The organism is Psychrobacter sp. M4 (assembly GCF_055699795.1).
The window spans coordinates 3,344,948-3,402,618 of the sequence record NZ_CM146740.1 but is presented as its reverse complement, the minus strand read 5'-3'; the positions used below and the strand labels follow the sequence as shown (position 1 = coordinate 3,402,618).

Here is a 57,671-nt window from a genome sequence, read left to right as displayed (position 1 = left end):
CGCCTTGAGGATTGATCTTATAGCACTCTGATGTGCTGCCCTCAGCTGCGTTAGCGAGCAATAGATTTTTTGAGGTGTTTATACATAGCCATGCTGTATTATTGCTATCTTGCGTCAAAGACCAGTCTTGCTGATAAGTGCCTACCTTGTTACGCATGCTGCGGTCACTATAGACGTTTTCAGTGATTAGGGGACTAGAGTCACCAACGCTAGCTCTCTTAGGAATAGTAGTCGTTTGGTTCGATAGCGAGTATTTACCTGAGCTGTCAGTAAAGCCGTAGAATACTAATGGATTGAGCGTAAAGTAGTTGATAGCGGCTGATTGATTAGCAATTTGATTGTTGATCTTATTGGTGGTTTTTATCTCGCTGCCTTGTACTTGTTTATTATCGAACACCATATTGCCTTTGGGTGTCACTTGAATTTGCGCTGATGCGGTTTGATTGTTTACTACGGCCTCCAGTGTCTGGCTGCGCTCTTTGGTATAGATATTAAGAAACGCGGTCTCAATAGGGTATTGAGTGACCATCTGGTTTGGGCTATTGGGATTTACGCTGCCATTGTTCATACTAGCGCAAGCACTTAAACTTAGCGCTACGGCTATACCTAGTCCTAATTTTTTCATGATTAAACTCCTTAACTGATTTAAAAGACTATTATAAATGTCTACTATAATCGAATTTTGAATCAATAACATCTGCCATTCATTCTACAGCCTGCTATTATTAGCTAAAATAACTGACCATAAAAACTATTCAACAGTACATAGCCGTTTAAGGAAATGCCAGTAATGCCTGATAAACAAACCAGCCCAATCAATCAAGACGATATCAATAAAGCCGTCTGGAACGCCTGTGATACCTTTCGCGGCGTCATCAGCGCCGATACTTATAAAGACTTTATCTTAACCATGCTGTTCCTCAAGTACCTGTCTGACGTCTATAAAGATGAATACATCAAGCTAGTCGAGCAGTATGGCGGCTCTGGTAACGAGAATCCCGAGCTGATCCACGCCATGATGTCCAAGCAGCGTTTTGTATTACCTGAGGGCGCCAGCTTTTGGGATTTATACGAGCAGCGTCACCAGCCGGGCAACGGTCAACGTATCGATGAGGCGCTACATGCGATTGAGGAAGCTAACGGTACCAAGCTTAAAAACGTCTTCCAAGATATTAGCTTCAATACTGATAAATTGGGCCAAGAAAAGCAAAAGAATGAGCTACTACGCCACCTACTAGAAGACTTTTGCAAAGACATTCTTAATCTCAGCGCTGAGCGTGTCGGTAGTTTGGACGTGATTGGTAATGCTTACGAGTACTTAATCAAGCACTTTGCCGCCAGTAGTGGGGCGACGGCTGGTGAGTTCTATACGCCGCCAGAAGTGTCTAACTTGCTAGCGACTATCCTTGAGCCTGCCGAAGGTGACGAAATCTGTGATCCAGCCTGTGGTTCAGGGTCGCTGCTCATCAAATGCGGGGCGATGGTACGCAAAAACTCAAACTCCAAGAAGTATGCGCTATACGGTCAAGAAGCCATTGGCTCGACATGGGCACTGGCCAAGATGAATATGTTTTTGCACGGTGAGGACAATCACCGTATCGAGTGGGGCGATACCATCCGTAATCCGCTGCTATTGGGTAGTGACGGCAAGCACTTATTACAGTTCGATGTGGTGACGGCCAACCCACCGTTTTCACTGGATAAATGGGGTCATGGTGATGCCAGCAGCGATCCCTATGGTCGCTTCCATCGCGGTGTCCCGCCCAAGACCAAGGGCGATTATGCCTTTATCAGTCATATGATTGAAACGCTGAAACCAAACACTGGCAGAATGGGCGTGGTCGTACCGCATGGCGTACTGTTCCGTGCCTCAAGTGAAGGCAAAATCCGTCAGCAACTGATCGAAGAGAACTTACTCGATACGGTAATTGGTTTACCAGCCAACTTGTTTTTTGGAACTGGTATTCCGTCCGCTATTCTTATATTTAAAAAGAATAAAACCGATCCTGTCAGCGGTAAAGTTGATGACTCCGTACTGTTTATCGATGCCAGCAATGAGTTTAAATCGGGTAAGAATCAAAATCAGCTCACTCCTGAAAATATTAATAGAATCATTGAAACCTATAAGGCGCGGGAAAGCGTGGATAAATATGCTTATCTAGCGAGCTTTGATGAGATAGCAGAAAACGACTTTAACCTAAACATTCCGCGCTATGTTGATACCTTTGAGGAAGAGGAAGAGATTGATCTGGATGCGGTGCGTACTGAGCGTCTTGAATTAAAAGCTGAATTGGATAGTTTAGAGACTGAGATGGCAGGATTTTTAAAGGAGTTGGGTTATGGTGCATAGTGAAATTTCTAAACTTGAGCTTATACAAGCTAGAATCAGCTTTATTCCTAAAGGATGGCAACTCGATAAAGTTGGTGAAGCTTTAAATATAAAGAACAATTTCCGTAAGCCTATAAGCCAAGAAGTGCGCTCACTTATTCCTGGTCCTTATCCATACTACGGACCGACTAAAATTCAAGATCATATTGCTGATTATGAACAAGATGGTACATATGCGTTGATTGGTGAGGATGGAGATCACTTCCTTAAATATGAATCAATGCGTCAAACACAGTTTATTAGCGGGAAATGTACAGTTAATAACCATGCACATATTATTGAAAGTTCAAATACGTGCGATTCCGAATGGTTCTATTTATATTTTCAACACCGTAACATTACTAACTTTCTGTCAAGACAAGGCGCAGGACGCTTTAAATTAAATAAAGCTACTTTAGAAAAGTTACCTTTGTTGGTTCCACCTCTCCTAGAACAACAAAAAATTGTCAAAATCCTATCCACTTGGGATAAAGCGATTAGCACCACTGAGCGTTTGATTGACAATAGTACCCAGCAGAAAAAAGCTTTGATGCAGCAATTGCTGACGGGTAAAAAGCGTTTGCTTGATGAGTCGGGGAAAAGGTTTGAGAGTGAGTGGGAAGAGGTTAGCGTTGGTAGTTTAGGCAAAATATATTCAGGCGGTACGCCTAGTACATCCAATACTGAATATTGGGATGGCGATATAAACTGGATTACACCCACTGATATTACCAAGCAAGATAGTCGTTATATAAACTCTAGTCTAAGAAAAATAACGCTAGAAGGGCTAGAAAATAGCTCAGCTAAGCTAGTGCCAGCAGGATCATTGCTTATTTGTACCCGTGCAACGATTGGTGCAATGGCAATCACTTCTCATGAAATGTGTACGAATCAAGGCTTCAAAAATATCGTTCCTAATAGCAAAACCAATATTGAGTTTGTTTACTATCTTCTAACATATAACAAGCACAGAATGATAAACAAAGCGAGCGGCTCGACCTTCTTAGAGCTTTCAAAAACTTCATTTGAAAGTATGAAATTTAAAGTACCAACTCTCCCAGAACAACAAAAAATCGCCACCGTATTAACCAATGCCGATAAAGAGATTGAGTTGCTTGAGCAGCAGTTGGCTGATTTACAGCAAGAGAAAAAGGCGCTGATGCAGGTGTTGTTGACGGGTAAGAAGCGGGTGGTGGTTGATGGGGAAAGCTTATGATGATTCGTACTTTCCATCCTGTTGGGCAAGGAGCTTTTTATTCCGAAGAACATAGTGACGGCATTAATATTATTTATGATTGTGGAACTAATGCCCCTACTAGATCTCGTTCAGTTGTAGATTCTTCTTTCAAAGGAAAAGATATATATATTCTCTTCATATCCCATTTTGACACTGATCATATTTCTACAATACCCATTTTACTCAAATCAGTAAAATCTATTAAATTTGTTGTGATTCCTTTAATGGATAATGAGCAAATAAACTTACTAATTAATACATATTATTATTTACCAGATGATTTAAAAGAAATTATAAGCAATCCTGAAGAGTTTTTTGGCTCAAATACAAAAGTTATAAGAATTAAACCTGCAAGGTCTAATACAGAAAGCTTTGAAGATCCTATTATTATAGAGAATATACCAGAAATATTTTCAAGTGAAACAGGATATATTGAAATAGATAGTGGGGTGCCTCTAACTATAAGAAAACTAAACAAAAAACAGTCGAAATGGGCTTTTATCCCTTACAACTACGAGAGTGAAAAAAGGAAAGACGAATTAGCTGAGTTATTAGTTAATAATGGGTTTGATATAAACAGAATGAAGAGTGATCCAACCTATGTTTTAACTGATGTAGTTATTAAAAATAAAGGTAGCAAAGTACGTGATATTTATAGAAAGTTATCGGGTAATATAAATCAGAATTCATTATTAGTATATTCTGGTCCTTTAAAGCTTAGAGAGGAAGATAAGTGTATTTGTAATATTCTTAGGTGGCTTAGTTCTTGCGATCATTTAGCTGTTTACACCTGCCGCTTAAAATCGGGTTGTATTTATACAGGGGATAGCGACTTCAATCAAATAGTGTTAAAAGATGTTTATTCAGAATATGTTAAGTATGTTGGGATAGTGCAGATACCTCATCATGGCGCTAGTAGTAACTTTAATATAAAGTCACTTGAAGGTTTCGAAAATGCTATATGTCCAATTTCACATGGGTTTCATAGAAGATATAAGCACCCCCATGATAGCGTCATTAAGGAATTAGTTATAAATAGGTTCAAACCAGTTTCAGTAAATAGTGATTCAAAATCTAAATTCGAGCAAACAATATCTTACTAAATATTTTCTATTGAAAGATGGTCATTTTTCAAGGTTCAACTAAAAAAGGATAAGAAAGTGCCTCAAACAAAATTTATGATGGTAAGAAGCCCAAAGCTAATAAAAAACAATCAAATTGGATATGGCTGGGGCAATGTAGATTTCTCTAAATTCGATAATTCCACTGATTTAATGAAGCAAGGCTTTAAAGACGTCGATGTAGGTCGACAGACTAATCAAATAAAACGTTACTTTAATCTCAAAGAGGGCGACTATGTGATCGTTCCTTTTTCTGGAACGATTGCTATCGCAGAAGTAATTGGTGAGAGAAGCCATTATCCCATTACCAAAGGTATTCAATATGGCGAGAATAGAATATCTGTTAGATACCTAAAGCATAACGATGGTTATTTTATCCCCAGAATTAATTTATCAACGGCTCTACAGAATAGACTTAAAATTCGGATGACTGTCTGTGATTTGAGTGAGTTTTCTGATGAATTATATAAGCATATAGAGTCGATTAAGAATGACAAGCTATATACATGGAATACAGAGCAAGAGCTTAAACTACAGCAAAATACTGAGAAATTTAAAGCTGATTTGCTTTCAAGACTGCGCAGTAATAAAGACATTAACCTTCAATCTGGTGGCATAGGTCTTGAACACCTTATTAAGGAAATTTTAGAAGCAAAAGGTTATAAAGCACATATACCTGCAAAGAACGAGAAGTCTGGAATACAAGATGTTGATGTGGTTGCTACACGTTTTACAGAGTTCTCAGGAAAGAAAGAAGGTATTTTTATTCAAGTCAAGCATCATGATGGTACAACAGATAATCATGGTATAAAACAAGTGGCAGAGTATGAGGTCAATGAAGAAGACTACTCTCAAATTGATAAAGTTCTAATTACAACTGGGGATTTTAAAGACAATAATTTTGCAGATTTGCGCAATGTTACTGTATTAGCAGGAGCTGATTTTGTAAACTGGATATTTGATAATCTTGAGTATTTATCAAAAGAAAGCCTTTTGTCACTTGGAATATCAAGTTTGCCTACATTGTTGTAGTAGAAATATGATTGAAGTCACCCAAGCCGTAAAGCTTGCTCGCCAATTTTTCAATGAGATATATCAAGACGAAGATATCCAAAATCTAATGCTCGAAGAAGTTGTCATTGATCAAGATAGTAACGAGTGGCGCATCACTTTAGGTTATGACTCTCATATTATTAAAGAAGCCAATCATGTTTTCTCTAAAAAAATTATAGATAAAATGCCAAGAGTGTATAAAAGAATACATATAGATGCTGACGAGGGTGATTTTAAAGGTATGTTTATTCGTGAAGTGGGATAGATGCGTAGGCTGTGGCTTTAGCCCAGCATAATAATTTTGTAAAGTCTTGAGCTGGGCTAAAGCCACAGCCTACAGGTCGCGCTCTATTTAAGAAATAACTTGTATTTCGCTAATTCTTCATATTATTAAACATTGACACTAAAACAATTACCAACTAATCTATACCCAACATAACCGTCACGCTTAGTGCCCTCTGGGTAACGCGCAACCTTGGCGGTTTTTTTGCCTTTTATAAAAGTAGAACTTATCAAGAAACCACATTATATCTAAACAGTGAAATCACGACGGTAGAACCAATTAATAAACTAAGAAAGATATAGAACAAAATATTATCATTAGCCAGTTTTTTTTCAACGTCAGAATATCCTAGACTATCAAAGGTAATATAGTCTTTATCTAGAGTAGAGTAATCAATTGTTTTTACAGATTCGATGAAATGCTCAACGAACCAAGAAGGCCAATGCTGTGGTTTGAAGGGTGAGATATCACTTAGCTGAGTATGATTAGAGAATTTTTCCCAGTTACCATCATTTAGGTTCAGACTGTGCATACGCCAATCTGTAAAGCTATAGTCGCTTACCTTTTTAACAAACACCACATCCACATCTTTGTGATTCATATCTTTAAAGATTCTTTGCATAAGCGCAGAGATGACGTCCTTTGTGCCTTCTAGACATTGCAAAAAATTCTTGCTGTTATTGCACAAAAAACCCGCGATATTATTATCTTTGTTAAAAGATTCTGAGTGATGCTGTATATGCTTAAATACAGAGCTATCAGTGGTATTTACGCCACTAATATATATTAATCTTATAAGAGCGTTTGCAGGCGTCTCTTGCATAGATCTTTGTAGCATGTCGTAGCTGGCTATATTCATGTTTATAGCTATATTCCTAATATTATTTTTATGGGTTTGGCACTTGTTATTTTATAATTTTTTTGGATATTCGTTCAGTGTTATTATATGAAAAATATGTTTTGACGTCCATATTGATGCCTATTTTATTAAAATCAGCTAGATGATTTTTTTAACCAGTTAATACATGAGCGCCAATAGGTTAATATCATAAAACGCTACGCTTTTTATGACGTTATGACTACAATAAACAAAACCAAACAAACGCTATGTCTAAAGTGGGCAGCTATGACCAAACCAAGCTCTAACATTAGCTCCAGTGCAAGCATTAACTTTGCAGAAGAATTCAGCTCAAAAATCCCTGCTTTAACCTTGCTCACCACGCTGGGCTATCGGTTTATTCCACCCAGCCAATGCAATGCCATGCGCTCAAAAGCAGCGTCAAACAAAGCCACTAATCAAGTGGTGTTACTGCCCATCATGCGTGCGTTTTTAGCCGAGCAAACCTTTACGTTCGAAGGCACAGCGCATCATTTATCAGACAGCGCCATTGATAAAATCATGCACGAGCTCAATCCTGCTATGAATTTAGGCTTGCAGCTCGCTAATGAAACCCTCTATAACGCTATGCTTTATGGCGTGACCGTGACAGAGTTTATCGATGGTAAAAAGACCTCGCAAACCATCGCTCTCATAGATTGGGAGCATATCGACAACAACAGCTTTCACTTTACTGAAGAGTTTGTCGTACAAAATGCCGAGGGTACAGGCAACGTCATTCCTGATATCGTCTGCTTTGTGAATGGTCTACCGCTGGCAGTGATCGAAGCCAAACGTCCTGATTCCAGTAGAGAGTGGCAATCGACCAACGCGCAAGCCGTCTCTCAGCACATCCGTAACCAAGGTCATAAACAAATCCCGCATCTATTTGCTTATAGCCAGTTATTGCTAGCGGTCAATGGTCATGATGGTTTGTATGCTACCTGCGGTACACCTGAAAAGTTTTGGGCAAAATGGATCGAGGAAGAAATCCTTGAGCCTGAGTTTGCCCGTCTAAAAAACCAAAAGCTTAATAATGAGCAGATTGAGAGTTTGTTTAGCCATCGTCCTGCCTCTGTTAAAAATGAATATCGGTCATTAATTAATAACGGTGATCTAGTCGTTACTGATCAAGACCGCCTTATCATTAGCTTATTACAGCCTGAGCGTTTGCTGGAGATGATGCGCCTATTTACTTTGTTTGATAAAAAGGCTGGCAAAATTGTTGCCCGTTATCAGCAAGTCTTTGGTATCAAAGCATTGATTGAACGTATCAGTACTTTTGACAGCTCTGATGGTAAGTTGGGCAGTCGGCAAGGTGGTGTGATTTGGCATACCACAGGTAGTGGTAAATCTTTTACGATGGTGTTTTTCTCTAAAGCGCTTATTTGGTTAGAGCAGCTCGCGAAGTGTCGAATTATTGTCGTCACGGATCGTGTCGATTTGGAAACCCAGCTAAGCAATACCTTTAAATCAGGTGGCGTAATAACCAGCAAACGCGATAGTCGTGACGCCATGGCAACCTCTGGTCGCCGTCTCGCGCAGCAAATCGGTCACGGTAATGAGCGCGTTATTTTCTCCATTATTAATAAGTTTGGCTCAGCCGTTAAGTATGATGAATGCTATAACGACAGCCCAAACATCATCGTCATGGTCGATGAAGGTCACCGTAGCCAAAACGGTGAGAACAATATCCGTATGGCGCAAGCCCTGCCAAACGCTGCCTTTATTGCCTTTACCGGTACGCCATTGCTAAAAGATGATAAGACCGAGAACAAATTCGGCAGCATTATTCACTCCTATACCATGCAACAAGCGGTCAAAGACAAAACCGTTACGCCACTGTTATATGAAGAGCGCGTTCCTGAGCTCAATACCAATGACGCCGCTATCGATGCTTGGTTTGACCGTATCACCCAAAAGCTTAGCGAGGATCAAAAGAATGATCTCAAGCGTAAGTTCTCCCAAAAAGGTCAAATCTATCAGGTTGAAGGTCGCATTGAGCTCATCGCTCATGACATCTCTGATCACTTTCAAAACTTTAAACAGCAGCATCTAAAAGGACAACTGGCTTGTGATTCTAAAGCCTCAGCTATCCGCTATAAAATGGCATTGGACAAGATTGGCAAAGTGACTTCCGTGGTTGCCATGTCACCACCTGATACCCGTGAAGGTCACGATACCGTTGATGGAGAATCAAAAGACATCGTACAAAACTGGTGGCAAGATAATGTCGCCAATAACTATGGCGGTGATGAAAAGGTCTATACCAAAGCCATTATCGAAGCTTTTAGCACCGATGCTGGCCCTGACATTATGATCGTCGTCGATAAGCTATTGACGGGATTTGATGAGCCAAAAAACACGGTACTGTATATCGATAAACCCTTAAAGCAGCATAACCTGATTCAGGCGATTGCACGGGTGAACCGCTTACACGCGCAAAAACGCTTTGGTTATTTGATTGATTACCGCGGTATCCTAAAAGAGCTGGATATCACCATTGAGAAATACCAAGACTTAGCGGAACGTACGCAAGGTGGCTTTGATATCGAAGACCTCAAAGGTCTATATAACGCGATGGATACTGAGTACAAGCAGTTACCAAGATTACATAGTGAGCTGTGGGCTATATTTTCATCGGTGAAAAACAAACAGGACGGGCAAGCGCTAAGACAAGTGCTTGCGCCAAAGATGCAGGAAATCGATGGCAGAGTAGTCGATACCAAGCTTAAAGCGCGTGACGACTTTTATGCTGCCTTGACCGCATTTTCTAACGCCATGAAAATTGCGCTGCAATCAGCGTCTTTCTTTGAAGACAAATCATTCGATAACAAGCGTGATCGCTACAAAGCCGATCTCAAAGCCTTTATTAATCTACGTAAGCAAGTGCGCGAAGACGCTGATGAGACCATCGATTATGATGAGTATGAAGCGAATATTCGCAGCTTACTCGATAAGCATATCGCAGGTTTGGAAGTTCGTGAGGCAAAAGGCGTTTATTTGGTCGATAACTTAGGTAAGTTGGGCAAAGATTTCAAGCCTGAAAATCTAAGCGATGATGAAGCACGTAACCAGACTGATAAAATTACGGGTCGTGTGACCAAGATGATTGAGCAGGATTTAGCTGATGATCCGTATGCGCAAGAGTATTTTTCTAAATTACTGAAGCAGGCGATTGCTGATGCCAAAGCAATGTTTGATGCACCCGTGAAGCAGTACATGATGTTTGCTGACTTTGAGCAAGCCGTCAAAGACCGTGATGTCGCTGATGTGCCGAATGCGTTTATCGATGATAAGGGTAAATTAAACAAACATGCTCAGGCTTATTTTGGTTTGTTTAAGCTTTTATTTGACGCTGGTGGTGATAATGATAGCTTAGCGGATAAGGAGCTAGATAATGACAAGTTGGTCGCTTACGCCTTTGAGATTGATGAAGTGGTTAAAACCAATGTGGCGGAATATTCCATCAATGCCAGCGAAATTGAAAATGCGATTAATAGAAGCTTATTGCCAATGTTGTTTGCTGACTTGGGTATTGATAAAGCGCAACAGCTGATTGAAGAGGTATTAAAAATTACTCGGCTTGGGCTGTCGAGAGAAGCAAAAAGCACGAAAGAGACAAGTAGCCCAAGAGCAGCAAGAGGGTAGTAAGTAATGACTGAGAATGGCGATTTTTATTATGGTGAAGATAGAATCCATTATGAAGTAGTGCGTAAAGAAGTAACTTATAAAGAAAAGACAGGCAAGTCTAAAAGCGACACGCTTATTAGCGATGAGACCAAACCAAGCAAACTAATTAAACCAAGCAGACCTCGAAAAGTAGTCATCAAGGTACATCCAGATCTGCGTGTGGTCGCCACCGCGCCTATCGATGCCAGTGATGAGATGATACATGACGCTGTGATGAAACGTGCGCGCTGGATATGGCAAAGTCTACAGGATTTTGCCAAGCAAAAAGATCATGTATTGCCCAAGCGTTATGTCAGCGGTGAGACCCAGTTTTATCTGGGTCGTCGTTATGTGTTAAAAGTGCTGACTGATTCAGAAACTAACGATGGGGTAAGCAGCAGCGTGAAGCTTAGTCGCGGTAAGTTAAACGTTACCGTTAATCAAGCAAGCAATAATCAGGAAAGCGGCAATCAAGAAAATCAGTTTGCTAATGAGCGTTCAGTTAAAGTAAAAGCGCTATTAGATAAATGGTATCAAGATAGAGCCGAAATTATTTTTGCTGAGCGTTTACACGCAGTACTGTCCAAAGCTTCATGGGTCACAAGCATGCCGTCATTTAGACTCATGGCAATGAAAAAACAATGGGGCAGTTGCTCTACTAAAGGCAATTTAATACTCAATCCGCATTTAGTAAAAGCACCAAAAGAATGCATTGATTATGTGATATTGCATGAGCTGTGTCATATAGCTGAGCACAATCATAGCGAACGCTTTTGGCGACTACTCACTCAAGTGATGCCCAATTGGAGAGCGGTAAAAGCAGAGCTGGATGAACGGGCAGAGCTTTATTTAAATCAGTAAGATTTAATCTTAAGTTTCAAATAGATTAATAGCTTTAGTATAATCCGATGGCACAAACTTGATAGTCACCACCATCACAGCTATCAAGGTAAACACAGCCTCCAGTATTTAGCAAACACTCTGAAAGTTGCCACGCCACTCGCGCAGAATCGCAGCGATATAATGCAATGACCAGTAGCAGCCAAAAGGGAGTCAGCGCAGGCATCTTAACAGAAGAAGAGGATTAATTTTTATTGAAACTGGTGTATTTTAAAACCATTTAACGCACCAAAATAACTGGAGAGAGAGTACTGGCAATAATCTCAGTGGTCGTACTACCTAAAAATAGCTGTCGCCATTTAGAGCGTCCATAAGCGCCTACCACCATGATATCGACATCGTTGTCTATTTGAAAGCTGAGCAAGCCATCAACAGCATCCGCTTCAGGCAGATGATGAGCCTCTACCGCAAAGCCTACTGATTTTAGCTGTGTTACAGCCGAGGTTAGGCTTTGTTTAGAAGACTCATCAGAATATCCTATCATCACAATATAACCTTGCATGCCTCTGAGCAGTGGACTCTCAGCCGTCATTTGGATCGCTTTAATAGCTGTTTTGCTCCCATCAAAAGCGACCATGTATGAGCTGGGAGTAACAAAGGTCTCTGAACAAATAAGTACGGGTATGCTCGATGCACGGGCGACAGTTTCGATTTGACTACCAATATTAAGACGACTATTTTTATGATCCTGACCGCGCCGTCCCATAATAATAGCGCGGTTTTTTGATTTAAAATGCTCAATAGCAGGTAGCAGTTTACCGCGGCGCTGATAAGTGTTTACTGCTACCGCAAAGTTATCATCGATGTAGCTTTTAGCATCTTGAATCAAGGCGTTGCTGTAACTTTTAGCGATCTTAGCTCTATGCTCATCAAGCTGGCTTAGCTCTCCTAAGAGGTTTTGGCGGCTATCCATACCTATCGTCCCTGATAGATCGCGCCGCGTTGAGGCTGGCGCATCGATAACATTTAGTAGGGCGACAGGCAAGTTTAAACGGCTGCCATACCATGCAGCATAACTACAAACAGATTGGGTCACGGCTGAGCCGTCGATACAAGCTAAAATGTGCTGTTCTGTGATCATAGTCTGTCCTTAAAGACGCTTCTTTAACTCTATCATGCCTGTTTATCCATAGTTGTCAATTTTCATTTTGCATACTTTATATGTTTTGAATACACCACGAAGCAAAAGCTAACAAGGTCAAATAAAATAAAAAATGACCCATAGTCAGGTTATACTTTTCGTATAAAAGCTAATAGACAGCATTTGCTGGTTTTGTTATCTCGCAGAAGGCCAATAATAGTATGGCGCAGTTGTATTTAAATGAGTGATAATATAAAAAATTGAGAAATTAATAAATCTCAAGTAAGTAGAAGAGTAAGAGATTTATAACAGGGATGATCAATACTAAGGGATGAATATGTCTGCCACTAAAGAAGAGATTAATGCTTTTATGGCATTAGAGTTTCCACAAGCTAAATATAAGATTGAGGAAGTTAAAGAGAATAGCGCGATATTATCGCATGACATAGGGATAAATGAGCTGCGTCCTGGTGGCACGGTCTCAGGCCCTGTATTGATGAGTATTGCTGATGTAGCTCTTTATGTGGCGATACTCGGCACAATTGGCATTGTACCGCTGACGGTGACGACGAGTCTGACCATTAATTTTTTACGTAAACCATCCGCAAAGGCGCGTATTATTGCTGATTGTACCTTAATGAAAGTAGGGCGCACGCTGATTGTCGGTGAAGTTGCACTATACTCAGAAGGCTCTGACGATATGGTCGCTCACGTGGTTGGTACCTATTCCGTACCGCCTACGCGTGACAAGATAAGTTAATAACTAGGTTTATAGTAAAAGGTTTCAGAAGTACTTACAGAAGGGTGGGACAGATAGGAAAGCTAGAGTTTTGATGAAACAAAATAAGATTGGCGGTGAAGGAGGGATTCGAACCCTCGATACGCTATGAACGTATACACACTTTCCAGGCGTGCGGTTTCAGCCACTCACCCACTTCACCGTTTTAGATCAGGCGTGTTTGACAGCCCTAATTGTTGAACGACCCTATTTTCTAAGCGACTAAGTATAGCTGATACGATTTAAAATGTCACGGTTTGAGACTGAAGATTTATCACAATAACTCTTATCGCTCTTTACTGGCGTAATGGGTAAACGCTTGCTAGGATAGCATATCTATAATGAGCAAGTATAAATGGTAAGAATTGCATGATAAGTGTTGTCAGTCTCAAAGTTTGCGTCAGATATATCAAAGCCAGTGTATTAATATTTGTATTGAGCCTAATAGGTATATTACCCGTTCGTGCCGATGATTTAACGCAGTGTAGCGAGTCTTTTTATGGGGGTATTTATCCAGAATTTACCAACAGCAAGCTAAGCGTCAATACCCAGCCGCTATGTATGGACGGTTTTGCCGTTATGTATTCTGGCGTGTCGCGTACGCCACTATGGTCTGCTGAATACCTAACCCGCACGCGTTTGCAGCAAGCCCAGCAGATTGACCGTGATGATAGTTTTCACGAAGAGAGCCGTTTGCCAGAGTCCATGCGGGCAAAACTATCAGACTATTCTGGTTCCGGTTATGACCGTGGGCATCTAGCGCCTAATGCGGATATGGCATCGCGTTCTCAGCAGTATGACAGTTTTAGTTTGGCTAATATCGCCCCGCAGTCGCCGCGTAATAATCGCTATATTTGGCGCAACATTGAGTCTGCGACCCGTTATTTGACCCAGCAGTATGGTGAGGTATATACCATTACCGGAGTAGCTTTTACCAACGAAAAAACCGAGCTTTTAGCCAATCGTGTACTGGTGCCCAGTCACTTTTTTAAAGCGGTTTATATTCCAGCGCTCAATCAAGCGGGCGTTTATTATGCACCCAATGATGAGTCTGAGCGTATAGAGGTTATCAGCGTTGATGAGTTAGCCGTACAGACAGGTATAGACGTTTTACCTGTGCTAGATCTACAAGTAAAAGCACAAGCTTTAGCACTACCATTGACACCAAGCGCAGGTAGTGATGATTCAATAGCGCCAACTATGCCCAGCGAAGAGCCGGCTTGGATGTTATTCGTATGGGCAATTATCGATTGGATCATAGCGCAGTTACGTGCTTAAAGATTATCGACTGCATGAATAGAGACGAGAAGAATAATTAAGAGCTATAATTGGGATATAGATAATGAAAAGAGCTACTTAGAGACAGGAGCGTACAATGATTGAACCTTTTGCCAACAATCATCAAAGCATGCAAGTGGGGGAGTTGATTATCGAGAACCAGGAAGATAAGATAATTATCTACGGTGATCTTGATTTATATTTCAATGATTTGGGGTATCAACAAGCACAGAAACTGCATGAGCTTACCACAAAAATAATGCAAGCTTTTGAAAATGTTGATGAAAACAATAAAAAAACACTGTCGTCAAAAGAAAAAAGTGACCGATCAGATGATAGTATAGATAATCCGTTCCTATGACTATTTGCTATAGTCTTAACTTTATAGAAACAATAGTCTATAGAAAAAATACTAGGCAAATTTTCAATTTTGTTTATAATGAGTATAAATATTAGTTTTCTTGTTTATCTACTAATATTACAATTAGTATAGTAATCAATCACTAATCAACAGGCACAAGACATAAAACTTTGACTATGCGTTTTAACTTTATATTTTAAATAATCATGGTACGAAAGGAGTCGATTTATGAAATTATTTACGAAAACTACATTAGCTGTTGCTGGTATCAGTTTGGCAAGTATGGCATTTGCTGCTGATCCTTTGGCTAATACCACTTGGCAAACCTTTGATGAAGGTCAGCCTAAAGGGGTGGTCAAGATTACTGAATCAAATGGGGTATTTACTGGTAAGCTTATCAGTACGGTCTCAGAGAAAGGTAAAAAGCACGTTGGTATGACGGTCATCTCAGGTTTAAAAGCCGATGGCAATGGCAAATATAGTGGCGGTCAGATCACTGATCCAGAAAAGAACAAGTCTTATCGTATGACTGCCAACCTAAGTGGTGATACTCTTGATATAAAAGGGTATTTAGGTCCTTTTTCTCGTAGCCAGACTTGGAAGAAAAAATAGACTTGTTAATAATGTTTCTCTTTGATCACTTGAGTCAGTAGTATTGGCAATAAAAACCCCGCCTCACAAATTAGTGAGGCGGGGTTTTTTTAAGAAGTTAGTTGGAAAATCGCAGACGAGTCTATCAAATTAACTACGGGGTAAATTCAGGATAAGCTTCCATACCGCACTCAGAGAGATCAGCGCCTTCGTACTCCTCCTCTGCTGAGATACGCAGACCCATAATAGCTTTGATGCTAGCCCAAACGATGGAGCTGGTAACAAACACCCAAATAAATATAGTCGCGGCACCAGCAATTTGACCGACAAAGCTAGAGGCAGGATTGGTAATAGGGACGACTAACAGACCAAAGAGTCCTACCACGCCATGCACGGAGATTGCTCCGACTGGATCATCAATTTTTAATCTATCTAAAGCCAAAATTGATAGTACAACAACCATTCCTGCTATCAAACCAAAGATAGTAGCTTGTACAGCTGTTGGGGTTAGAGGCTCAGCTGTAATCGCTACTAAACCTGCTAGTGCTCCGTTTAACAGCATCGTCAAATCAGCTTTTCCAAAGATCAGACGAGCAAGCAGTAAAGCCCCAATCGCACCACCTGCTGCTGCTGCATTGGTATTTAAAAACACGATGGCAACTGAGTTAGCACTAGCAATATCGCCTAACTTGAGTACCGACCCGCCATTAAAGCCAAACCAGCCCATCCATAAAATAAGTGTACCGAGCGCTGCTAGTGGTAGATTGGCACCAGGAATAGCTCTTATCTCGCCATGAGCGCCATACTTACCAGTACGTGCGCCTAAAAACAACACTCCAGACAGTGCCGCTGCCGCGCCTGCCATATGTACAATGCCAGAGCCTGCAAAGTCAGAGAATCCTAAATCACCTAAGTTATACAGCCAAAGTACATCTTTGCCGCCCCACGTCCAACTGCCCTCAATAGGATAAATAAGCCCCGTCATAACCACAGCAAATAGTAAAAACGCCCATAATTTCATACGTTCAGCCACAGCGCCTGAGACAATCGACATACAGGTAGCTACAAAGACTACTTGAAAGAAAAAGTCAGACGCTCCTGAGTAAACCGCATCTCCATTAAAACCATTGCTGGCAGAGGTGATTAAAGCATCATTTACCAAAGCATCATTACCGGCAATATCGTTTAGGAATAGCTCACCGCCATACATAATGGCGTAGCCACATAACATATACATGATACATGCGGTTGCAAACAAAGAGATATTCTTAGTTAATATCTCAACCGTATTCTTTGATCTAACCAATCCGGCTTCTAACATCATAAAACCGGCGGCCATCCACATGACCAGCGCCCCACATACTAAAAAATAAAAAGTGTCGAGTGCATATTGCAGCTCAAAAATCTGACTTTGCATCTTAATTCCCCCTTGAATTGATAATGCAGTAGTTTGGTTTGCTATTACACTTACACTGTGAATGTCGTTATACGTTTAGATCATTGGTTGACTCACATTTGCACCATTAGTGTGCAGTTATAGTTTATTGGTTTGATATAATGATTAAGACAGAGCCTAAATAGCATCAGGTCCCGTCTCACCAGTACGAATACGGATAACTTGCTCAAGCGGTGTCACAAATATTTTGCCATCACCGATTTTGCCAGTGCTAGCGATACGGGTGATAGCTTCGATAGCTGGTTCGACCATCTCATCAATAACGGCTACCTCAACCTTTACCTTGGGTAAAAAGTCCACCACGTACTCAGCACCGCGATATAGCTCGGTATGCCCTTTTTGGCGCCCAAACCCCTTAACCTCAGTGACCGTAACGCCCTTAACCCCAATATCCGACAATGCTTCGCGCACATCGTCAAGCTTAAATGGTTTCAAAATCGCAGTGATTAACTTCATAAAAATTTCCTTGTATAAATAATGACGCCAGCCATTGCGTATCTTTCAATACATTGTACCGTCGCCATGCTTAAGGTAGTCATTCAAGAATTATGCCAAGCACACACAAGGGGGAGGTGTGTTTGGTTTCAAAACAGCGACTACTATGAGTAAAATGAACCTCATATTGTCAGAGTAATTGGCGTAATAACCTGTCTTGATAAACGCGTTATTCTGAATTAATACCAAATAGATGGGGAATAAATACAGCAGAGCTGTCTATGGATTTTTGTAATGTTGTTTGCAACAAAGGCTTTATTATAACTAACTTTTGTACTTTGCGGGCAGGCTATACAGCGCTGAGTTGCGAAAACATTACAAACAGTGAGGAGTAGCAAATAGCGGTAGGATAAGCAAAATATTTATTTTGATACTTTGCTTAGAGATTGGTAGTACAAAGTTTTAAGCGATTGTTCGAAGGTTTAAGGAACAATGCTTATACAAGGCGCGTTATTTTACAAAAGAACTTAGCTTTAAGTTTTTGGAAAAAGTAGATAAGGGGTTTTAGTACTGCGCAGTAACTTTTCAGTATCGCTACCTCTTAGAAGCTCACGCAAGCGCGATTGACCAAAGGCACCTGACATCAGCAAGCCAAGGTTGTGTTCATTTTGATAATAATGCAAGGCTGCACTAACATCACGGCAATCCAGCAAGGCCTTTTTGCAATTAATACCTGCCTGTTTTAGGCGCGCGTAAGCTTCACGCAGTGCATCACAATTATTGGAGTTGTCTTTACCTACCATGACGATATGGATGGTTAGCGCACGAACTAGCGGTGTTTTACATAACCAATCGAGCATTTTATGAGAGGTAGCCCGATTATCAAAAGCAAATAAAGCGCTAGTAGGGTACGAAAATGGTGCATGAGTCACCAAAACAGGGCAGTGGCTCACCCGTATTAGCTGACTTAAAGTGGATTTACAACTAACTTCATGGCCTATAACAATCAATTGCGACTTCTCATCAACATAATCAATACTTTCATTTAGATTCTCATGCCGATGTAAAGTATAAGTTTTACGCTTATGTCGCTGCTGTTCACAGTAAGAACCTGCTTGATGCAGTAGTAATTTGCCTTGAGACTTAAGCTCCGAGTTACCTAAATGCTCATGACTAGTAAACTGATTTAGTAAGGTGCTTTCATCATCGATGTTGATACAGCCAGAGTAGTTCAAAGCCGCTTTTTGATGGACGCTTGGCACGGCGTGCAGCAGACCGATAGGTGCTTGCAAACGCGTTGACGCCCACATACTAGCGTCTAGTACCGCTTGTACATGGTCTGGACAATCTAAACAGGCAATCACACTATCTGGTTTTAAATTACTCATAAGACAACCATATCATCTTAATAATAAAGTTACAGTCAAACAAAACGGTCCGTATATAAACACGTCACTACAGGCCGATCTAATTGGGCCAACTGAGGTCACAAGCTAATCAAGCAAACCAATGTCACGACGATCATGAACAGAGAAGCGATCAATCAAAGTACGACTGGCATTATTTAAACCAACTACTTTGACATTAATACCTTCGCGTTGCAAGCGTATAACCAATTTGTCCAAGGTATCAACTGCGCTGACATCCCAAAAGTGCGCTTGAGTTACATCAATCTCAACGTTATCAAGCGCCTCTTTGGTATCAAAGCTATCGATAAACTGTGTAGTAGAGGCAAAAAACACCTGTCCTTGCACATAGTAATAACGAGTATTACTACTGTCATCATATTCGCTCATTATGGTTAAGAACTGACCAATCTTATTAGCAAAAGCTAATGCAGATAGCAGCACACCAACACCGACACCATACGCTAAATTATGAGTGAAAATAGTCGTCAATACAGTCGCTAGCATTACGATGTTAAAAGATCGAGGATGGGTTTTAAACTCGCGAATAGACTGCCAGTTAAAGGTACCGATAGAGACCATAATCATGACCGCAACCAAAGCTGCCATCGGTATTTGGCTGACCCAGTCGCTTAAAAAGACTACCATAATAAGTAAAATAACTCCGGCCATTAGTGTTGATAAACGGGTACGACCACCAGATTTTACGTTAATCATGGATTGGCCGATCATCGCACAGCCTGCCATGCCTCCAAAGAATCCCGACACCACGTTAGCAATGCCTTGACCACGGCATTCACGGTTTTTGTTACTAGGGGTATCGGTAAGTTCATCCACAATAGTCGCTGTCATCATGGATTCAAGCAGACCAACGATTGCTAGAGCGATAGAATAAGGAGCAATAATTAGCAAGGTTTCCAGATTAAGAGGAATGTTTGGCAACAAAAACACGGGGAGTGAGTCAGGTAAATCGCCCATACTACCGACGTTACGAATATCCAAATTCATATACAACGCCATAGCCGTAAGCCCAACGATACAGACCAGTGGCGAAGGGATAATGCGGCCAATCTTTGGCAGTAGCGGAAACAAGTAGATGATTGCCAGGCCCGCTGCAGTCATAATATAAACGGTCAGACCGACTTTATCATTTGCCGGATTAAGCTCAGGCAGCTGGGCGGCAAAGATCAAGATGGCGAGCGCATTGACAAAGCCTATGACCACCGAGCGCGAAACAAAGCGCATGAGGTTACCCAGCTTTAAGATACCCATTACGATCTGAATAGCACCGCATAATAGGGTTGCAGCCAATAAGTACTGCAAACCATGGTCGGCGACCAAATCCACCATCACTAGTGCCATTGCCCCCGTTGCTGCTGAAATCATGCCGGGACGACCACCAACGAAGCTAATCACCACCGCGATACAAAACGAGGCATATAGCCCAACTTTTGGATCAACGCCTGCGATAATAGAAAAAGCAATGGCTTCTGGGATCAGCGCTAAGGCAACCACTATCCCTGACAACGTATCGCCGCGTATATTAGAAAACCACTCATCACGTAAACTATCGAAAAAAGATGTCATAAATAAACTGTAACTGCATAAGGTTAAAAGCAAAAAAGGATTATTAGCCAACAACAGCATTTATTATTAGCTAACAGCCGCTGTTAGAAAAGCCAACGCCCCGCCTGACAAAATAAAGCTGCTAGGTGGTTTTGTCCTTGCATTCTCGTTAGAGGTCAATAAAGAACAGGGTTACCTAGCCATTTATAGTATGACTAAAAGTAAAATATGATGAAAAACTTAAGATAATGCGTTAATGGACATGATAAAGTATTACAATAAATAGATTGTCAGGTAAAATGAACAGAGCGTTTGTATGACTGTCTACGCCGCAACACCGTGACCGTATGATTTATTGCTGTAACTGGTTGATAGTAGTAAGATAAAATCCATCATAGGGGACACTAAGCTTTTGAAGCAACCGTTTGTTACCAGCGTAGCAACTTAATGTAAAATATGCGCATAATAGCACAAAGTAACAAAAAAGCCTTGTGCAAACATAAACGATATCCTCAATATATTTAGATAGTCGTGCTTTTTATTATTCTATCGTTACTAACTATCAGAGCTAAAGTTATGTATGTAGCTACTGAAAGTTGCAGTGGTGCCCCATCCAAATCCAGCTTTACTAAATTGGCAGACGCTAATAATGTTTGCTGTTAAAGGTAAACTGCTCTAAATAGCTCTAAGAGAGGACAAGTTATGACGACCCTTGCTACAAAAGACAACTTAATTCATAAAGGTGGTGGCTTACAAGTGGTGGTCGGATTAGGACAATCAGGGTTATCAGCGGCACAGTATTTGACCGAGCAAGGTTATCATGTGGCAATAACAGATGCGCAGTTGGCACCAACGCTAGTAGATAAGCTGCCCCCAACTGTTGAGATTTGCAGGTTTGGAGCAATCGATGCAGATCTATTGCAGAAAGCTGCGCGTATTATTATTAGTCCCGGTATCTCCCTTGAAACTGAGGGCATCGCTGCTGCAAAACAAGCCAATATCCCGATCGTAAGCGATATTCAGCTGTTTTGTGATGCTTGTAAGGTGCCTATTGTCGCTATTACTGGTTCCAACGCCAAAAGTACAGTAACTACTCTGGTTGGCAAAATGGCAGCTGATGCTGGTATTAATGTCGGGGTGGGCGGTAATATCGGCGTGCCAGCTCTCAATCTATTATCCAACAAAAACATGGCCTTAGCCGTTCTTGAGTTATCTAGTTTTCAATTAGAAACGGTGACTAATTTAGGGGCGCAAGTAGCCACCGTACTTAACATGTCTCCTGACCATTTGGATCGTCATGGCGACATGCTCGGTTATCATCAGGCCAAACATCGTATTTTTCAAGGCGCAAAATCAGTGGTTATCAACCGAGAAGACGCGCTGACACGCCCGCTGGTGGCAGATAACTTACCGCGTTTGAGCATTGGTATTCGTGCTCCTGATAAAGGTCAGTATGGATTAATTACTGATCCTGATGGTCAGATTTATCTGGCGCGAGGTACCGAGCGCTTATTAGCGGCAGATAAACTTATTATAAAAGGCCGTCACAACCTACTTAATGCCTTAGCAGCTCTAGCATTAGGCGAGCTTGCTGGTCTACCACTTGATAGTATGCTAGCCACATTACAGTGTTTTTCAGGGCTTGATCATCGTTGCCAGTACGTAGCTACAGTGGCAGGCATTGACTATTTTAACGACTCTAAGGGTACTAACGTCGGCTCAACCTTGGCTGCTATTGAAGGTCTAGGAGCGGTATATGCTCCAAAAGATGGCAAGCTATTATTGATTCTAGGCGGTCAAGGTAAAGGACAGCAATTTGGGGAGTTGACGCCTTTTATTAATAAGTACGTCAGTCAAGTCCTGCTTATTGGTGAGGATAGTCAGCAGATTGAACAGCATTTACGTGCAGACACGCTCAGTAATGAGGTTGTGCTACATCAGTGTCAAACGCTAGATAGGGCGTTTGTAACTATTCAGCAGGTGACAGCAAGCAGCTTATCACAAGTACAAGCGGTACTGTTGTCACCGGCGTGTGCAAGCTTTGATCAGTTCAATGGTTATGCAGAGCGTGGTGAGGTTTTTAGTCAGATGGTTATGCAATTAATGACGGACAGTTATACTTCTGATAGCGCAGTTTAGTAAACATTTCATATGACAAATAATTGTTTTGCTTACTAATTACTGTTACTGTCGTGCTCTATATGATATCAATAATGAATATCAACAATTTCTTAATAAAACTGCTAAACGGTTACATGGCTTGAATTATAGTGTTAGGCAATAATTAGGGTCAGGCAATAGTGTTCTACTTTGATCGCATCTCTTTAATTGGTTTTAAACGGTGGCATTTGATAAATGTCGTGTTTTTCGTTTGCTAGTGTATTTAAATATTATGGCTCTCTCTTTTCTCTCTCGTGCTCGTTCTTCTCAAAAGTCTCAGCCAGCAAGCTCAGATGGTGTGCTCTCTTTGCCCTCAGCTAGCGCTATTTTATTATCTAGTGTCGGTTGTATGATGGTGCTGAGTCTACTCATGGTCGCCTCTGCCTCCATTCCCTTTGCGCTCAGCCGCGGTATGTCAGAGCTGTATTTTTTTGAACATCAGCTGCTATACATGGGTATCGGTCTGATCGTTGCTGCTATTCCTTATTATTTTGTGCCCCTCAGAACGTTGTACCAGACCGAGACTCAATTTATTTTATTGGGTATCACCGGAGCTTTGTTAATAGCAACACTGTTTGGCACGCCGATCAATGGCTCCAAGCGTTGGCTTAATTTAGGTGTCATCAACTTTCAGGTGGCAGAATTGGCCAAGCTGGTGGTGATTGTTTTTGTGGCTGATTTTGTGGTGCGGCGCTCTTTTGAGGTTCGTAACGGCTGGGACGGTTTTTTACGTATCTCTTTGGTTATTGGCCTGCTTACTTTCTTGTTATTATTGCAGCCAGATTTTGGCTCGTTAGTCGTTATCGTTGGAACGGTGTTTGCGATGTTTTATATCGCTGGTGCCCCTTACAAGCAGTTTATAGCCTTAGGAGCAGTCGTTGGTGTGCTCGGCGTGCTGGCTGTCACCATGGTACAGTACCGATTAACGCGAGCTTTGTCTTTTTTAGACCCCTTTGATGATATTCAAGATACGGATTATCAGCTGGCACGTAGCTTAATCGCCTTTGGTCGAGGTGAGTTTACCGGAGTAGGTTATGGTGAAAGTGTGCAAAAGCTCTCGCATTTACCAGAAGCTCATACCGACTTTTTATTAGCTATTACTGGGGAGGAGCTGGGCTTTGTAGGCGTTACGATGGTCTTACTACTAGAAGCCCTAATTATCGGTAGTGCAATGCGTATTAGCTACAATGCTTTAAAACGCCGTCAAATGCGGATGAGTTATACTGCATTCGGTATTGGCGTGATTTTTATTGGGCAAACTATTATTAATGCTGCGATGAATATGGGAGCGATGCCAACTAAAGGTTTGACCATGCCGTTTTTTAGTTATGGCGGCTCATCGATGCTTATTAGCCTCGTTATGGTAGCGCTGCTGCTAAAGATTCACAAAGAAAGCCCTAATATAGAAAAAAGCCAAGGACGTTACTTTTAAACCAATACTTTTAAGCCAAGCACATTACTTATTAGGTATTAGGCACAGGTAGATGCTGTACGTGTTGTAGCACGGTGTTATCCCACTGGCTAATCGCTTGCTTGAGCATACGCGTAGGTGTGTCTATCTCGACTACTGGCTGCTTCAATAGCTGTAAAGCTGTGGCTAGTAGTTGGCCCGGCTTACGAGTATCAATAGGCTGAGCAAGGTTCTGTTTGGAGAGTTTTTGACCATCGGGATGACATATTAGAGGCAGGTGATACCAGTAGTCAACAGCGGGCAAGCGTGTCATGGACATAATACTGATCTGAGCTGCAGTCATTGGCAAGATATCCAAACCGCGCATAATGTGGGTAACTTGCTGTAAACCATCGTCAATACTGGCCGCCAAAATATAATTAATCATGCCATCTTGACGGCGTACGACCATATCGCCCAAAGTTCGCTGTGGATTGCTCCATTGCAATCCTTGCAGACCATCCATAAAACCGAGGTAATAATCAGGCAACTGCAAGCGTAGCTTGTGTTTTTCTTTATCAAGGTTGGCGTCTATACAGCAGCGCGGATAACGCTGTTTATTGATCGGTAGCTGACGGTGAGAGGTTGTATCAGATAATAAATGGTCATCTTTTATAAGCTTTTGTCGTCCGCTCGCTTGTTGTGACCAATAGTGCTGTAGGCTTTTACGTGAGCACTGACAGCCATACGTTAAAGGCGCTAGTGCTGATGAGAGATAATCATTGTAAATATCGATACGCTCGGATTGGTAGAGCACATCACTATCCCAGTGCAAACCTAACGCTTCTAAATCTATTAATATCTGCTCACTAAATTGCTGATCGCAGCGTTCAGTATCAGTATCTTCAATACGTAATAGCCAGTCGCCACCTAGCGATTTGATATGACAATAGCTTGCCAGGGCGGTGGTTAGCGAGCCTAAGTGCAGCTCGCCAGTAGGAGAAGGAGCAAAACGTCCAGTAGGAGTTATAGACGACAGTGGTGACGTCTGTGCCAATACATTAGGACTGTAGTCGCTGAATGTCAAAATAAATGACTCAAGATTAAGATAGGCTTTTAAGTATGACCTTGGTTTTGGCGCTCTTTTATCTCAGACAAGGTCTTACAATCGATACACTGCGTAGCAGTTGGACGAGCCTCTAGGCGGCGCAAACCAATCTCAACCCCGCAAGTCTCACAAAAACCATAGTCTTCACTCTCTATCTCTGCTATAGACTTGTCGATCTTACGAATAAGTTTGCGCTCACGGTCACGGGTACGCAGTGCCAAGGCAAACTCTTCTTCTTGAGTGGCGCGATCATTAATATCTGGCATAGCGCTTGACTCATCTTGAATATAGGTTTTGGTACGATCAGCTTCACCAATCAGCTGTTCTTTCCAGTCCAACAAAATGCTTCTAAAGTGCTCCAACTGGGTATCAGACATGTACTCTTCGTCTTTGGCAGGCACATAGGGGGTAAACTTAGTATCGTTTGGATTGTTAGTATCGTTTGGATTGGTAGTCAGATTGCTCATATGGATATCCTACTCTTTAAATTAATTCAACAAAACGACGTTTTAAAAGATAAGGCTTAAATACAGGACAACAGACTTTACTTATCTTATTATAGAACGTTTTACCATATAGTAACGCAAATAACACAGCTAGTTGATGGTATGCTTATATTGAGGTTGTGTATTGGTATTTCAATTACAATGTCTTTAGTAACCGTATTTAAACTGCCATACTGATACCGTTTGTATAGGTATGGCTAAAGCACGGTACCCACAGTCAATAAAATAACCGTCAAGTATCTAATCTTTTTATCCAGCTTGCAACTTGCCCATTGTTGGCTAATTGCAACCAGCGATAGCCCGGTTTTGCCTTTTTATCATAAGCAAAATCATCCGCACAAGGTTTATACTGATAGCAGGTAGAAGGCGTAGTGTAGACGGTGACACCTTTATAGCTAGCGGTTTGCTCTTGATGCGTATGACCGTTGATAACGACGCGCAGATGTGAAAAGGGCTGCATACGTTGCCAAAACATTTCTGCATTTTTGGCAATGTATGCATCTATCCAATTTGAGTGCATAAGCAGTACATGATGGTGTAGCGCAATGAGCGCAGGCTTGTCACAATGAGTTAGCTGCTCGCACAACCAATCCAAATCAGAGCTATTAATCTCGCCTGCTATTTTGCCTGGTACAGCAGAATTTAATAATAGTATTTGCCAATAGTCAGTATGAATGACATGGCGATTAAGCAGACGCGAATCAGCAGGACAGGCAATAAATTGCCGCTGAGAAAAGGGCAATTCGGAATTTAGCTCTTCTGTAACATCATGATTGCCAGCAATACAGGCAAAGGGAATATTGGTAGCTGCTAATACCCTAAAGATATAATCATAAATAGCAGGCTGTACTTTACTTACCAAGTCGCCAGTGACCAAAATTAAATCGCAGCGAATATCTTCATTAAGCGCTTGCGCTAAAACCGCTTCAAATTTATGTTCACAACAAAACTTAGACCCCAGCTCTTTATCAGCCATAATGGCAGCTGCAGACAGATGCATATCTGTAATCTGTAATATGTTTATTTGATTATCTGAGTTGCTTATTTTACAAGCAGGGTAGCTCGGCATAGGGTTAGTCTCTTACTAAATTAAAATCAATAAATATTAAGTTAGCTACTACTATAGCGGTTGTTAGAGCAAGTTTATAGCATACATCCTAGCAAACCTCTAGCTATAAATGTGAAATAAAGTTCATTTTTAATCGAAGGGATTTTAAGATAGACATTTTATAATCAACGTTTAGTAGCAATCATACTGTTTTCAAAAACTAACTTCTCATCTCTAAATCTTGTCCATTTGACGTCTAAAGCTTTGATGTTAAAGCTTTAGACGCTATTAGTTTAGACATTATCAAAGCTAGAAAAAATAAAATAGCTAGTATCAAGACAATGGCAAGACCGGTTTGAATATCGAACAAAATACTGCCCCAAACTCCTAAAGTCACGCCCAACTGCGCAATAATTAAGGCAGAGATGACCATTTGCTTAGGAGCGCTCGACCACAAGCGGGCGGTAAGAGCCGGCAATACGAGCAGACCACTAATTAATAAGCTACCTACCGCTTGTAAGGCGATTGCACAGAATCCTGCCAGCACTCCCATGAAGAACAGTCGCTGCTTAGTGGGGTTAATACCCTGGATACGTGCCAAAGCTTCATGGGTAGCAAGTTTAATTTGCGCCGGCCAAATATGATGCAAAAACCCTAAACCTAACAATACACTGCCAGCTAGCAGCGGCAAATCAGTCCAATCAAGCTCAAGCAAATTACCAAATAAAAACCCCAATACGTTCGCTTGCTGATCGGTCAGCTGAGTTAGGGTTAGTAGTCCTAAACATAGTAGTGAGACGGCAACCACTGCTAATACAGCATCAATAGGCAGACGTTCATCATCGATCAATACTAGACCTGCAACCACCATAACACTCACCAGACCAATACCTATTCCCATAGGTAGCTGCCACCACACTGCAAGAGCCACACCAAGTAAAGTGCCGTGCGCTAGAGCGTCAGCGAAAAACGCCATACGTCGCCATAGTACCAAGCAGCCAAGCGGCGCTGAGAGTAGGGCTAAGATACTACCAGCGATCCACGCCGGTGCAATAATGGCTAACCAAGCAGTCATAACTGATGTCCGTTGAATGTTATCAAATGAAAATATAAGTAAGAGAATTGCTTGTAGCTCATGACAAAAGAATCTTTTTTAGCCATCTACTATATTTAACTGTCTATTAAAATTTTGGCTACAATGCCTCAGTTGGCACATGATGATCACAGTCGTGAAGCTTATGAACGTAAGGTTGCTCGTAGTGATGACCAAACAGCTTTTTGAATTCTGGAGCGATAATGAGCTCGCTTGGTTGTCCCTCACAGCAGATATGCTTGTTGAGACAAATCACTCGGCGACTGCCTTTCATCACCCAATGCAGATCATGAGAGATGACTAACATAGCACAGCGCAGAAAATCAGGGAGCTCATCGATAAATTTATAAAGCCAGATCTCAGTATCAGGATCTAAGCCCTGCATAGGTTCATCCAAAATAAGTAAGTTAGGTTTATCTAACAGTGCCCGTGCTAAGAGTACTCGCTGGGTCTCACCGCCAGATAGGTGCAGCATTTGCCGTGAAAGCAGATGATTCAAAGATAAATGATCGAATATAAACTGACGCTGCTGTTGGGTTAGACGGCGCTTGTTCGCTTGCGCCAATAGATCTTTTACTCGCAGTGGCAAAATAGGAGCTACAGTAAAGCGCTGTGGAACGTAACCGAGCTGCAACTTCTGATGCGCATCAATTTGTCCAGTAGTTGGTTTGATCAAACCCAAAATTAGCTTAACCAAAGTTGACTTACCTGCACCATTGGGACCAATAATACTAATCGTTTCATCAACAGCCATATTGAAATTAATATGCGATAGCAAGCGCTGCGGACCGATATCATAACTAACATCGGCTAAACTCAGTAGCTTATTGTGGGTAGCGTCATTATTTATAGATTGACTACTTATGGATTGCCTAGAGCGTTTAGACGCTGGCTTAGACAGTGCTACAGATGAGAGCTTGGCAGGCTTGGTAAAGAGAGTCATATTATGATCGCTGATGGTTAAAATTGCTGATAGTTAAAAAAGTCAATATCAAAGGTCGTACTTAAGGTAGTTTACTGACAAGCCTGACAGCGGCCACTCAACTCAATCACACTACGGGCTACAACAAAACCAACATCTTGCTCAGCAAAGCTCATGATCTCTTGTACCGGCAGACTACTACACTCCTGCACCCGCATACAATTATCACAGATCAAAAAAGCTGCGGTGTGCTGCGCGCGCGGATGACAGCAGGGCACGTAAGCGTTTATGGAAGTCAGTTGATGGATCAAACCTTCATTTAATAAAAACTCCAAACTACGATAAACCGTCGGCGGCGCTACGTTTTTTGCTACTGGAAGCTTCGCAGTATTATTACCTTCACCTACATTATTATCTTCACCTACTAACAAACGCGCCTGCTGCAATTGTGTAATCAGATCATAAGCGCCAACAGGTTTATTAGCTTGTAATACCAGCTTATATATTTGCTGACGCAGGGGTGTAAAGCGTACGCCGCGTCCTTTACATTGCTCTTTTGCAGCGATTAAGCGCTCGTTTACGTCACTGACACTAAAATGCTGCACGTCATGCAAATGAGTGTCTTGGGTATGATTGCAAGCAAGTGAAATAGTCGACACTGTTGAAACTCCTAAAAATACGGTGCATTTTTAATTGTTATAGTATAACATAATAAAATAAAAGTAGAGACTACATTCTACAGTCGCCTTCAAAGATTATATTTATAGGATCATCATTACATGTCTGCCAATTATCAAAGCCATATGAACGTTACCAATCGTCATATATATCTATGTGAGCTGACTAAATTAGCAACACTACTACGTCAATCCAAGAGTTGGATAGTACTATTTGGTATAGTCATAGGTTTAGGATTAACGGTAAACGTGCAGGCAGCTACGGTAAGTGTTAGTAACTATCCACTATTTTTATTAAGCGAAGCGGTGACCGAAGGCGCGCCGTCAGCAAAGCAGCTTTTAAATCCAGGCGAGGTAGGTCATCATGGCAGTATAAGTCCTGGTGACATCAAATCCATTCAAGACAGTAAGTTTGTAGTCTGGTTTGGTGAGTCGTTAGAGAACAACTTAGCTTCAAGCTTAAACAATGCCCCTAATGCCATCTCTTTATTCGCTTTTGATGCTTTTAACCGTCAGTCCCTACGGGATGTCAAAGCAAGACCTATCGCGGATACTCTAGACCCGCATATATGGCTTGACCCTGAAAATGCCAAAGCCATTACTCGCGCTCTAGCAGTCATCCACAGTCATGCCAATCCCAAGTATAAAGCGTTATATCAGGCTAATGCGCGAAAATTTGCCCAACGTATGGATAAAGCCGTTGCTACGCAGCAGCGCAGCGATAAAAACCAAATGCCTTACTGGGCATACCATGATGCTTATCAATACATAGAAAAACCGCTTCGGCTACAACTTATTGGTAGTTTAAGCACTGACCATCATCTAGCGCCTAAAGCCAGTCAACTGCGCTGGTTAAATGAGCAGCGTCCAACTGAGCAGATGTGCTTAATTACTCAAAGTCAGCCTGCTAAAGGCTTGCTTGCCAAATTGCAGCCTGTGCATATTACCGTACAGGCCGAAGATATGAGCGGTAGTAAAGATTTTATTAGTGGTTGGCAGACCATGGCGCAGCAAATGCAAAATTGTATATTGGCTTTATAATAATTAGCACTACAGATAAATTCAGCTTAGTATTCGATTTAATGTAGTAATTGGCTTGCTTAATAAGTACATGGTCTTTATAATGACTGCCATTTTATCCAGTTAAAGCATGGCAGCCGTACATTGGTTAATCAATAATGCGCGCTAAAGACAACGCATACTGTTATTATTGACGCTATGGCTATTATTAAAGCTATAGGAAGACCAATGTCTAAACCTGCCAAACGTGTACAAAGAGAAAAGATAGCCCTATATTTGAAACGTCAAACATGGGTGTTATTTATCTTGATTGTCGCCGCTTGGGTAGTGGCTGTTGTGTGGCTAAAAGGTGAGCTTATAATAGTGCAGGGTATGGCTATAGGAGCGCTGCTAAGCTTTATTACTCAGGCTATATTTGCCAGTTTTGTTTTTTGGCATACTGGTTATCGGGCGCGCGGACATATTGTGAGTCAGTTGTACCGAGGACAGATGGTCAAGTGGTTATTAACGGTTGTCGGTTTTGCCCTTATTTTTATTTATGTTAAGCCACTGTCAGCGCCAGCTTTGTTCTTCGGTTTTATTTTCATGAAGGTCAGTCATTTTTTTGCACTAGGGCAAATACGCTAAATATAGATAATCATAAAAAAATGGCTATTGGCTCATATAAATTTTAAATAAACAATATCTTACTCTCATTTTGATAATATTCTAATAAAAACACATAATTAGCTTTACATGAATATAACACTGCATTAATATAGTCAGTTAATTATTTCGTCTATAACTGCTATACCAAGTAACGACTATTTTAAAAAGTAATAAAGCATTTAGATAACAAGTTTATACAGCAAGTGCCAAGGGCTAGTAATGGATACTCATAAGCCCTTTTTTGATAGCTAAAAATTAGTGAAGCTATTAAAGTAGGCAGTTGCAACCATGGGTTGGATGTTATTAATTGCACGAGTTTGTTGGCTCTATAAAATAATATGTAACGGACTGAACTTACGCTTATAGCGTTGTTAAAAGGTTCAGTTAAAATTGTGCATATAGCAATATAGAAAGTACGAATGTGAAGTACTGCTAATACTCTCGTCAAATGACAGCCGTGTTTTTGGTAGTTGATTAAATCGTTGATTAATAAGAAGCTTACGCTATGGCATCCGAACAAACATCATCAGAATATATCTCTCACCACTTAACAAACTGGACGTACGGTTATTTGCCGGGCGAAGGTTGGAAAGTTGCCCATACCGCCGAAGAGGCGGGACAAATGGGTTTTAATGCTATCCATCTTGACTCTATGCTTTGGTCCATTGGTTTGGGTATTTTGTTTTGCGCTATTTTTTGGATGGTCGCTAAAAAGGTCACCTCAGGTGTGCCTAGCAAGACGCAGGCTGCCGTTGAGATGATCGTCGAGTTTGTTGATAATAATGTCCGTGATTCTTATAGTGGTACATCAAAACTCATCGCACCGTTGGCCTTGACCATCTTTGTATGGATTTTTTTGATGAACTTGATGGACTTATTACCCATTGACTTTATCCCAAGTCTTGCCGGTCAAGTTGGCGCTATGATGGGCTATGATCCGCATCACGTATTCTTCAAAATCGTACCAACGACTGATCCTAACATTACCCTTGGTATGTCGTTCTCAGTCTTTATACTAATTATCTTTTATAGCATTAAAGAAAAAGGGGTAGGCGGTTTCGTTGGTGAGTTAACACTACATCCGTTTAGCGCTAGAAACCCTATTTTGCAAATTATCTTAATCCCCATCAACTTCATCTTAGAGTTTGTTACTCTGATTGCTAAGCCTGTTTCATTGGGTTTGCGTCTATTCGGTAACATGTATGCTGGGGAGTTGATTTTCATACTGATAGCCCTAATGCCATTTTGGATTCAATGGGCACTATCAGTACCGTGGGCAATCTTCCACATCTTAATTATCACCCTTCAAGCGTTCGTATTTATGATGCTGACAATAGTTTATATGTCACTTGCATCATCAACTGAACATTAATTAGACATTCAATAGGTAAATGAGGATACATCAATGGATCCAGTATTAGGTGGTTATACAGTTATCGCAGTTGCGTTACTTATCGGTTTAGGTGCTCTGGGCACAGGTATTGGTTTTGCGATCTTGGGTGGCAAATTCTTGGAAGGTGTTGCACGTCAGCCAGAGCTTGGCTCACAATTGCAAACTCGTATGTTCATCGTAGCAGGTCTACTTGATGCTATTCCGATGATCGGTGTTGGTATTGCTATGTTGTTGCTATTCGCTAACCCTCTAGCAGGTTAATCAGAAAGCTCAGTTGTAGATGTTTGGCTTTCAAACTTGTTTAGTAATTCTATCAAAGATTGGCAGCCAAACACGATCAATGAAACTGATTTTTCATTAACAAAGAGGTGATCACGTGAATATCAATTTTACCCTCATCGGCCAAGCCATTGCTTTTGCAATATTTGTGGTTTTTTGCATGAAATTCGTGTGGCCACCACTTATTGGCGCGATTAACGATCGTCAGCGTAGAATTGCTGAGGGTTTAAACGCTGCTGAAAAGGCAAAAGCTGACTTGGCGACGGCAGAACAAGACGTTCAACAGGAGCTTGATCTTGCAAAGACTAAAGCTGCGGCTTTAATTGAGCAGGCCAATAAAAGCGCTAACCAATTGGTTGAGGACGCTAAATCACAAGCACAAATAGAAGGCGAACGTATTCGCCAACAAGCACAAGCATCTATCGATCAAGAAATCAACCAAGCGCGTGAAGCATTACGTGCTCAAGTTGCTGAATTATCTGTGCTTGGTGCCGAAAAGATATTGCAAGAAAGAGTCGATATGCAGAAACATTCTAGCATGTTAGATCAACTGGCGGCGAAGCTATAACTGTGAGGATATAATGGCTGACTTATCAACCTTAGCACGACCCTATGCCAAAGCTGCGTTTGACTATGCTAATGAAAATGGCGTGGTTAATGAATGGGAGAACTTCCTATTTATAGCCAGTGAGATTGTCAAAGACAAGTCGTTTCATACTTGGCTTGATAATCCAGCTGTATCCAATGAGCATAAATCCTCAGCTTTAATTGATCTTTACAACACGCAAGTAGCAGGCGAAAGTAACTCTGCCTTCAAACAATTATTGAGCGAGTCACAAGGTCATAAAGAGCTGAATCAAGATAGTAGTGTCAGTTATCCTAAAGTATCAAGCGCCCTTAGCAACTTCGTTGGTCAGTTGGCTCAGCAAGAACGCTTAACACTGCTTCCTGGAGTTTATGAGCACTATCGTCGTCATAAAGCGCAAAGTTTAAAACAACTAGACGCTTATGTGACTACGGCCTATCCATTAACTAGTGAACAGCGAGAGATGATCCAAACGCGTCTTGCTGCCTCATTAAATGCTAGTGTGGTGCTTCACGAGTCAGTTGATCCTAGTCTTTTGGCAGGCGCTACTATCAAAGTTGGCGACAAGATCATTGACGATTCTATGCGTGGCAAGTTACAACAGTTAAAAACACAGCTAATGGCTTAATGCTACTTACCAGTGCAATCTACTTTGCACCAACGTAAAAGCGTAGACGCCAGTGGGCGAGTTATCATAAATTAAAGGAAACAAGGCAATGCAACAATTGAATCCAGCGGAAATCAGTAATCTGATTAAGCAGCGTATTCAAGACCTTGATGCGGGTGCAACTGCAAAGAATGAAGGCACGATTGTCAAAGTATCTGACGGTATCGTGCAGATTCATGGTCTTGAAGATGCGATGTACGGCGAAATGATTGAGTTTGAAGGCGAAATCTACGGTATGGCGCTGAACTTAGAGCGTGATTCTGTAGGTGCGGTAGTTTTAGGCGACTATCTACAGCTAGAAGAAGGCCAAAAAGCTTATTGTACTGGCCGTATTCTTGAAGTACCAGTAGGTCCTGAACTATTAGGCCGTGTTGTTGATGCTTTGGGTAATCCTATCGATGGTAAAGGCCCTATCAACGCCAAAATGACTGATAAAGTCGAGAAAATTGCGCCAGGTGTTATTGATCGTCAATCCGTAGATCAGCCAGTTATGACGGGTTATAAAGCCGTTGATACTATGATTCCTATTGGCCGTGGTCAGCGTGAGCTTATTATTGGTGACCGTCAAACTGGTAAAACGGCACTAGCTATTGATGCGATCATTGCCCAGAAAACCTCTGGTATTAAATGTGTGTATGTCGCTATTGGTCAAAAACGCTCAACAATTGCTAACGTCGTACGTAAGCTTGAAGAGACAGGGGCGCTAGATTATACCACGGTTGTTGTTGCTTCAGCGTCAGAACCAGCGGCCCTACAGTACATTGCTCCTTATTCAGGCTGTACCATGGGAGAGTATTTCCGTGATCGCGGCGAAGATGCCTTGATTGTCTTTGATGATTTATCTAAACAAGCGGTAGCTTATCGTCAGATTTCACTATTGTTACGTCGTCCGCCAGGCCGTGAAGCTTATCCTGGTGACGTTTTCTATCTACATTCTCGCTTACTTGAACGTGCTTCACGTGTCAACGCTGACTATGTAGAGAACTTTACCAACGGCGAAGTCAAAGGTAAAACTGGTTCATTGACTGCACTACCTATTATTGAGACCCAAGCTGGTGACGTATCGGCATTCGTACCGACTAACGTTATTTCAATTACTGATGGTCAGATCTTCTTAGAATCAAGTCTATTCAACTCAGGTATTCGTCCGGCAGTAAACGCTGGTATTTCGGTATCGCGTGTTGGTGGTGCAGCCCAGACTAAGATTATTAAGAAACTGTCTGGTGGTATTCGTACAGCGCTAGCGCAGTATCGCGAACTAGCAGCATTTGCTCAGTTTGCCTCTGATCTTGATGATGCTACTCGTGAACAGCTTGATCATGGTGAGCGTGTCACTGAACTTATGAAACAAAAGCAGTATCAGCCGATGTCAGTTGCTGAGCAAGCAGCCGTTATCTATGCTTCTAACGAAGGCTTTTTAGCTGATGTTCCAGTCGAAAAGATCGGTTCTTTTGAAGAGTCTTACTTGCGTTATATGCACGATGAGCAAAGTGATCTGATGCGTGAAATTGATGAGACTGCAAATTATAACGATGATATTGCTTCTCGTTTAAAATCAGCAGTTGAAACTTTTAAACAAAATCACAGCTATTAATTCAATAGTATAGCTTAGTTCGGTTTGGTTGAATGCTCTTTGGCTAAAGTAGCGCGTTGTTCTTAGTAGTATCTAGGCAATAACTTCTAGGGTACTACTCTTAAGTTACTTTAGTCACAGCCAACCGTCTGTGACTCTGTAACAACAAGGTGCAGTGCTTGGTAAGAATACTACATAAGATGATACTATCACCATATAGTTACTGTGCAATATACGTAATACAACACTGAGTAATGCCACAAGATATTAAAAACTGTATTTTAGACATAGAGCTTTTTGAACTATAGTGTTTCATACTAAGATATTGTTGCATTGGTCAATGCTTTTTTAACCCTCTTATATTGGAATCATTATGGCAAGCTTAAAAGAAATACGTGCCAAAGTCACCAGTATTAAAAGTACCCAAAAAATTACTCGCGCCATGCAAATGGTTGCTGCAAGTAAAATGCGCCGTGCACAAGAACGCATGGACGTGGGTCGTCCCTACGCTGATAGTATGCGCCGGGTAATATCACATCTCGTAAATGCCTCATCAGATTACAAACATCCGTACATGGTATCGCGTTCTGTCAATACTGTAGGTTATATCGTTATTACCTCGGATCGTGGCTTAGCAGGTGGCTTAAATATTAACTTGTTTAAAGCGTTATCTAAAAATATTCAAGAATATCAAAACCAGTCGGTAAAAACTGAGTTTGCTGTTATCGGCGCCAAAGGAGTTAGCTTCTTTAAAAATTTTGGCGGTAAAGTAACCTCGGCTGTAACTGACTATGGTGATAAACCAACATTTGAGCAACTAAATTCACCCGTGCAAGCCATGTTAGATGACTATACTAATGGTAAGTTGGATCGCATCTATGTTGTTTATAATAAGTTCGTTAACGCGATGACTCAAAAACCAACGATTAATCAGCTGGTACCTCTACCAGAAGGATCGTTTGGCGAAGAAGATAGCGGTATGCAGACGGAGCTTAGCTGGGATTATATCTATGAGCCTGATATCAAGACCTTAATTGATGAACTACTTGGACGTTATATTGAGTCGATTGTTTATCAAGCTGTTATGGAAAATATCGCTTCTGAGCAGTCATCACGTATGGTCGCTATGAAAGCGGCAACAGACAATGCTGGTGATCTAATTAATGATTTACAGCTGGTTTATAATAAGTTGCGTCAAGCGGCGATTACTCGAGAAATCTCGGAAATCGTCGGCGGCGCTGCAGCTGTTTCATAATTGACATCCCCCTTATATACAAATATAGAGTATAGAATCTCAAGGAGAACGCAATGAGTAGCGGTCGTATAGTACAAATTATTGGTGCGGTTCTTGACGTTGAGTTTAACCGTAACGAAGTTCCTCAAATTTATGATGCCTTGCAAGTAGATGGCACTGAAACTACTTTAGAAGTACAGCAACAGTTAGGCGATGGTATTGTACGTACTATCGCTATGGGTTCAACTGAAGGTCTAAAGCGTAACCTTCCTGTAACCAATACTGGTGCGCCTATTTCTGTACCTGTAGGTATTGGTACGCTTGGCCGTATTATGGATGTTCTTGGTCGTCCTATTGATGAAGAAGGTCCAGTACAGGCGGATGAGAAATGGTCAATCCACCGTGAAGCCCCAAGCTATGCGGATCAGTCCAACAGCACTGAGCTGTTAGAAACTGGTATTAAAGTTATTGATCTACTTTGTCCCTTTGCCAAAGGTGGTAAAGTTGGACTATTTGGCGGTGCAGGGGTTGGCAAAACTGTCAATATGATGGAATTGATCAATAACATCGCTTTGAAACACGAAGGTTTATCAGTATTTGCAGGCGTTGGTGAGCGTACTCGTGAAGGTAATGACTTCTATCACGAAATGCAAGAAGCTGGCGTTGTCAATACTGAAGACTTTAGCAAATCTAAAGTGGCTATGGTATATGGCCAGATGAATGAGCCACCAGGTAACCGTCTACGTGTTGCTCTATCGGGTCTGACTATGGCTGAATACTTCCGCGATACTAAAGATCCTGCTACTGGTAAAGGTCGCGATGTATTATTATTCGTTGACAATATCTATCGCTATACGCTTGCCGGTACTGAAGTATCAGCACTACTGGGTCGTATGCCATCAGCGGTTGGTTATCAGCCAACTCTAGCAGAAGAGATGGGTATGCTTCAAGAGCGTATTACCTCAACTCAGTCCGGTTCAATCACCTCAGTACAAGCAGTATATGTACCAGCGGATGACTTGACCGATCCATCGCCAGCAACGACGTTTGCTCACTTGGATGCGACAGTCGTACTAAGTCGTGATATTGCTTCACAAGGTATCTATCCTGCCGTTGACCCACTAGACTCCACTTCGCGTCAGCTAGATCCACAAGTCATCGGCGAAGAACACTATAACGTTGCTCGTGGTGTACAAGAAGTACTGCAGCGCTATAAAGAGCTAAAAGACATTATCGCTATTTTGGGTATGGATGAGCTATCAGAAGAAGATAAACTAGTCGTTTATCGCGCACGTAAGATCCAGCGCTTCTTATCGCAGCCATTCCACGTAGCCGAAGTATTCACTGGTGCACCAGGTAAATACGTTACCCTACGTGATACGATTGCAAGCTTTAAAGCTATTATCGCTGGTGAGTATGATGACCTTCCAGAACAGGCATTTTATATGGCTGGTGGTATCGATGAGGTTGTCGCTAAAGCAGAAAAAATGAAGTCTACTGCAGCGTAAGTTATTTTTAGGTAGCAATTAGAATAGTATCTCTTTAATTGCTATCAAATTTACCTATCAATATCCAGCGCCTCGCAGTATTTACAGCGGTTTTTAGAATAAGGAATGAGTATGGCAACATTACAATGCCGCGTCGTAAGCGCTCGTGAAGAGTTATATTCAGGCGAGATTAGTATGTTAATCGCCAGTGGTAGTGAAGGTGAGGTAGGCATACTACCTGGCCATACCCCGCTTATTACTTTGCTAAAACCCGGTCCGATGCGGGTGCAAACACCAGATGGTCAAGAGGAAGTGATTTATGTATCGGGTGGCGTACTAGAAGTACAACCGAAGATGGTAACCGTATTAGCAGATACTGCCATGCGTGCTAACAACCTTGATGAGAGTAAAATTGTTGAAGCTCGTAGACAAGCTGAACAGATGCTCGTCAACCAGTCTGATACTTTACAAACTAACGCTGCTTTAGCTTCACTAGCAGAATCAGTAGCACAGCTACAAACTATTCGTAAGTATAAGAACCGTGTCTAACTACAATGGATAGATTATTGTTATTTTATATATATAAACAGTCCACTAAGGGCTGTTTTTTTTGTTAAAGAAGTCTGTTAATATCTTATTTGTTTATTAAATATCTAGTCATCATCATATATTTTAAATACTTTGAGAGTGTATTTATTCAAAGGCTATTGCCAATAGTTTTAAGGTAGTTATGGCTTTTATAAGCTTTAGTCATTGTGATTACTGCCAATGATATTAATTATTGTTCTAATGGAGGAAATAGTATTATTTTTGGACTTTTACTAAAGCATTGAGATATGTTGTTTATAGGTTTTGTTAACGACAATAAGCTATAGTATAGAAAGCCATACATTTGATAGTATACTGTGTCACCACTTTGCATTATTTAAATTGACACCTATTGTTCCATTTTATGGTACTACATTCCCTATTTCTAATTTTCCTACTTTAGAGGATATAACAATGACTGAAGAAGACAATACCCCACGAATTTTGATCGTTGAAGATGATGAGCGTTTAGCTATGTTGACCCAAGATTATTTGGTCAAGAATGGTTTAGAAGTTGCGATCGAAACAGATGGCAATCGTGCTATTCGTCGTATCGTTAATGAGCAGCCAGATATGGTAGTGTTAGATGTTATGCTCCCTGGTAGCGATGGTTTAACCGTATGTCGTGAGGTGCGTCCACATTATCAAAACCCAATTTTAATGTTGACTGCACGTACTGAAGATATGGATCAGGTACTCGGTCTTGAGATGGGTGCTGATGATTATGTCGCCAAGCCTGCTCAGCCGCGCGTATTACTTGCTCGTATTCGTGCGTTGCTGCGTCGTTCGGAAAATGCTCCTTCTGAAGATGTGCCACAGCGTTTAGAGTTTGGTGAATTGGTCATTGATAATGGTGGTCGTTCAGTAACCCTTAGCGATGAGCTAGTTGATTTTACTAGTGCTGAATACGATCTATTGTGGTTACTGGCTTCTAATGCGGGTCGAATCTTATCACGTGAAGATATCTTTGAGCGTCTGCGCGGTATAGAATACGATGGTCAAGATCGTTCTATCGACGTGCGTATTTCTCGTATTCGTCCCAAAATCGGTGACGATCCAGAAAATCCAAAACGTATTAAAACAGTACGTAGTAAAGGTTATCTCTTTGTTAAAGAGGGTAATTAATATCAGCTTATCAGCAATCTGACACCTATAGTGTTTAATATACATACATAATAGTAAACCAAAATAAAAGAACCAGTGTCATACTGGTTTTTTTATGAGCATATTTTAAGCTTTAATTTTAATCTATACTTTGCATCATTAATAAATTGTAATATTTACGTTATATGTCTAGAATGTATACATATGTTATACATTATCTATGTGAGTGTAACGGATTGACTGTAGTAGCTCCTTATAAAAATATTTTTCCACTCAACGGATTAAATGTCTTTTACTAAACAAATGACATTCATAATTATCACTTAATAGTTTGGTCACGACACGTATGTCATTAGTTTCTTCTCTAAAGCACAGTATTTTTGTTCGAATTTATGCTGGACTATTAATAGTTTGCTTATGTGTAGCCTTGTTTGCGCAGTTATTGATGGATACCATTAATAAGGAGCGTGTCCAGTCTTACCGTGAGAACATGGCGACTGGTGCTTTTTATTTAATTAGTCAAGGCGTTGGACGTCAAGAAAGTGAGATTCAACGTGAGTATTGGTTGTCAGATGCTAGTAGCTTATTTGGTTCGACGTTTCGTATCGTTCCGCTTAATAGCGTTGATTTTAGCTCCAGCGAGCTACGCCGTCTTGATAACGGTGATACGGTAGTACGCTATGTTGATCAACCTACTCATGCTGATGTTTATCATCGGCTACCGGACAGTGAGGATGTGTTGACTGTCAGGATATCGCAAGTGACAGAGCAGCAAGTACGTGCGATAGCTGTATTTTTGTTAGATGATCTATCCTACTACACAACGCTAGCAGCAAAGCGCGCGCGCTTAAAAGAGTTATCGGAGAAGTTCTATTTTCCACTAGAGCTTAAGGGTGTAAATGCCCTAGGATTAGATAGTGATCAAATGGCTCGTTTGCGCCGAGATGAAGTGGTCATCTTGTTTCAAGACAGTAGTACCAGCCAAAGCAATAGCGCTATTAAGGTCATTATACCTTCTGAGATCAACGATATGTCTATCGTCATGGGGCCGGTTTCTTTATTTAATTGGTTTCCATTAAATCTTATTATTAGCATGGTACTGATCAGCATGTTCTTGATTAGTTTAGGCGTTTATGCACTGATTTTCCCACTTGAGCGTAAACTGCAGCTGATCCAAGTTGGGGTAAATGAGGTCAGCCAAGGTAACCTAGATATTCAAGTACAGGTCATAGGGCAGGATGAGATAGCGCGGCTATCGGCGACATTTAACGCTATGACTGAACATATTAAGCGTCTTATTGAATCACAACGTGAGCTGACTCGAGCGGTATCACATGAGCTACGGACACCAGTTGCGCGTATTCGCTTTGCTGTAGATATGCTGGCAGATACTGATGATGAGGACTCGCGGCACATGCAGCGCGATTATATTGACGAAGATATCGAATCACTCAATGGCTTGATTGATGAGATGTTGACTTATGCTAAGCTTGAGGAAGGGTCGCCTAAGTTGGACCTTGAACCGGTAAACCTCAAAGCCTTAATTGAACAAGTTGTACGCGAAACCAATGCTTTGGGCAAACCAATTGAGATCGTCGGTCAATTACCTAGCAGCAAAACCACAGCTATAGCGGATCAACGTTACCTGCACCGCGTCATTCAAAACCTTGCAGGTAATGCATTACGTTATGCGGAAACTACGATTGTCATCAGTGCTGGGGTCAATAAGGGCAACGCTTTTGTTAGTGTTGAGGATGATGGTCATGGTATTCCAGAGGCTGATCGTGAAAAAGTGTTTATTCCCTTTTCGCGTTTGGATGACAGTCGTACCAGGGCTTCAGGCGGCTATGGACTGGGGTTGTCTATTGTCTCCCGTATTGCCTTTTGGTTTAATGGTAGTATGAAAGTTGATGAAAGCCCCAAGCTTGGCGGGGCTAGGTTCGTCATGACTTGGCCAGTTAAACCATTAACCCAGACTATCTCAGCTGACCAATTGACTCAAGAAAAGAGTGAACGTAGTTTTGGTGATAGCTAAATAGTATTCTATAATTTAGTCGTCGATAATGGTACTATTGCGGTTTGGTATTAGACCTTTAAGAGGAGAGAGAAAATGCCTTATTTATTTGGTGGCTTGGTGCTATTAAATGCCATGTTGCTCGGTTATTATCTGTTTATACAGAAGCCAGCTCCTACAAAGACTGTGCAACAAGCTCAAACTGAGCTGACGCAGCCTACTTCATTTACCAATAGTGCTAAATATATACCACCGCTGATCGGTACCAAAGAGTGAGGCAATTAAGACAATTTTTTAAGCACGGTTCAGGTACTATTTTTGCAGGTGCTCAGCAGTAACAACGTTGTTCGTTAAAGGTAATTCATCAGCGCTAGTTTTAGTCTCCAAACCTGCAACTTTGGAGAGTAGAGGAATCCGGACACAGACTTGTAGCCCACCCTCGGGATGATTGATAGCTTCAACAGTGCCGTGGTGAAGACGAGCAATGCGACTAACTATAGCCAGACCAAGCCCACTTCCTTGAGTAGTACGCGCCGTTTCACCACGCTCAAAAGGCTGCATGATACGTTCTAGCTGATCTTCAGCCACTCCTGTCCCGCAGTCGCGCACACATATCATAAGCTGCTCTTGCGCCTCCTTATTGACTTCATTTTCGCTCACCACTTCGCTGACATCAGCGCCTTCTATTTCTGAAAATGTCGGAACGATAGTTACTGATATATAGATTGGCGGTTTACCGTAGCGACTAGCATTATTCACTAGATTAATAATCAGGCGTTTGATTGATAACGGACGTAGAGGTACGGCTTGATAACCTTCGGATTGATAGATAAATTTCATCGGTGCAAACTGTACTATAATCTCGTTGATAATAGCATCCAAATCAGTCAAACGTACTGGTTCATCTGAACCATCTTTCATAAACGAGATAAATTGCTCCAAGATAGCATCCATATCTTCAATGTCATAAATAAGGCCTTCCCGGAAAAACTCATCAGGTAGCATCTCAGCGGTCAAACGCATACGAGTAAGCGGCGTTCTTAGGTCGTGTGAGATACCCGCAAGCATGATGGTACGCTCTTTTTGTGCTTGATTAAGGGTGGTAAAGAGTTGATTGAAAGCTAAGTTGACTTGACGTATCTCAGTAGGGCCTGAGCGCGTAGGCAAGGTGGTTGCATGACCAAGACCAATATAATTGGTCGCGGCGCGCTGCAGATGACGCAAAGGACGATTTAGCTGCTGCACAAGTAAAATGATTGTCAGCAGCGTCAAGATCGGTATCCCCAATAAAAACAGCACCAATAATGTCGGACTGTACTGCGAATAATAAATAACCGGCTCGCGAATCCAGAAATTTTTATTACGGCTATCTTGTACCCACAGCTGCGGGGTCGGTTTGAATTTAAAATAAACTTCGACAGGACGACCTAACTGCGCACTAATCTCTTGCTGCAATACATCGGTAAAGATACCCACGAAAACCTTGTCCTCAATTCGTGGAAAATCACTAGGATTGTCAACCATGACCACATGAGAGTTTCGATAAAGCCACTGCTGTACTTTTGGATTATCACTCCAGTCTTCTTTGACACTGTTCATCAAGCGAAGCTCACTGGTTAGGTAGCGCGCGTGGTTTTTGAGCTCCGGTAAGTAAAGGCTGCGCCAGAAAAACCAGATTGATAAACTGACACTAATGATGACAATAAAGGCGACAACCAAAGTGGTCAACCAACTATTAGAGTAGGGGCGTATAAGCCCTTTGCGACGTAGGTGCGACGTAGGAATAATCATAACAAACTCTGGCAGAAATATCGTAAAGTCAAAAGTATCGTAAAGTATAGTGCAATACTATCCATGGTACTACGAGCACAGCTATACTTTATAGCTAATAGCTTTATTCATAATGATTAAAAACACTTTTATTATGGCTATTAAGTTCTCAATTTTCCTCGTATAAGAGTATTCTGGGCTATACCACAAAATAAACACAGATTATGTTTTCAATAAAACAAGACTATGGTATAATTATGCCCTTTTTGGTATACCTGCGGAAGAGAGAATTTACATGGTTGTTATTCGTTTAGCACGGGGCGGTGCCAAGAAACGCCCATTTTATCAAGTAGTTGTTGCTGATCAGCGCCGCGCGCGTGATGGTCGTTACATTGAAAATATCGGCTTTTTTAACCCGCTTGCAAAAGATTCAGAAGAAGCAGTACGTTTAAATATGGATGCGTACAATGCGTGGATCGAAAAAGGTGCACAGCCTTCAGATCGTGTTGCTTCATTAGCAAAAGCGTACAACAAAGCTGCGACTAGCACTGAAGCAACTGCTTAAGTATTGTCGCTGTTTATGACTAATGTATATTTTACATCAGTCAACTGGCTTGACAGGTTATAGCGTAGCTAGTGTAGCTGGCATACGTTTTTTGTCGGTTTTGCCGTTTTATATTGTTTATCTGTTGCTTTTATCTACTATTTTTATATGGCTAGGCTAGCTGTTATGTCCTCTACTCCAGATGTTAATACCCTTATGAAAATCGGTCAGCTTAAGAAACCTTACGGTATCAAGGGCTGGCTGTGGGTGTTTAGCGATACTGATGATAGAGAGTCAATATTTGCTATGCAGCCGTGGTGGATGAAGACAGCTACTGGGATGAAGCCTCTAACTGTAACGGCTTGGCGAGAGCAAGGTTCAGGACTTGTGGCTCAGTTTGAGCAAATACCTGACCGTAATGTTGCTGAGACTATGAATGGTGTCACTATTTGGGTGGCAAAGGATTCCTTACCTGCGGCTGATGAAGACGAGTTCTACTGGTCAGATTTAGTTGGTCTGCAAGTTTTAAACGAGCAGGATGAATACTTAGGTGACATCTCTGAGATGTTTGAAACTGGCGCTCATGACATTATGCGTGTAACAGCGACTTTAAATAGTCTAGATAATGAAGAGCGCTTGATACCGTGGCACAAACAAACAGTGTTAGAAGTCGATATGGCTGGTAAGACAGTTCAGGTAGCATGGCCAAGCGATTATTGATTTCATTGACATAGTTGTCGTTTAAACAGGGTTCAGATGTATTTTGCCGTGATTAGTATTTTCCCTGAGATGTTCGCCTCAATTCGTGAGTTTGGTATTACGGGACGGGCAGTCACTCAGGAGCAGGTCACGATTGAGTGTATTAATCCTCGTGATTACACCACTGACAACTATCGCCGCGTTGATGAACGTCCTTACGGTGGTGGGCCTGGTATGGTGATGATGGCTGAACCTTTAGCGCAAGCTATCGAGGCGGCTAAGTTACGAGCCAGTCAGCAAGGTTGCCGTATCGGTAAAGCGAATTGTCCGGTGGTTTATATGTCACCACAAGGGCAAACGTTAAGTGAAAATAGTGTGCTAGATATGACCAAGTACGATGGCATGATTTTATTGTGTGGTCGTTATGAGGGTATTGACGAGCGCTTATTATCACAATACGTCGATTTGGAAGTATCGATCGGGGATTATGTACTCAGCGGTGGTGAGCTGCCAGCGATGGTAATGATAGATAGTGTGATACGCAGGCTGCCTGATGTTATGGGTGATAAGCTATCAGCTGAGCAAGATTCGTTCGTCGATGGTTTGCTTGACTGTCCACATTATACTAAGCCGTATGAGTTTGCTGGTATGGCGGTACCTGAGGTACTTTTATCCGGACATCATGCCAATATTGCCAAGTGGCGCTTCATCCAACAAGTCAAACGCACTCAAACACGGCGTCCTGATTTATGGCAAGCTTTTACGCCTACAGCAGAACAAGCTCAGTGGTTAAAGGCTCTAGAAAAACAAGACTGACAAAAACGTTAATTAACAGATCAAACTTTAAAATTTTACGTAACAATAGAACAGGTCATGCAGCAGTGGCCGTTTGTTAAATCCCATTTATGTTGTGCCTATTTAATACAAGTATTAGATTAATATAAGTATTAAAGTTAGGCGTAATTAATTACTACAAACAGGTAATATGCGTTAAGCCTCTATTATCTAATGTGAGGAGATCACTCTCATGAGCAGCAAACATCCATTGGTTCAAAGTATTGAAAATTCCCAGCTAATTGAGCGTCCAAGTTTTAGCCCTGGCGACACTGTCGTGGTTCAAGTAAAGGTACGTGAAGGTGAGCGTGAGCGTCTACAGGCTTTTGAAGGCGTCGTTATTGCAAAGCGTAACCGTGGTCTGAATTCAGCATTCACTGTGCGCAAAATCTCAAGCGGTGTCGGTGTTGAGCGTGCTTTTCAATTGCATTCACCAATCATTGACAGCATTCAAGTGAAACGCCGTGGTGCTGTTCGCCGTGCCAAGCTATACTACTTGCGTGAGCGTTCTGGTAAATCAGCACGTATTCGCGAGAAGCTTAGCGCACGCCCAACCGCTCAGAAGAAAACTGACGCAGGCGTACCTGATGCTGTTGAAACAGCGCCTGGTATCTAAATTTGAGTATCTACGTTTAAGCATTGTCCTATTTGAGCAATGTTTGATTTAAGCGTAGTGCTTAAGCTTACTGTCATAGCTCAGCCACTTATTTTGTGGCAGTCTAAGCAGTAATAGATACAAGCCCTTATTCATAGGTTTATTTATAACTAAGCGGGCATACCAAAAAGACAAAACCCCAATTTGTGCTCAGGCCAAATTGGGGTTTTTGTATGGGCGTTTATAAGTTGAGAAATTAACTGGAGGTCATAAAACTGAGAAGCAAAGGACGAAGGAAACTACTTTTAAACATTTTTAATTCGCTATATCCATACGGATACTTTGATCTTTAGACTTACTATATTTTCTTAGTCGAATATAAATCTTCTTGGTGACAGTAGCGATTACTTTTTGTTGTTCATCAACGACGTCGGTTTCGTACTCACGAAATACCGCTTCGCCATTTTGCGCCAACTCCTGAATAGTTATGATCTCAGTATGCGGAATTTTCATCCGCGCAGTAACTTTGCTATGAGCAGGCGCGACAAATTCAATATGTGAGCTTTTATCCCATACTACGTAGTTACTACCCAGCTGATGCATAAGCATGATCATATAAAAAGGATCAACCATTGAATAGAGACTACCACCAAATTGGGTACCTACAATGTTTTTATTCAAGGTAGTAAGTTTCATACTGACCACACACAGCCCTTGGTCTAAATCGACATGCTCAATTTTGATACCAGCACCAACGTAAGGCGCATAAGTATTGATACGCAGCTTTAATAGATGCGGTGTCAACATAGGCATCACGTTTTGTTTGGTCCTACGTTTCAACGTCTCTAAATTTTTTGGGAATAGGCTCATACTTTATCCTTGTTTCTTAACGATCATATCAGTGGTATATATCCTAAACTTAAGCTTAGCAAAAATAATTATCATAATTAAAAAAAGTAAGCGTCACTAGCATTAAAGCGTAACTAGATTATAAGACTCTTTTCTGTTACCTCTGATCTGATCTAAATGAATAGTATAGAATAAAGTTAGAAGGAGGTTGTCATGAGTGAACACTATAATAATAGCGCTAATGATAGTTTAGACGTTACAAATGATATATGTGAGCTATGTGGCCGTAATGGACTAAAGCTAACCCGTCATCACCTTATTCCACGTGCCCGCCATAATAAGGGACGTACCCAGCGCAAATTTAGTAAAAAAGAGATGCAGACGGAGATCGCTATGTTATGTCGACCTTGCCACAGTCAAATCCATAGTATTTTCGATAATCATGAACTCTCTAGCTATTATCATACCATTGAGCGTCTGCAGGCTCATAGCGAAGTACAAAAATTTGTCAATTGGGTGAAAAAGCGCCCAGCGGGTTTAAAGATTAGGGTTAGAAGTTAACGATACGATATCAACAATAGATAAGAGTATGCAATTTTTCGCGCGCAAAACTCGCATTCGTAAGTCTGATAGCATACAATGACTGCCAATTTAGCCTCGGCTGTTTGTTTTTTATACAATCCTTGTAAAACAAATCCCCAAATGGCCGTTCAAAGTCTCAGTCAACATAAGGAGGTGTGATGAGTAATGCTCGGGTTCGCGATCTAGAACCTAATCCTCGGCAAGCAAATCCATCCGATTACGATCAAAAACTATCAAAAGACTATGCAGAGCTACACAAACCAAGTGCCAGCTTTGAAAGTCGTGACGCTTATCTTAACCATGAACTACAAATCATGCAGCCTAAACGCTGGCGGCCTAATTTGCCCTTTCGTGATTATCGTTTTGAATATGAAGATACCATTCCGGCTATGGCAGCGACCATTGGTAAAGTAGTCATGGTGGGCGCTATTGCGGCAACTTTTGCTGGGCCGTTAGGGCTTAGTGAAGCTTTTGTATTAGAAAACGTGCGTTACGAGCTATTAATTGTCTCGTTCTTTATCATTCTGTTTTCAGGGTTTTTGCTACCGACAGCCAATCTAGCTGGTACTCATGGCCCGCTTATTCCACTGATTCCTATTGTAGTTGCTGCCGGCGGCCATCCGATGGCTTTTGGTCTGCTTATCGGGGCTTTTGGTCTTTTGCTGGCGATCAGTAAAGGGGGGAGTTTACTGGCAAATTTGACCAGTAAAGGCGTGTGCGGTGGTCTACTGTTGTATCTGGGCTTTATTGGTACCACCTCGCAAGTTAAAAATTTATTTGCGTGGGCAGAAGGCATCGGTATGTCGCATATCGCTTTTACGGTGATTTTGCTGACTATCATACTTTATGCAGTACTAGAAAATTACAATAAGCGCTGGCTTGCCGTACCGCTCAGCTGTTTGCTTGGTGGCGGTGTTGCCTTTGCCATGGGCGCGCCTTTTGAGTTTCATACGGGTCCCGGTTTGCCTAATATGAATCCGATGTACTGGTGGGGCGATGATACAGGGTGGATGTTAGGTCTACCAACGATTGAGAGTTTTATTGTGGTATTGCCCTTTGCCATTTTGGCAGTAGCCATGTGGTCGCCTGACTTTTTAGGACATCAGGTATTCCAAAAAATCAGCTACCCCAAACGTAGCGAACGCGTATTGATGGATATTGATGATACGATGGTTAGCGCCTCGTTTCGTCAAGTGGCCGGTTCGGTATTGGGCGGTACTAACTTTGCATCCTCATGGGGCACTTATATTGTCCCAGCAGCCATTGCTAAGCGTCCTATCCCAGCAGGCGCAGTCTTAACGGCGTTATTCTGTGTGATTGCTGGTCTTTGGGGTTATCCGATGGATTTGGCCATTTGGGAGCCAGTCATGTGCGTGGCGCTCATTGTTGGGGTTTTCATTCCACTACTAGAGGCGGGTATGGAGATGACACGTGAAGGTAAAACCACGCAGTCTGCTGCTATTGTAGTCTTTGCCTCAGCTTTAGTAAATCCAGCCTTTGGTTGGTCCATTACTTTGTTGCTCGATAACTTAGGACTGATTGGCTCCAAAGAGCGTAGTGCGAACTTAACTCGAATGAGCCGCTGGATTATTCCTGTGGTTATGTTTGTGGTACTAACAGGCGTTATGGCAGTGGTCGGTATGTTGCCGGGTATCCCAGCCCTGCTACCAAACTTTCGTCATTAAAATTTTTTGCTAATTTATTCATACCTAAAAAGTCAGCGACGTGCTGGCTTTTTTTGAGCCTGTACTCTATTGCTCATTTATATTTCACTGCTATCAGCGCTAATAACGCTGCTTGCAATTTAACTTAAATCGCCCCATAAATAGCCATATTCCAGTCATATTCCAGTACCTTTATAAAACTATCCTTATAAGAGAACCAGTAGCTATGGCCAAAGTTTCAGACACGAATATCATTGATGGCAAAACCGAAGCAGAAAGTCGGGACGATAGACAGGTGCGTTTAAAGCATCTTATTAAACGCCTGCCCAATCTGCCAGGGGTTTACAAGATGCTGGGTAAAAATGGTGATATTCTTTATGTAGGTAAGGCCAAATCTCTTAAAAGCCGCGTCAACAGCTACTTTGCTAAGACCATTGATCATCCCAAAACTCGAGCACTAGTCGCGCGTATTCATAATATTGAAACCATTATTACCCGTAGCGAGACTGAAGCCTTGCTTCTTGAACAAAATCTTATCAAAGAGCATCGTCCGCCTTATAATGTACTACTGCGTGATGATAAGTCCTATCTGTATGTTTTTATCTCAGCGGACAAACCTTATCCAAGACTGGCTTATGGGCGCGGTAAAGGCAATCATCAAAAGGGACGCTTTTTTGGGCCTTTTCCATCGGCGCATGCTGCTAAAGAGACCTTAGTCTTGATGCAAAAAATGTTTCAGATGCGCCAATGCAGCAATACCTTTTTTAAACAGCGTAAACGTCCCTGCCTTGAGTATCAAATTAAGCGTTGTCGCGCACCCTGTGTGGGCTTAGTGTCGCCAGAAGAGTACGCGGAAGACGTCAATAATACCATTCGCTTCTTAAAAGGTGATTCAAGCGACATCCATAGCGCACTGATAGAAAAAATGGAAGGCGCGGCTGAGGAGTTGGACTTTGAAAAAGCAGTGTTCTACCGCGACCAGCTCTCTATGCTACGTGAAGTACAAGCGCGGCAAGCAGTCTATACGGTGCAAGGGGAAGCTGATGTGATTGCCATTGCTAGTCAAGCGGGCATGAGCTGTGTCAATGTGTTGACTATTCGCGGCGGACGAGTGCTAGGCGGCAAAAACTATTTCCCAGACGTCGATAGCAGTGAGCCACTAGCGGAAAATTTATCAGCCTTTATTACCTCGTTTTATTTTCAGGTGACTGATGATTTACCAAGTGAGATCATTTTAAGTCATAAGCTACCGGATCAAAGTGCGGTCAGTGAAGCACTGGAGACGCATTTTGATAGTAAAGTGGTTATCAAGACTAATGTCCGTGAGCATCGTGCTGAGTGGCTGGACTTGGCAACTCTAAATGCTAATAACGCGCTTAAAACTAAGCTCGGCGACTATCTAGAATTGCATGCTCGTTTCAACGCTCTAAAAGACGTGCTTGCCGATGTAACCAACCGACCCATTGACCGCATAGAATGTTTTGATATCTCGCATACGATGGGCGAGGCGACTATAGGAAGCTGCGTGGTGTTTGATCAAGGCGGCGCGCGCAAGCGTGATTATCGGCAATACGCGATTCACGGTATTCAAGGCGGTGATGACTATGCGGCGATGAAACAAGTGCTAGAGCGCCGTTATAAAAAGCAGCCACTGCCTGATTTACTGCTCGTCGATGGCGGTAAAGGGCAGATGAGTATGGCAAAAGAGGTGCTAACCGAATTAGGTGTTTTAGGTGATACTTTGTTGATTGGAGTTGCTAAAGGTGAGGGGCGTAAAGCTGGCCTTGAGGTGCTGCATTTCTTAGATCATGAGCCGCTTGATCTGCCTATGGATAGCAAGGCGCTGCACCTGCTGATGCATATTCGTGATGAAGCGCACCGCTTTGCTATTACTGCGCACCGTAAAAAGCGTGATAAGCGCCGTTCCTCATCAGTGCTGGAAGTCATCCCCGGACTTGGAGAGAAGCGCCGCCGCGATTTGCTCAATCACTTTGGCGGTATGCAGCAATTGCTTGGGGCTTCTCAGCAGGAGCTGGCAGGCGTGTCCGGTATCGGTCCGGTACTGGCGAATACTATTTATAAAGTATTGCATGAATAGTTTGATAGGTTATAAAAAATGACAACAGCCTAAGACTATTGTCATTTTAAAGCTAATAATATTGAACAATCAAAAGTTTCTAACTGTTAAAAACTGAAACTTAACTGTTGATTTGGATAGCTACGACAGTGTTCGCAAACACGTTCCCAACGATCGAATCTGTACCTCCAGTACCAACGCACGTGCACAGCTTTAGGATAACGACAATATACTGTTGTCATCTATTTCTCCATATTTGTTATAGAAATTTTATAACTATGGAGGCGTAGACAAAGATTAGCATTTGCTATAAAGTATATGGACCTTCCTACAGGTAAACCAAAACTTCATAGGTAAGCTAATAAGGGAGCCTAGCTCCATAGTTGCCTTATATAAAAGTTTTTTAAGCTCAGTAATTAATTTTGCTGAGCTTTTTTAATTTTCCATAAGTAGTTTCTCCTCTTTAATAATAAGTCATAAATAATAAACGCCACACTAGCCAACGTTAACCTTCTTTTCTTTTATAAGTCGCAAATTTAAAATCTAACCCACTTTTCTCATCATGCATCTGCTCAGAACCTTCTGTCACCACAAAGTCGCTTGGTAGCTCAGGATAAAAAGCATCACACTCTGCAATCTGCGTATCAACGTAAGTAAGTTCAATACGGTCAGTGAACATCATAGCGTCTTTAAAGACTTGTTCACCGCCAATCACCCAAATAGTATCTAGATGCGCGCCATGGGCAAGGCTTGCCGCTTGCGTGAGCGCATCATCCAAATTATGCACTACATAAGCATTGTCTTTATTCTCAAGACCTTTTTGCTCGGCATAATCTAATTGCGTGGTAACGATAAAGCTGACACGTTTGGGAAGGGGTTTGCTGCCCATTGACTCAAAAGTTTTGCGACCCATAATGACAATACCCTGAATGCCGCCAGTGCTGTCATTGCTATCGGCACTTTGTTTGGTTGTCATCTTTTTAAAATGCTGCAAGTCTTTTGAGATGTGCCAAGGCAGCTCGTTATCTTTGCCAATACAGCGATTGCTACTAATAGCGGCAATTTGCGCCACTTCGGTATGAGCGTAACTCATAAAATATCCTTATTATTTATACCAATGAACCAACTACACTGCCACCTTTGCTTTGATAGCCGGGTGTGACTCGTAACCTTCAACGCTAATATCGTCATAGTCAAAAGCAAAAATATCTTTTATATTCGGATTGAGCTTTAGGGTCGGTAAGTCATACAGCGTGCGCGTAAGTTGCAGCTCAACTTGCTCGCGGTGGTTTTGATAAATATGACAATCACCGCCTGTCCAAATAAACTCGCCAACTTCTAAGTTGCAAACTTGCGCTACCATATGAGTCAAAAGCGCGTAGCTGGCAATATTAAAGGGCACGCCTAAAAACAAATCGGCTGAACGTTGGTAGAGCTGACAGGACAGTTTGTTGTCTGCCACAAAGAACTGAAATAGCGTATGACAAGGCGGCAAAGCCACTTGGTTGGCCTCTACAGGATTCCAACCTGAGACGATCAAGCGCCTTGAATTGGGGTTGGTTTTTATTTGCTCAACCACTTGCACGATTTGATCGACGCCATCAGAGTTATAGTTGCCGCTCGCATCTTTACTTGCCCCATAGTTACGCCACTGGTGACCATAAATAGGTCCCAAGTCACCTGCCGGACGATTGAAGCGCGCGGTTTGCTCGCCGGTTGCCCATTCATTCCAGATACGTACGTTATTTTGTTGTAAATAATCGACCTGAGTACTACCACTCAAAAACCATAGTAGCTCATAGATAATGGATTTAAGGTGCACTTTTTTAGTGGTCAATAAGGGAAAGCCATCAGCTAAATTAAAACGCAGCTGCGCGCCAAAATGACTTAGCGTACCAGTGCCCGTACGATCACCTTTTTCGGTACCGTTCTGCATTACGTAACTGAGTAGATCAAGATAAGCTTGCTCGTTTTTACTGGTAATCATAAACTCGCTCTTCATTCATTATTTAATCAAAATGGTCTTTAATAAACCTCTGACAAAATAGCAACAAATACAGTTACTTTATAAACAACAATAATTAATAAGCTGCTTGTTTACCCCAGTCATAAATATCTTGCCTATAAGCAAGAATAAGCAGTACTACGCCAATAATAATCATCGGGGCACTTAATATCTGACCTTTAGTCATCCAGCCTAATAAAATGAATCCTTGGTCAATATCGGGTTGACGGAAAAACTCAATAATAAAGCGGCTAAGACCATAACCTAGCATAAATACGCCAGTCACTGCCATACGCGGACGCGGTTTGGACGAATACCACCATAGCAATATAAATAGCAATAGCCCTTCAGCAAAGGCTTCATACAACTGTGAAGGATGACGGGGTAGTAAGTATTGTCCATTCACCTCAAGCATCAACTCTTGTAGCGCTGGATTGGTTTGTAGTAGCTGCATATCAAAAGCGGCAGCTTGCGGAAAATACGTCAGCCAGTTATAACCACCATCAGAGACGCGTCCCCATAGCTCACCATTGATATAGTTGCCGATACGTCCAAATAGTAGACCTGTTGGCACGCAAGGAATAATAAAATCAAGGACTTGAAAAGGCGTCTTTTTGTATTTGCGCGCAAAGTACAGCATACCAAGCGCCACACCGATGAGGCCGCCATGAAAAGACATGCCGCCTTCCCAGACTTTAAATAAATAAGCAGGTTTTTGTAGTAATTCACCAAACTGATAAAATAGCACGTAGCCAATACGTCCACCTAATATAACCCCAAGCGCACCAAAAAAGACCAGATCAGAGACCATATCGGTCGACCATGCATCGCGTTTGGTACTACGATACCAAGCTAGGCCATAAGCAGCAGCAAAGGCTAGCAAATACATTAGTCCATACCAATGAACTTCTATAGGACCAAGCGACATGGCAACGGGGTCATACTGCGGATGAATAATCATAAGAACGTCATAAATTCGATAACAGAATGCTGCTCATGATAGCAAAATTCATCTCGCAGGCATACTATCATCGTTATTATAAACCTATTGCCCTCCCTCATTTTATAATTAAAATTCTCTATAAAAGACTGACAAAAACCATTAACATAAAACAGGATTGATAATCGCTAAAATTAAACATCCGCTATAGCCAGTTTATAAAGAACAGCAACAGCACAGTTTATAAAAATAAGACGCAACAGAACGAAGGAAACCTATGTGTATAGTCGCCATTGCTTGGCAGTTATTTGAAGAGTTGCCACTAGTTTTATTATCCAATCGTGATGAGTTTTTAGCGCGTCCAACCGAACCTCTGTATCAATGGAAGGATCTGCCTGTATACGCCGGACGCGATAGCCAAAGCGGCGGGACATGGCTTGGTATTCATCAACAAAAGCAGTCCACTACTTATCAGCAAAATGGACGCTGGGCGGCGGTGCTAAACTTTCGAGACGGGGTGCAAGCAAGTGCAAATGAGCGTTCTCGTGGCGAGCTGGTCACTGATTTTTTGACCAGTGATCTAAGTCCAATGGCCTTTGCACGGCAGATTAGATTGCAAGATTATGCCGGGTTTAATTTAATTATTGGCGATAATAAGCAAGCGGTCGTGGTTAATAATCGTGGCTATGCACCAACGCCGCTACATGCAGGATTGCATGTATTCTCAAACGGTCAACCTGAGGAAGGATGGTTTAAGACCGAAAAGCTACGTAGTCGATTGCGCCAAGAGGTACTGCCTTTAATCGCTGAGAAACACGCGCTTGAGTATTGGCAACAGGCCGCTTTTGCCGTGATGTCTGATGATACGCCTGCACCGCCAGATCAGCTACCTAACACAGGTATCGCCAGCGAAATTGAGCAGGCGTTATCGTCAATTTATATAGATCCTGTTGAGTTGACTCAAGGTAGCGATAACGTCAGGCCAAATTATGGTACGCGCACGCAAAGTATTTTAACGCTACGTCATGATAAAACTGACACTGATGATAGTGCTATAAAAACCTACAGTAGGGCTAACATTATTAGCCGCGAATTTGAGCAATCTTTGGAGAAGAGTGACCTATAAGACAATAAAAATACCCACTTCAATAAACTTAAAGTGGGTATTTAGTTATTAGCTATCTGTAAAAATATAAGCGTTTATTCTATCAATAAATGATTATCCTGCTCAGGAATAATGAGCTCTTGTTTAAGTGGCAGCTCGCGAGCCAGCTCTTGTAGCGCTCGGCGATATACTCCGCGTTTAAAGTGAATCACTTGACCTAAGGGGTACCAGTAGCTAACCCATTGCCAGTGATCAAATTCAGGTTTACCTTCATCGAAGCGAATATGTTGAGTATTCGGCTCATCTAAGCGCAGCAAAAACCATTTCTGTTTTTGCCCAATACACAGGGGATATTGTCCATGACGCACATAGCGTTTGGGAAGACGATAACGCAGCCAATCTTGCGTAACCGCGAGCAAATCTACATGACGTGGGTATAATCCGACCTCTTCCCAGAGTTCGCGATACATTGCATCCATTGGCGTCTCGCCGCGGTCGATACCGCCTTGAGGAAACTGCCAAGCGTTGTGACCAACACGTTTTGCCCACAGAACTTGCCCTTGTGTATTTGCCAAGATGATACCGACATTGGCTCGAAAGCCGTCTGCATCTATCATGACTAAATCCTTGAAATTATATAAAAATAGCTTGTGTTATCAACATAAAAAATACAACAATCATAGTTATTATTAGATGAATGGTATTGATAGGCTGATAAAACAAGATTCATTACCCTCATTAAACCAAGAAATGGCCTAAATGTGTAACTCTATTTTGCTATAAATTGTTTCATGAATTTAAATCTATAAAATCAAAGGCTTATGGCAGTGGTTTTGTAGACCTCTTAGAGCGTAGTCGTAGATGAAATAGGGATTGTTCATTATGCTCGTTGCGAGCTTTGAAAGTCATTTGAACAGGTGACAGATGAGTTATAAAATCCTATTTTAGCTTATGTTACACTAAGCAAGTATTGTTTATAGCAGTCAATAGCGATTGATAAAAGTATCTAGCAGACAAAAGCTTATAGATCAGCACTTATAACAAGGATAATGAGTAATGGCAGAGTCAAAAGCAAGTGTAACCTGGCAAGAAAATAAGGCATTCATGGGCGTGTCTCCGTCAGGGCACAATGTACAAATTGATGCCGACAAAGAAAAAGGTGCAAGCCCCATGGAGCTAGTATTGCTCGGTCTTGGCGGCTGCGCCAGCTATGATGTAATCTCAATTTTACAAAAGTCTCGCCAAGCGGTGACGGATGTGCGCTGTGAGCTAACTGCGCAGCGCGCAGAGACTATACCAGCGGTATACACCGATATTCATATGCACTTTGTAGTGACCGGTCAAGGAGTTGCTGATAAGCAAGTTGAAAAGGCCATTAAGCTGTCAAGCGAGAAATACTGCTCAGCAAGTCGCATGTTGGTACAAGGCGGGGTAAATATTACTCATGATTTTGAAGTAGTTGCAAGCTAGGAGCAAAGACATTTATGAATGGACTATTTGGGTTTATTCCTGATACAGCAGCAGCTGCTATATGGGCGATGGTGGTTGCCAGTTTTTTGCCGCTGATTATGGCATTGACAGCAAAGGCATTTGGAGGTTTTCAGTTTGCAGATAACGCTCATCCGCGCGACTTTTTGCAGGGGACAACAGGAGCCGCCGCTCGCGCTAATGCCGCGCAAAAAAACAGTTATGAGACCCTGCCCGTATTCTTAGTAGCGGTATTAGTTGCTATGCTGTTTTTTGTACCGCAGTCCATTATTAACACGCTAGCGTGGCTTTATGTGATGGTCCGAGTGGGTTACTGTGTAGCGTATATAATTAATCTACCTACCTTTCGCTCTGTACTTTGGGTATTATCAATAATATGTTGTTTGATGCTGTTTTATTTAGCGATAAGAATTAGCACTTGATTATTAGTACTACTGCTCCGTTTATCTTTTTGCATTAAGTAGGTATTTATTGGTGCATGCTTTTTCGTAGTGTATCAATAATAGCCGCTTTGTTTTTTTCACGTTTGATAGTGTTCCATACCAGTTGTGCCTCGCTA

At 41.7% G+C, this 57,671-nt stretch carries 56 protein-coding genes and 1 tRNA gene (2 of these 57 running past the window's edge); 36 read left to right on the top strand and 21 right to left on the bottom strand.

Annotated features, from left to right (window positions below; genetic code table 11):
- On the bottom strand, nucleotides 1–625 hold the 5' portion of the coding sequence (locus tag ACR63N_RS14295) for a hypothetical protein (protein ID WP_472782219.1). It extends 77 nt beyond the left edge of the window; the window shows 625 of its 702 coding nt (coding positions 1–625); its start codon is at nucleotides 623–625; the stop codon falls past the left edge of the window.
- 165 nt (nucleotides 626–790) lie between these two features.
- On the opposite strand from ACR63N_RS14295, the gene ACR63N_RS14290 reads away from it, so the two are divergent.
- The 5 genes from ACR63N_RS14290 to ACR63N_RS14270 are packed head-to-tail and all read left to right on the top strand — an operon-like array spanning nucleotide 791 to nucleotide 6,044.
- A complete protein-coding gene (locus ACR63N_RS14290; protein WP_472782218.1) occupies nucleotides 791–2,350 on the top strand; it encodes a type I restriction-modification system subunit M in 1,560 nt (519 codons plus the stop codon).
- Entirely contained in the window at nucleotides 2,340–3,584 is a 1,245-nt protein-coding gene (locus ACR63N_RS14285) for a restriction endonuclease subunit S (protein WP_472782217.1), read from the top strand. Before ACR63N_RS14290 ends, ACR63N_RS14285 begins: the two co-directional genes overlap by 11 nt.
- A complete protein-coding gene (locus ACR63N_RS14280; RefSeq protein WP_472782216.1) occupies nucleotides 3,581–4,708 on the top strand; it encodes a hypothetical protein in 1,128 nt (375 codons plus the stop codon). Before ACR63N_RS14285 ends, ACR63N_RS14280 begins: the two co-directional genes overlap by 4 nt.
- Before the next feature lie 57 nt (nucleotides 4,709–4,765).
- The gene (locus tag ACR63N_RS14275) at nucleotides 4,766–5,758 is read left to right on the top strand and encodes a restriction endonuclease (protein ID WP_472782215.1); all 993 of its coding nucleotides are present in this window, start codon (nucleotides 4,766–4,768) and stop codon (nucleotides 5,756–5,758) included.
- Between the two features lie 7 nt (nucleotides 5,759–5,765).
- Nucleotides 5,766–6,044 carry a hypothetical protein gene (locus tag ACR63N_RS14270; protein WP_472782214.1) on the top strand — a complete coding sequence of 93 codons (279 nt, stop codon included), beginning with the start codon at nucleotides 5,766–5,768 and terminating at the stop codon, nucleotides 6,042–6,044.
- Nucleotides 6,045–6,291: 247 nt separating this feature from the next.
- Here the strand turns inward: ACR63N_RS14270 and ACR63N_RS14265 are convergent, their stop codons facing one another.
- Complete coding sequence (locus ACR63N_RS14265) at nucleotides 6,292–6,921, bottom strand: BLUF domain-containing protein (RefSeq protein WP_472782213.1); 630 nt, start codon at nucleotides 6,919–6,921, stop codon at nucleotides 6,292–6,294.
- Between the two features lie 216 nt (nucleotides 6,922–7,137).
- On the opposite strand from ACR63N_RS14265, the gene ACR63N_RS14260 reads away from it, so the two are divergent.
- Nucleotides 7,138–10,590: a type I restriction endonuclease subunit R gene (locus ACR63N_RS14260; protein WP_472782212.1), complete on the top strand. Its 3,453-nt coding sequence runs from the start codon at nucleotides 7,138–7,140 to the stop codon at nucleotides 10,588–10,590.
- 6 nt (nucleotides 10,591–10,596) lie between these two features.
- Nucleotides 10,597–11,472, top strand: coding sequence for a M48 family metallopeptidase (locus ACR63N_RS14255; RefSeq protein ID WP_472782211.1), 876 nt, complete (start codon nucleotides 10,597–10,599; stop codon nucleotides 11,470–11,472).
- Nucleotides 11,473–11,731: 259 nt separating this feature from the next.
- Here the strand turns inward: ACR63N_RS14255 and ACR63N_RS14250 are convergent, their stop codons facing one another.
- On the bottom strand, nucleotides 11,732–12,592 hold the full coding sequence (locus ACR63N_RS14250) for a universal stress protein (protein ID WP_472782210.1): 861 nt from the start codon (nucleotides 12,590–12,592) through the stop codon (nucleotides 11,732–11,734).
- A gap of 337 nt (nucleotides 12,593–12,929) precedes the next feature.
- Here ACR63N_RS14250 and ACR63N_RS14245 point away from each other — a divergent pair, with 337 nt between their 5' ends.
- The gene (locus tag ACR63N_RS14245; protein WP_367105441.1) at nucleotides 12,930–13,352 is read left to right on the top strand and encodes a PaaI family thioesterase; all 423 of its coding nucleotides are present in this window, start codon (nucleotides 12,930–12,932) and stop codon (nucleotides 13,350–13,352) included.
- 90 nt (nucleotides 13,353–13,442) lie between these two features.
- On the opposite strand, the gene ACR63N_RS14240 is transcribed toward ACR63N_RS14245, so the two are convergent.
- Nucleotides 13,443–13,533 (bottom strand) — tRNA-Ser (locus ACR63N_RS14240).
- 206 nt (nucleotides 13,534–13,739) lie between these two features.
- Between ACR63N_RS14240 and ACR63N_RS14235 the strand changes: the two genes are divergently transcribed.
- The 3 genes from ACR63N_RS14235 (at nucleotide 13,740) to ACR63N_RS14225 (ending at nucleotide 15,621) form a co-directional block, all read left to right on the top strand.
- Nucleotides 13,740–14,648: a DNA/RNA non-specific endonuclease gene (locus ACR63N_RS14235; RefSeq protein ID WP_472782209.1), complete on the top strand. Its 909-nt coding sequence runs from the start codon at nucleotides 13,740–13,742 to the stop codon at nucleotides 14,646–14,648.
- A gap of 97 nt (nucleotides 14,649–14,745) precedes the next feature.
- Nucleotides 14,746–15,009 (top strand): hypothetical protein, encoded by a 264-nt coding sequence (locus ACR63N_RS14230; RefSeq protein ID WP_367105443.1) that lies wholly within the window; start codon nucleotides 14,746–14,748, stop codon nucleotides 15,007–15,009.
- A gap of 228 nt (nucleotides 15,010–15,237) precedes the next feature.
- Complete coding sequence (locus tag ACR63N_RS14225; protein WP_367105444.1) at nucleotides 15,238–15,621, top strand: DUF2147 domain-containing protein; 384 nt, start codon at nucleotides 15,238–15,240, stop codon at nucleotides 15,619–15,621.
- 133 nt (nucleotides 15,622–15,754) lie between these two features.
- Here ACR63N_RS14225 and ACR63N_RS14220 read toward each other — a convergent pair whose 3' ends face one another.
- From ACR63N_RS14220 to ACR63N_RS14205, 4 genes are all read right to left on the bottom strand, one after another.
- Nucleotides 15,755–17,017 carry an ammonium transporter gene (locus ACR63N_RS14220; RefSeq protein ID WP_367107313.1) on the bottom strand — a complete coding sequence of 421 codons (1,263 nt, stop codon included), beginning with the start codon at nucleotides 17,015–17,017 and terminating at the stop codon, nucleotides 15,755–15,757.
- A gap of 156 nt (nucleotides 17,018–17,173) precedes the next feature.
- A complete protein-coding gene (locus tag ACR63N_RS14215) occupies nucleotides 17,174–17,512 on the bottom strand; it encodes a P-II family nitrogen regulator (protein ID WP_201573059.1) in 339 nt (112 codons plus the stop codon).
- 512 nt (nucleotides 17,513–18,024) lie between these two features.
- On the bottom strand, nucleotides 18,025–18,879 hold the full coding sequence (locus ACR63N_RS14210; RefSeq protein ID WP_367105446.1) for a universal stress protein: 855 nt from the start codon (nucleotides 18,877–18,879) through the stop codon (nucleotides 18,025–18,027).
- 105 nt (nucleotides 18,880–18,984) lie between these two features.
- A complete protein-coding gene (locus ACR63N_RS14205) occupies nucleotides 18,985–20,484 on the bottom strand; it encodes a SulP family inorganic anion transporter (protein WP_472782208.1) in 1,500 nt (499 codons plus the stop codon).
- A 681-nt stretch (nucleotides 20,485–21,165) separates the two neighbouring features.
- Between ACR63N_RS14205 and murD the strand changes: the two genes are divergently transcribed.
- Nucleotides 21,166–22,602 carry a UDP-N-acetylmuramoyl-L-alanine--D-glutamate ligase gene (murD, locus tag ACR63N_RS14200; protein ID WP_472782207.1) on the top strand — a complete coding sequence of 479 codons (1,437 nt, stop codon included), beginning with the start codon at nucleotides 21,166–21,168 and terminating at the stop codon, nucleotides 22,600–22,602.
- A 253-nt stretch (nucleotides 22,603–22,855) separates the two neighbouring features.
- Nucleotides 22,856–24,055, top strand: coding sequence for a putative lipid II flippase FtsW (ftsW, locus tag ACR63N_RS14195; RefSeq protein ID WP_367105449.1), 1,200 nt, complete (start codon nucleotides 22,856–22,858; stop codon nucleotides 24,053–24,055).
- Between the two features lie 31 nt (nucleotides 24,056–24,086).
- On the opposite strand, the gene gluQRS is transcribed toward ftsW, so the two are convergent.
- From gluQRS to ACR63N_RS14165, 6 genes are all read right to left on the bottom strand, one after another.
- The gene (gluQRS, locus tag ACR63N_RS14190; RefSeq protein ID WP_472782757.1) at nucleotides 24,087–25,070 is read right to left on the bottom strand and encodes a tRNA glutamyl-Q(34) synthetase GluQRS; all 984 of its coding nucleotides are present in this window, start codon (nucleotides 25,068–25,070) and stop codon (nucleotides 24,087–24,089) included.
- Between the two features lie 59 nt (nucleotides 25,071–25,129).
- Entirely contained in the window at nucleotides 25,130–25,588 is a 459-nt protein-coding gene (gene dksA / locus ACR63N_RS14185; protein ID WP_367105450.1) for an RNA polymerase-binding protein DksA, read from the bottom strand.
- Nucleotides 25,589–25,859: 271 nt separating this feature from the next.
- Entirely contained in the window at nucleotides 25,860–26,696 is an 837-nt protein-coding gene (locus tag ACR63N_RS14180) for a metallophosphoesterase (protein ID WP_367109270.1), read from the bottom strand.
- Nucleotides 26,697–26,931: 235 nt separating this feature from the next.
- A complete protein-coding gene (locus ACR63N_RS14175) occupies nucleotides 26,932–27,750 on the bottom strand; it encodes a metal ABC transporter permease (protein ID WP_367105452.1) in 819 nt (272 codons plus the stop codon).
- A 118-nt stretch (nucleotides 27,751–27,868) separates the two neighbouring features.
- Nucleotides 27,869–28,711, bottom strand: a complete 843-nt coding sequence (locus ACR63N_RS14170) for a metal ABC transporter ATP-binding protein (protein WP_472782206.1) — start codon at nucleotides 28,709–28,711, stop codon at nucleotides 27,869–27,871.
- Between the two features lie 71 nt (nucleotides 28,712–28,782).
- Nucleotides 28,783–29,304, bottom strand: coding sequence for a Fur family transcriptional regulator (locus ACR63N_RS14165; protein WP_367105530.1), 522 nt, complete (start codon nucleotides 29,302–29,304; stop codon nucleotides 28,783–28,785).
- Between the two features lie 165 nt (nucleotides 29,305–29,469).
- Here ACR63N_RS14165 and ACR63N_RS14160 point away from each other — a divergent pair, with 165 nt between their 5' ends.
- From ACR63N_RS14160 to ACR63N_RS14100, 13 genes are all read left to right on the top strand, one after another.
- Complete coding sequence (locus ACR63N_RS14160) at nucleotides 29,470–30,408, top strand: metal ABC transporter solute-binding protein, Zn/Mn family (RefSeq protein ID WP_472782205.1); 939 nt, start codon at nucleotides 29,470–29,472, stop codon at nucleotides 30,406–30,408.
- Nucleotides 30,409–30,615: 207 nt separating this feature from the next.
- A complete protein-coding gene (locus ACR63N_RS14155; protein WP_472782204.1) occupies nucleotides 30,616–31,014 on the top strand; it encodes an ATP synthase subunit I in 399 nt (132 codons plus the stop codon).
- Between the two features lie 526 nt (nucleotides 31,015–31,540).
- On the top strand, nucleotides 31,541–32,407 hold the full coding sequence (atpB, locus tag ACR63N_RS14150; RefSeq protein ID WP_367105456.1) for a F0F1 ATP synthase subunit A: 867 nt from the start codon (nucleotides 31,541–31,543) through the stop codon (nucleotides 32,405–32,407).
- A gap of 33 nt (nucleotides 32,408–32,440) precedes the next feature.
- Entirely contained in the window at nucleotides 32,441–32,689 is a 249-nt protein-coding gene (gene atpE, locus ACR63N_RS14145) for a F0F1 ATP synthase subunit C (RefSeq protein ID WP_010197960.1), read from the top strand.
- A gap of 115 nt (nucleotides 32,690–32,804) precedes the next feature.
- A complete protein-coding gene (locus ACR63N_RS14140) occupies nucleotides 32,805–33,275 on the top strand; it encodes a F0F1 ATP synthase subunit B (RefSeq protein ID WP_367105457.1) in 471 nt (156 codons plus the stop codon).
- Between the two features lie 13 nt (nucleotides 33,276–33,288).
- Nucleotides 33,289–33,921, top strand: coding sequence for a F0F1 ATP synthase subunit delta (locus ACR63N_RS14135; RefSeq protein ID WP_367105458.1), 633 nt, complete (start codon nucleotides 33,289–33,291; stop codon nucleotides 33,919–33,921).
- 88 nt (nucleotides 33,922–34,009) lie between these two features.
- A complete protein-coding gene (gene atpA, locus ACR63N_RS14130) occupies nucleotides 34,010–35,554 on the top strand; it encodes a F0F1 ATP synthase subunit alpha (RefSeq protein ID WP_367105459.1) in 1,545 nt (514 codons plus the stop codon).
- Between the two features lie 352 nt (nucleotides 35,555–35,906).
- Entirely contained in the window at nucleotides 35,907–36,788 is an 882-nt protein-coding gene (gene atpG / locus ACR63N_RS14125) for a F0F1 ATP synthase subunit gamma (RefSeq protein ID WP_367105460.1), read from the top strand.
- Nucleotides 36,789–36,841: 53 nt separating this feature from the next.
- Nucleotides 36,842–38,275 (top strand): F0F1 ATP synthase subunit beta, encoded by a 1,434-nt coding sequence (gene atpD, locus ACR63N_RS14120; protein ID WP_367105461.1) that lies wholly within the window; start codon nucleotides 36,842–36,844, stop codon nucleotides 38,273–38,275.
- 111 nt (nucleotides 38,276–38,386) lie between these two features.
- Complete coding sequence (locus ACR63N_RS14115) at nucleotides 38,387–38,803, top strand: F0F1 ATP synthase subunit epsilon (protein ID WP_367105462.1); 417 nt, start codon at nucleotides 38,387–38,389, stop codon at nucleotides 38,801–38,803.
- 453 nt (nucleotides 38,804–39,256) lie between these two features.
- Nucleotides 39,257–39,967: a response regulator gene (locus ACR63N_RS14110; RefSeq protein WP_199507063.1), complete on the top strand. Its 711-nt coding sequence runs from the start codon at nucleotides 39,257–39,259 to the stop codon at nucleotides 39,965–39,967.
- Nucleotides 39,968–40,292: 325 nt separating this feature from the next.
- Nucleotides 40,293–41,981, top strand: a complete 1,689-nt coding sequence (locus ACR63N_RS14105) for an ATP-binding protein (RefSeq protein ID WP_367107308.1) — start codon at nucleotides 40,293–40,295, stop codon at nucleotides 41,979–41,981.
- Nucleotides 41,982–42,056: 75 nt separating this feature from the next.
- The gene (locus ACR63N_RS14100; RefSeq protein ID WP_367105464.1) at nucleotides 42,057–42,236 is read left to right on the top strand and encodes a hypothetical protein; all 180 of its coding nucleotides are present in this window, start codon (nucleotides 42,057–42,059) and stop codon (nucleotides 42,234–42,236) included.
- A 36-nt stretch (nucleotides 42,237–42,272) separates the two neighbouring features.
- On the opposite strand, the gene ACR63N_RS14095 is transcribed toward ACR63N_RS14100, so the two are convergent.
- Nucleotides 42,273–43,751, bottom strand: coding sequence for an ATP-binding protein (locus tag ACR63N_RS14095; RefSeq protein ID WP_472782203.1), 1,479 nt, complete (start codon nucleotides 43,749–43,751; stop codon nucleotides 42,273–42,275).
- 274 nt (nucleotides 43,752–44,025) lie between these two features.
- Between ACR63N_RS14095 and rpsP the strand changes: the two genes are divergently transcribed.
- From rpsP to rplS, 4 genes are all read left to right on the top strand, one after another.
- The gene (gene rpsP, locus ACR63N_RS14090; protein ID WP_472782202.1) at nucleotides 44,026–44,295 is read left to right on the top strand and encodes a 30S ribosomal protein S16; all 270 of its coding nucleotides are present in this window, start codon (nucleotides 44,026–44,028) and stop codon (nucleotides 44,293–44,295) included.
- A 165-nt stretch (nucleotides 44,296–44,460) separates the two neighbouring features.
- Complete coding sequence (gene rimM, locus ACR63N_RS14085) at nucleotides 44,461–44,994, top strand: ribosome maturation factor RimM (protein ID WP_367105467.1); 534 nt, start codon at nucleotides 44,461–44,463, stop codon at nucleotides 44,992–44,994.
- A 36-nt stretch (nucleotides 44,995–45,030) separates the two neighbouring features.
- Nucleotides 45,031–45,789, top strand: a complete 759-nt coding sequence (gene trmD, locus ACR63N_RS14080) for a tRNA (guanosine(37)-N1)-methyltransferase TrmD (RefSeq protein ID WP_367107305.1) — start codon at nucleotides 45,031–45,033, stop codon at nucleotides 45,787–45,789.
- 211 nt (nucleotides 45,790–46,000) lie between these two features.
- Nucleotides 46,001–46,423, top strand: a complete 423-nt coding sequence (gene rplS / locus ACR63N_RS14075) for a 50S ribosomal protein L19 (protein WP_367105469.1) — start codon at nucleotides 46,001–46,003, stop codon at nucleotides 46,421–46,423.
- Between the two features lie 294 nt (nucleotides 46,424–46,717).
- Here the strand turns inward: rplS and ACR63N_RS14070 are convergent, their stop codons facing one another.
- Nucleotides 46,718–47,272 carry a DUF4442 domain-containing protein gene (locus ACR63N_RS14070; RefSeq protein WP_367109273.1) on the bottom strand — a complete coding sequence of 185 codons (555 nt, stop codon included), beginning with the start codon at nucleotides 47,270–47,272 and terminating at the stop codon, nucleotides 46,718–46,720.
- A 192-nt stretch (nucleotides 47,273–47,464) separates the two neighbouring features.
- Here ACR63N_RS14070 and ACR63N_RS14065 point away from each other — a divergent pair, with 192 nt between their 5' ends.
- The 3 genes from ACR63N_RS14065 (at nucleotide 47,465) to uvrC (ending at nucleotide 51,595) form a co-directional block, all read left to right on the top strand.
- Entirely contained in the window at nucleotides 47,465–47,812 is a 348-nt protein-coding gene (locus tag ACR63N_RS14065) for an HNH endonuclease (RefSeq protein WP_367105471.1), read from the top strand.
- 179 nt (nucleotides 47,813–47,991) lie between these two features.
- The gene (locus tag ACR63N_RS14060; protein ID WP_367105472.1) at nucleotides 47,992–49,518 is read left to right on the top strand and encodes a DUF3360 family protein; all 1,527 of its coding nucleotides are present in this window, start codon (nucleotides 47,992–47,994) and stop codon (nucleotides 49,516–49,518) included.
- Nucleotides 49,519–49,723: 205 nt separating this feature from the next.
- Complete coding sequence (gene uvrC, locus ACR63N_RS14055) at nucleotides 49,724–51,595, top strand: excinuclease ABC subunit UvrC (RefSeq protein ID WP_472782201.1); 1,872 nt, start codon at nucleotides 49,724–49,726, stop codon at nucleotides 51,593–51,595.
- Nucleotides 51,596–52,079: 484 nt separating this feature from the next.
- On the opposite strand, the gene ACR63N_RS14050 is transcribed toward uvrC, so the two are convergent.
- The 3 genes from ACR63N_RS14050 to lgt all read right to left on the bottom strand — a co-directional run bounded on the left by ACR63N_RS14050 (nucleotide 52,080) and on the right by lgt (nucleotide 54,540).
- Entirely contained in the window at nucleotides 52,080–52,667 is a 588-nt protein-coding gene (locus ACR63N_RS14050; RefSeq protein ID WP_472782200.1) for a dihydrofolate reductase, read from the bottom strand.
- A 33-nt stretch (nucleotides 52,668–52,700) separates the two neighbouring features.
- Complete coding sequence (locus ACR63N_RS14045; protein ID WP_472782199.1) at nucleotides 52,701–53,561, bottom strand: thymidylate synthase; 861 nt, start codon at nucleotides 53,559–53,561, stop codon at nucleotides 52,701–52,703.
- Between the two features lie 94 nt (nucleotides 53,562–53,655).
- A complete protein-coding gene (gene lgt / locus ACR63N_RS14040; RefSeq protein ID WP_472782198.1) occupies nucleotides 53,656–54,540 on the bottom strand; it encodes a prolipoprotein diacylglyceryl transferase in 885 nt (294 codons plus the stop codon).
- 256 nt (nucleotides 54,541–54,796) lie between these two features.
- Between lgt and ACR63N_RS14035 the strand changes: the two genes are divergently transcribed.
- Complete coding sequence (locus ACR63N_RS14035; RefSeq protein ID WP_472782197.1) at nucleotides 54,797–55,645, top strand: NRDE family protein; 849 nt, start codon at nucleotides 54,797–54,799, stop codon at nucleotides 55,643–55,645.
- A gap of 74 nt (nucleotides 55,646–55,719) precedes the next feature.
- Here the strand turns inward: ACR63N_RS14035 and ACR63N_RS14030 are convergent, their stop codons facing one another.
- Nucleotides 55,720–56,241, bottom strand: coding sequence for an RNA pyrophosphohydrolase (locus ACR63N_RS14030; protein ID WP_367105478.1), 522 nt, complete (start codon nucleotides 56,239–56,241; stop codon nucleotides 55,720–55,722).
- 439 nt (nucleotides 56,242–56,680) lie between these two features.
- Here ACR63N_RS14030 and ACR63N_RS14025 point away from each other — a divergent pair, with 439 nt between their 5' ends.
- Together ACR63N_RS14025 and ACR63N_RS14020 are read left to right on the top strand one after the other, a co-directional pair.
- Nucleotides 56,681–57,094, top strand: a complete 414-nt coding sequence (locus ACR63N_RS14025; RefSeq protein WP_367109274.1) for an OsmC family protein — start codon at nucleotides 56,681–56,683, stop codon at nucleotides 57,092–57,094.
- A 14-nt stretch (nucleotides 57,095–57,108) separates the two neighbouring features.
- Nucleotides 57,109–57,534, top strand: coding sequence for an MAPEG family protein (locus ACR63N_RS14020; RefSeq protein WP_472782196.1), 426 nt, complete (start codon nucleotides 57,109–57,111; stop codon nucleotides 57,532–57,534).
- A 46-nt stretch (nucleotides 57,535–57,580) separates the two neighbouring features.
- Here the strand turns inward: ACR63N_RS14020 and ACR63N_RS14015 are convergent, their stop codons facing one another.
- Nucleotides 57,581–57,671: the 3' portion of a tRNA dihydrouridine synthase gene (locus ACR63N_RS14015; RefSeq protein WP_472782195.1), read on the bottom strand. The gene runs 923 nt beyond the window's last position; only the last 91 of its 1,014 coding nucleotides appear in the window; its start codon lies off the right edge, out of view; the stop codon is at nucleotides 57,581–57,583.

Coding starts and splice junctions, on each gene's coding strand:
- ACR63N_RS14290 (WP_472782218.1), top strand. CDS start 791: ATGCCTGATAAACAAACCAGCCCAATCAATCAAGACGATATCAATAAA.
- ACR63N_RS14285 (WP_472782217.1), top strand. CDS start 2,340: ATGGTGCATAGTGAAATTTCTAAACTTGAGCTTATACAAGCTAGAATC.
- ACR63N_RS14280 (WP_472782216.1), top strand. CDS start 3,581: ATGATGATTCGTACTTTCCATCCTGTTGGGCAAGGAGCTTTTTATTCC.
- ACR63N_RS14270 (WP_472782214.1), top strand. CDS start 5,766: ATGATTGAAGTCACCCAAGCCGTAAAGCTTGCTCGCCAATTTTTCAAT.
- ACR63N_RS14265 (WP_472782213.1), bottom strand. CDS start 6,921: ATGAATATAGCCAGCTACGACATGCTACAAAGATCTATGCAAGAGACG.
- ACR63N_RS14260 (WP_472782212.1), top strand. CDS start 7,138: ATGACTACAATAAACAAAACCAAACAAACGCTATGTCTAAAGTGGGCA.
- ACR63N_RS14255 (WP_472782211.1), top strand. CDS start 10,597: ATGACTGAGAATGGCGATTTTTATTATGGTGAAGATAGAATCCATTAT.
- ACR63N_RS14250 (WP_472782210.1), bottom strand. CDS start 12,592: ATGATCACAGAACAGCACATTTTAGCTTGTATCGACGGCTCAGCCGTG.
- ACR63N_RS14245 (WP_367105441.1), top strand. CDS start 12,930: ATGTCTGCCACTAAAGAAGAGATTAATGCTTTTATGGCATTAGAGTTT.
- ACR63N_RS14235 (WP_472782209.1), top strand. CDS start 13,740: ATGATAAGTGTTGTCAGTCTCAAAGTTTGCGTCAGATATATCAAAGCC.
- ACR63N_RS14230 (WP_367105443.1), top strand. CDS start 14,746: ATGATTGAACCTTTTGCCAACAATCATCAAAGCATGCAAGTGGGGGAG.
- ACR63N_RS14225 (WP_367105444.1), top strand. CDS start 15,238: ATGAAATTATTTACGAAAACTACATTAGCTGTTGCTGGTATCAGTTTG.
- ACR63N_RS14220 (WP_367107313.1), bottom strand. CDS start 17,017: ATGCAAAGTCAGATTTTTGAGCTGCAATATGCACTCGACACTTTTTAT.
- ACR63N_RS14215 (WP_201573059.1), bottom strand. CDS start 17,512: ATGAAGTTAATCACTGCGATTTTGAAACCATTTAAGCTTGACGATGTG.
- ACR63N_RS14210 (WP_367105446.1), bottom strand. CDS start 18,879: ATGAGTAATTTAAAACCAGATAGTGTGATTGCCTGTTTAGATTGTCCA.
- ACR63N_RS14205 (WP_472782208.1), bottom strand. CDS start 20,484: ATGACATCTTTTTTCGATAGTTTACGTGATGAGTGGTTTTCTAATATA.
- murD (WP_472782207.1), top strand. CDS start 21,166: ATGACGACCCTTGCTACAAAAGACAACTTAATTCATAAAGGTGGTGGC.
- ftsW (WP_367105449.1), top strand. CDS start 22,856: ATGGCTCTCTCTTTTCTCTCTCGTGCTCGTTCTTCTCAAAAGTCTCAG.
- dksA (WP_367105450.1), bottom strand. CDS start 25,588: ATGAGCAATCTGACTACCAATCCAAACGATACTAACAATCCAAACGAT.
- ACR63N_RS14180 (WP_367109270.1), bottom strand. CDS start 26,696: ATGCCGAGCTACCCTGCTTGTAAAATAAGCAACTCAGATAATCAAATA.
- ACR63N_RS14175 (WP_367105452.1), bottom strand. CDS start 27,750: ATGACTGCTTGGTTAGCCATTATTGCACCGGCGTGGATCGCTGGTAGT.
- ACR63N_RS14170 (WP_472782206.1), bottom strand. CDS start 28,711: ATGACTCTCTTTACCAAGCCTGCCAAGCTCTCATCTGTAGCACTGTCT.
- ACR63N_RS14160 (WP_472782205.1), top strand. CDS start 29,470: ATGTCTGCCAATTATCAAAGCCATATGAACGTTACCAATCGTCATATA.
- ACR63N_RS14155 (WP_472782204.1), top strand. CDS start 30,616: ATGTCTAAACCTGCCAAACGTGTACAAAGAGAAAAGATAGCCCTATAT.
- atpB (WP_367105456.1), top strand. CDS start 31,541: ATGGCATCCGAACAAACATCATCAGAATATATCTCTCACCACTTAACA.
- atpE (WP_010197960.1), top strand. CDS start 32,441: ATGGATCCAGTATTAGGTGGTTATACAGTTATCGCAGTTGCGTTACTT.
- ACR63N_RS14135 (WP_367105458.1), top strand. CDS start 33,289: ATGGCTGACTTATCAACCTTAGCACGACCCTATGCCAAAGCTGCGTTT.
- atpA (WP_367105459.1), top strand. CDS start 34,010: ATGCAACAATTGAATCCAGCGGAAATCAGTAATCTGATTAAGCAGCGT.
- atpG (WP_367105460.1), top strand. CDS start 35,907: ATGGCAAGCTTAAAAGAAATACGTGCCAAAGTCACCAGTATTAAAAGT.
- atpD (WP_367105461.1), top strand. CDS start 36,842: ATGAGTAGCGGTCGTATAGTACAAATTATTGGTGCGGTTCTTGACGTT.
- ACR63N_RS14115 (WP_367105462.1), top strand. CDS start 38,387: ATGGCAACATTACAATGCCGCGTCGTAAGCGCTCGTGAAGAGTTATAT.
- ACR63N_RS14110 (WP_199507063.1), top strand. CDS start 39,257: ATGACTGAAGAAGACAATACCCCACGAATTTTGATCGTTGAAGATGAT.
- ACR63N_RS14105 (WP_367107308.1), top strand. CDS start 40,293: ATGTCATTAGTTTCTTCTCTAAAGCACAGTATTTTTGTTCGAATTTAT.
- ACR63N_RS14100 (WP_367105464.1), top strand. CDS start 42,057: ATGCCTTATTTATTTGGTGGCTTGGTGCTATTAAATGCCATGTTGCTC.
- ACR63N_RS14095 (WP_472782203.1), bottom strand. CDS start 43,751: ATGATTATTCCTACGTCGCACCTACGTCGCAAAGGGCTTATACGCCCC.
- rpsP (WP_472782202.1), top strand. CDS start 44,026: ATGGTTGTTATTCGTTTAGCACGGGGCGGTGCCAAGAAACGCCCATTT.
- rimM (WP_367105467.1), top strand. CDS start 44,461: ATGTCCTCTACTCCAGATGTTAATACCCTTATGAAAATCGGTCAGCTT.
- trmD (WP_367107305.1), top strand. CDS start 45,031: ATGTATTTTGCCGTGATTAGTATTTTCCCTGAGATGTTCGCCTCAATT.
- rplS (WP_367105469.1), top strand. CDS start 46,001: ATGAGCAGCAAACATCCATTGGTTCAAAGTATTGAAAATTCCCAGCTA.
- ACR63N_RS14070 (WP_367109273.1), bottom strand. CDS start 47,272: ATGAGCCTATTCCCAAAAAATTTAGAGACGTTGAAACGTAGGACCAAA.
- ACR63N_RS14065 (WP_367105471.1), top strand. CDS start 47,465: ATGAGTGAACACTATAATAATAGCGCTAATGATAGTTTAGACGTTACA.
- ACR63N_RS14060 (WP_367105472.1), top strand. CDS start 47,992: ATGAGTAATGCTCGGGTTCGCGATCTAGAACCTAATCCTCGGCAAGCA.
- uvrC (WP_472782201.1), top strand. CDS start 49,724: ATGGCCAAAGTTTCAGACACGAATATCATTGATGGCAAAACCGAAGCA.
- ACR63N_RS14050 (WP_472782200.1), bottom strand. CDS start 52,667: ATGAGTTACGCTCATACCGAAGTGGCGCAAATTGCCGCTATTAGTAGC.
- ACR63N_RS14045 (WP_472782199.1), bottom strand. CDS start 53,561: ATGATTACCAGTAAAAACGAGCAAGCTTATCTTGATCTACTCAGTTAC.
- lgt (WP_472782198.1), bottom strand. CDS start 54,540: ATGATTATTCATCCGCAGTATGACCCCGTTGCCATGTCGCTTGGTCCT.
- ACR63N_RS14035 (WP_472782197.1), top strand. CDS start 54,797: ATGTGTATAGTCGCCATTGCTTGGCAGTTATTTGAAGAGTTGCCACTA.
- ACR63N_RS14030 (WP_367105478.1), bottom strand. CDS start 56,241: ATGATAGATGCAGACGGCTTTCGAGCCAATGTCGGTATCATCTTGGCA.
- ACR63N_RS14025 (WP_367109274.1), top strand. CDS start 56,681: ATGGCAGAGTCAAAAGCAAGTGTAACCTGGCAAGAAAATAAGGCATTC.
- ACR63N_RS14020 (WP_472782196.1), top strand. CDS start 57,109: ATGAATGGACTATTTGGGTTTATTCCTGATACAGCAGCAGCTGCTATA.